The 57,671-nt window shown below is 52.4% G+C and carries 51 protein-coding genes, 1 tRNA gene, 3 rRNA genes and 1 riboswitch; of the genes, 29 read left to right on the plus strand and 26 right to left on the minus strand.

The genetic code is table 11. The features are described 5' to 3' along the window. The 5 genes from WN56_RS04425 to metA all read left to right on the plus strand — a co-directional run. A 23S ribosomal RNA gene (locus tag WN56_RS04425) occupies positions 1-200 on the plus strand; the annotation flags it as partial. A 164-nt stretch (positions 201-364) separates the two neighbouring features. Next, positions 365-480: ribosomal RNA gene (gene rrf / locus WN56_RS04430) — 5S ribosomal RNA — on the plus strand. Between the two features lie 240 nt (positions 481-720). Beyond that, a tRNA-Thr gene (locus tag WN56_RS04435) sits at positions 721-796 on the plus strand. 7 nt (positions 797-803) lie between these two features. Beyond that, a 5S ribosomal RNA gene (gene rrf, locus WN56_RS04440) occupies positions 804-919 on the plus strand. Positions 920-1,100: 181 nt separating this feature from the next. Then, positions 1,101-2,048 (plus strand): homoserine O-succinyltransferase, encoded by a 948-nt coding sequence (gene metA, locus WN56_RS04445; RefSeq protein WP_046073872.1) that lies wholly within the window; start codon positions 1,101-1,103, stop codon positions 2,046-2,048. Between the two features lie 37 nt (positions 2,049-2,085). Here the strand turns inward: metA and WN56_RS04450 are convergent, their stop codons facing one another. Next, positions 2,086-3,378 (minus strand): sodium:proton antiporter, encoded by a 1,293-nt coding sequence (locus tag WN56_RS04450; RefSeq protein WP_046073873.1) that lies wholly within the window; start codon positions 3,376-3,378, stop codon positions 2,086-2,088. Positions 3,379-3,561: 183 nt separating this feature from the next. Here WN56_RS04450 and metH point away from each other — a divergent pair, with 183 nt between their 5' ends. Next, a complete protein-coding gene (gene metH, locus WN56_RS04455; RefSeq protein ID WP_046073874.1) occupies positions 3,562-7,221 on the plus strand; it encodes a methionine synthase in 3,660 nt (1,219 codons plus the stop codon). A 38-nt stretch (positions 7,222-7,259) separates the two neighbouring features. Here metH and lysC read toward each other — a convergent pair whose 3' ends face one another. After that, positions 7,260-8,648 carry a lysine-sensitive aspartokinase 3 gene (gene lysC, locus WN56_RS04460; protein WP_046073875.1) on the minus strand — a complete coding sequence of 463 codons (1,389 nt, stop codon included), beginning with the start codon at positions 8,646-8,648 and terminating at the stop codon, positions 7,260-7,262. Between the two features lie 97 nt (positions 8,649-8,745). After that, a riboswitch (Lysine riboswitch) is annotated at positions 8,746-8,933 on the minus strand. Between the two features lie 263 nt (positions 8,934-9,196). Here lysC and WN56_RS04465 point away from each other — a divergent pair. Beyond that, positions 9,197-10,330, plus strand: a complete 1,134-nt coding sequence (locus WN56_RS04465; RefSeq protein ID WP_046073876.1) for an alanine--glyoxylate aminotransferase family protein — start codon at positions 9,197-9,199, stop codon at positions 10,328-10,330. Here the strand turns inward: WN56_RS04465 and WN56_RS04470 are convergent. From WN56_RS04470 to WN56_RS04490, 5 genes are all read right to left on the minus strand, one after another. Beyond that, a complete protein-coding gene (locus WN56_RS04470) occupies positions 10,327-11,997 on the minus strand; it encodes a Wzy polymerase domain-containing protein (protein WP_046073877.1) in 1,671 nt (556 codons plus the stop codon). The two genes, WN56_RS04465 and WN56_RS04470, sit on opposite strands and share 4 nt — an antisense overlap. Continuing rightward, complete coding sequence (gene uvrA, locus WN56_RS04475) at positions 11,997-14,822, minus strand: excinuclease ABC subunit UvrA (RefSeq protein WP_046073878.1); 2,826 nt, start codon at positions 14,820-14,822, stop codon at positions 11,997-11,999. The genes WN56_RS04470 and uvrA overlap by 1 nt, the downstream gene beginning before the upstream one ends. Positions 14,823-14,958: 136 nt before the next feature. Beyond that, a complete protein-coding gene (gene galU, locus WN56_RS04480; protein ID WP_046073879.1) occupies positions 14,959-15,822 on the minus strand; it encodes a UTP--glucose-1-phosphate uridylyltransferase GalU in 864 nt (287 codons plus the stop codon). A 181-nt stretch (positions 15,823-16,003) separates the two neighbouring features. After that, on the minus strand, positions 16,004-16,969 hold the full coding sequence (locus tag WN56_RS04485; RefSeq protein ID WP_046073880.1) for a hypothetical protein: 966 nt from the start codon (positions 16,967-16,969) through the stop codon (positions 16,004-16,006). Between the two features lie 62 nt (positions 16,970-17,031). After that, the gene (locus tag WN56_RS04490; RefSeq protein ID WP_046073881.1) at positions 17,032-17,739 is read right to left on the minus strand and encodes a LuxR C-terminal-related transcriptional regulator; all 708 of its coding nucleotides are present in this window, start codon (positions 17,737-17,739) and stop codon (positions 17,032-17,034) included. Between the two features lie 283 nt (positions 17,740-18,022). Here WN56_RS04490 and WN56_RS04495 point away from each other — a divergent pair, with 283 nt between their 5' ends. Continuing rightward, positions 18,023-18,568 carry a single-stranded DNA-binding protein gene (locus WN56_RS04495; protein WP_046073882.1) on the plus strand — a complete coding sequence of 182 codons (546 nt, stop codon included), beginning with the start codon at positions 18,023-18,025 and terminating at the stop codon, positions 18,566-18,568. A 105-nt stretch (positions 18,569-18,673) separates the two neighbouring features. Here WN56_RS04495 and WN56_RS04500 read toward each other — a convergent pair whose 3' ends face one another. After that, positions 18,674-19,834, minus strand: a complete 1,161-nt coding sequence (locus WN56_RS04500; protein WP_046073883.1) for an alpha-hydroxy acid oxidase — start codon at positions 19,832-19,834, stop codon at positions 18,674-18,676. A gap of 145 nt (positions 19,835-19,979) precedes the next feature. Continuing rightward, positions 19,980-20,867: a LysR family transcriptional regulator gene (locus WN56_RS04505; protein ID WP_046073884.1), complete on the minus strand. Its 888-nt coding sequence runs from the start codon at positions 20,865-20,867 to the stop codon at positions 19,980-19,982. A 120-nt stretch (positions 20,868-20,987) separates the two neighbouring features. Between WN56_RS04505 and csrD the strand changes: the two genes are divergently transcribed. The 10 genes from csrD (at position 20,988) to tldD (ending at position 34,430) form a co-directional block, all read left to right on the plus strand. Then, positions 20,988-22,967 carry an RNase E specificity factor CsrD gene (csrD, locus tag WN56_RS04510; protein ID WP_046073885.1) on the plus strand — a complete coding sequence of 660 codons (1,980 nt, stop codon included), beginning with the start codon at positions 20,988-20,990 and terminating at the stop codon, positions 22,965-22,967. Then, positions 22,964-23,458 (plus strand): hypothetical protein, encoded by a 495-nt coding sequence (locus WN56_RS04515; RefSeq protein WP_046073886.1) that lies wholly within the window; start codon positions 22,964-22,966, stop codon positions 23,456-23,458. The genes csrD and WN56_RS04515 overlap by 4 nt, the downstream gene beginning before the upstream one ends. A 173-nt stretch (positions 23,459-23,631) precedes the next feature. Then, positions 23,632-24,675 carry a rod shape-determining protein gene (locus WN56_RS04520; RefSeq protein ID WP_046073887.1) on the plus strand — a complete coding sequence of 348 codons (1,044 nt, stop codon included), beginning with the start codon at positions 23,632-23,634 and terminating at the stop codon, positions 24,673-24,675. 33 nt (positions 24,676-24,708) lie between these two features. Then, complete coding sequence (mreC, locus tag WN56_RS04525; RefSeq protein ID WP_077606033.1) at positions 24,709-25,638, plus strand: rod shape-determining protein MreC; 930 nt, start codon at positions 24,709-24,711, stop codon at positions 25,636-25,638. Next, on the plus strand, positions 25,638-26,126 hold the full coding sequence (mreD, locus tag WN56_RS04530) for a rod shape-determining protein MreD (protein WP_046073888.1): 489 nt from the start codon (positions 25,638-25,640) through the stop codon (positions 26,124-26,126). Before mreC ends, mreD begins: the two co-directional genes overlap by 1 nt. 23 nt (positions 26,127-26,149) lie before the next feature. Continuing rightward, on the plus strand, positions 26,150-26,716 hold the full coding sequence (locus WN56_RS04535) for a nucleoside triphosphate pyrophosphatase (protein WP_046073889.1): 567 nt from the start codon (positions 26,150-26,152) through the stop codon (positions 26,714-26,716). Positions 26,717-26,763: 47 nt separating this feature from the next. Continuing rightward, entirely contained in the window at positions 26,764-28,233 is a 1,470-nt protein-coding gene (rng, locus tag WN56_RS04540) for a ribonuclease G (RefSeq protein ID WP_046073890.1), read from the plus strand. Between the two features lie 24 nt (positions 28,234-28,257). Continuing rightward, positions 28,258-32,094: a YhdP family protein gene (locus WN56_RS04545; RefSeq protein WP_052708020.1), complete on the plus strand. Its 3,837-nt coding sequence runs from the start codon at positions 28,258-28,260 to the stop codon at positions 32,092-32,094. Between the two features lie 2 nt (positions 32,095-32,096). Then, positions 32,097-32,915 (plus strand): carbon-nitrogen hydrolase family protein, encoded by an 819-nt coding sequence (locus WN56_RS04550; protein ID WP_046073892.1) that lies wholly within the window; start codon positions 32,097-32,099, stop codon positions 32,913-32,915. A 66-nt stretch (positions 32,916-32,981) separates the two neighbouring features. After that, complete coding sequence (gene tldD / locus WN56_RS04555) at positions 32,982-34,430, plus strand: metalloprotease TldD (RefSeq protein WP_046073893.1); 1,449 nt, start codon at positions 32,982-32,984, stop codon at positions 34,428-34,430. Between the two features lie 35 nt (positions 34,431-34,465). Here tldD and yjgA read toward each other — a convergent pair whose 3' ends face one another. Continuing rightward, positions 34,466-34,993, minus strand: a complete 528-nt coding sequence (yjgA, locus tag WN56_RS04560; protein WP_046073894.1) for a ribosome biogenesis factor YjgA — start codon at positions 34,991-34,993, stop codon at positions 34,466-34,468. Between the two features lie 128 nt (positions 34,994-35,121). Here yjgA and pmbA point away from each other — a divergent pair, with 128 nt between their 5' ends. Next, positions 35,122-36,462 (plus strand): metalloprotease PmbA, encoded by a 1,341-nt coding sequence (gene pmbA / locus WN56_RS04565; RefSeq protein ID WP_046073895.1) that lies wholly within the window; start codon positions 35,122-35,124, stop codon positions 36,460-36,462. Between the two features lie 65 nt (positions 36,463-36,527). Here the strand turns inward: pmbA and WN56_RS04570 are convergent, their stop codons facing one another. Genes WN56_RS04570 through folB form a run of 3 tightly spaced genes read right to left on the minus strand, consistent with a single transcriptional unit; the run spans position 36,528 to position 38,178 of the window. Beyond that, the gene (locus tag WN56_RS04570) at positions 36,528-37,325 is read right to left on the minus strand and encodes an undecaprenyl-diphosphate phosphatase (protein WP_046073896.1); all 798 of its coding nucleotides are present in this window, start codon (positions 37,323-37,325) and stop codon (positions 36,528-36,530) included. Between the two features lie 5 nt (positions 37,326-37,330). Next, positions 37,331-37,828: a 2-amino-4-hydroxy-6-hydroxymethyldihydropteridine diphosphokinase gene (gene folK, locus WN56_RS04575; RefSeq protein WP_046073897.1), complete on the minus strand. Its 498-nt coding sequence runs from the start codon at positions 37,826-37,828 to the stop codon at positions 37,331-37,333. Further along, the gene (folB, locus tag WN56_RS04580) at positions 37,825-38,178 is read right to left on the minus strand and encodes a dihydroneopterin aldolase (RefSeq protein WP_046073898.1); all 354 of its coding nucleotides are present in this window, start codon (positions 38,176-38,178) and stop codon (positions 37,825-37,827) included. The genes folK and folB overlap by 4 nt, the downstream gene beginning before the upstream one ends. Positions 38,179-38,348: 170 nt before the next feature. Here folB and plsY point away from each other — a divergent pair, with 170 nt between their 5' ends. Continuing rightward, positions 38,349-38,948 (plus strand): glycerol-3-phosphate 1-O-acyltransferase PlsY, encoded by a 600-nt coding sequence (gene plsY / locus WN56_RS04585; RefSeq protein WP_046073899.1) that lies wholly within the window; start codon positions 38,349-38,351, stop codon positions 38,946-38,948. Between the two features lie 88 nt (positions 38,949-39,036). Here plsY and tsaD read toward each other — a convergent pair whose 3' ends face one another. Then, positions 39,037-40,062, minus strand: a complete 1,026-nt coding sequence (tsaD, locus tag WN56_RS04590; protein WP_046073900.1) for a tRNA (adenosine(37)-N6)-threonylcarbamoyltransferase complex transferase subunit TsaD — start codon at positions 40,060-40,062, stop codon at positions 39,037-39,039. Positions 40,063-40,315: 253 nt separating this feature from the next. Between tsaD and rpsU the strand changes: the two genes are divergently transcribed. The 4 genes from rpsU to rpoD all read left to right on the plus strand — a co-directional run bounded on the left by rpsU (position 40,316) and on the right by rpoD (position 44,774). After that, positions 40,316-40,531 carry a 30S ribosomal protein S21 gene (rpsU, locus tag WN56_RS04595; protein ID WP_046073901.1) on the plus strand — a complete coding sequence of 72 codons (216 nt, stop codon included), beginning with the start codon at positions 40,316-40,318 and terminating at the stop codon, positions 40,529-40,531. Between the two features lie 24 nt (positions 40,532-40,555). Then, entirely contained in the window at positions 40,556-40,999 is a 444-nt protein-coding gene (locus WN56_RS04600) for a GatB/YqeY domain-containing protein (protein WP_046073902.1), read from the plus strand. Between the two features lie 82 nt (positions 41,000-41,081). Next, positions 41,082-42,833 (plus strand): DNA primase, encoded by a 1,752-nt coding sequence (gene dnaG, locus WN56_RS04605; protein ID WP_046073903.1) that lies wholly within the window; start codon positions 41,082-41,084, stop codon positions 42,831-42,833. A 93-nt stretch (positions 42,834-42,926) separates the two neighbouring features. Continuing rightward, a complete protein-coding gene (rpoD, locus tag WN56_RS04610) occupies positions 42,927-44,774 on the plus strand; it encodes an RNA polymerase sigma factor RpoD (RefSeq protein WP_046073904.1) in 1,848 nt (615 codons plus the stop codon). 83 nt (positions 44,775-44,857) lie between these two features. On the opposite strand, the gene mgtE is transcribed toward rpoD, so the two are convergent. The 12 genes from mgtE to WN56_RS04670 all read right to left on the minus strand — a co-directional run bounded on the left by mgtE (position 44,858) and on the right by WN56_RS04670 (position 54,234). Further along, entirely contained in the window at positions 44,858-46,225 is a 1,368-nt protein-coding gene (mgtE, locus tag WN56_RS04615) for a magnesium transporter (RefSeq protein ID WP_046073905.1), read from the minus strand. Positions 46,226-46,359: 134 nt separating this feature from the next. Continuing rightward, on the minus strand, positions 46,360-46,635 hold the full coding sequence (locus tag WN56_RS04620) for an HPr family phosphocarrier protein (RefSeq protein ID WP_046073906.1): 276 nt from the start codon (positions 46,633-46,635) through the stop codon (positions 46,360-46,362). Continuing rightward, positions 46,632-47,483, minus strand: a complete 852-nt coding sequence (gene rapZ / locus WN56_RS04625; RefSeq protein WP_046073907.1) for an RNase adapter RapZ — start codon at positions 47,481-47,483, stop codon at positions 46,632-46,634. The genes WN56_RS04620 and rapZ overlap by 4 nt, the downstream gene beginning before the upstream one ends. A gap of 25 nt (positions 47,484-47,508) precedes the next feature. Continuing rightward, entirely contained in the window at positions 47,509-47,952 is a 444-nt protein-coding gene (ptsN, locus tag WN56_RS04630; protein WP_046073908.1) for a PTS IIA-like nitrogen regulatory protein PtsN, read from the minus strand. A gap of 3 nt (positions 47,953-47,955) precedes the next feature. After that, complete coding sequence (gene hpf / locus WN56_RS04635) at positions 47,956-48,243, minus strand: ribosome hibernation promoting factor (protein WP_046073909.1); 288 nt, start codon at positions 48,241-48,243, stop codon at positions 47,956-47,958. Between the two features lie 25 nt (positions 48,244-48,268). Further along, the gene (locus WN56_RS04640) at positions 48,269-49,744 is read right to left on the minus strand and encodes an RNA polymerase factor sigma-54 (RefSeq protein ID WP_046073910.1); all 1,476 of its coding nucleotides are present in this window, start codon (positions 49,742-49,744) and stop codon (positions 48,269-48,271) included. 172 nt (positions 49,745-49,916) lie between these two features. Further along, on the minus strand, positions 49,917-50,642 hold the full coding sequence (gene lptB / locus WN56_RS04645; RefSeq protein WP_046073911.1) for an LPS export ABC transporter ATP-binding protein: 726 nt from the start codon (positions 50,640-50,642) through the stop codon (positions 49,917-49,919). Positions 50,643-50,650: 8 nt separating this feature from the next. Further along, a complete protein-coding gene (gene lptA / locus WN56_RS04650; protein ID WP_046074202.1) occupies positions 50,651-51,184 on the minus strand; it encodes a lipopolysaccharide transport periplasmic protein LptA in 534 nt (177 codons plus the stop codon). Further along, positions 51,165-51,728, minus strand: coding sequence for an LPS export ABC transporter periplasmic protein LptC (gene lptC / locus WN56_RS04655; protein ID WP_046073912.1), 564 nt, complete (start codon positions 51,726-51,728; stop codon positions 51,165-51,167). Before lptC ends, lptA begins: the two co-directional genes overlap by 20 nt. Beyond that, on the minus strand, positions 51,725-52,285 hold the full coding sequence (kdsC, locus tag WN56_RS04660; RefSeq protein ID WP_046073913.1) for a 3-deoxy-manno-octulosonate-8-phosphatase KdsC: 561 nt from the start codon (positions 52,283-52,285) through the stop codon (positions 51,725-51,727). Before kdsC ends, lptC begins: the two co-directional genes overlap by 4 nt. Then, a complete protein-coding gene (locus WN56_RS04665; RefSeq protein WP_046073914.1) occupies positions 52,285-53,259 on the minus strand; it encodes a KpsF/GutQ family sugar-phosphate isomerase in 975 nt (324 codons plus the stop codon). Before WN56_RS04665 ends, kdsC begins: the two co-directional genes overlap by 1 nt. Positions 53,260-53,271: 12 nt before the next feature. Beyond that, on the minus strand, positions 53,272-54,234 hold the full coding sequence (locus WN56_RS04670) for a calcium/sodium antiporter (protein WP_046073915.1): 963 nt from the start codon (positions 54,232-54,234) through the stop codon (positions 53,272-53,274). 385 nt (positions 54,235-54,619) lie between these two features. Here WN56_RS04670 and mlaF point away from each other — a divergent pair, with 385 nt between their 5' ends. From mlaF to WN56_RS04695, 5 genes are read left to right on the plus strand one after another with little or no spacing between them, the layout of a single operon-like run. After that, positions 54,620-55,417: a phospholipid ABC transporter ATP-binding protein MlaF gene (mlaF, locus tag WN56_RS04675; RefSeq protein WP_046073916.1), complete on the plus strand. Its 798-nt coding sequence runs from the start codon at positions 54,620-54,622 to the stop codon at positions 55,415-55,417. Next, positions 55,417-56,196, plus strand: a complete 780-nt coding sequence (mlaE, locus tag WN56_RS04680; RefSeq protein ID WP_369795692.1) for a lipid asymmetry maintenance ABC transporter permease subunit MlaE — start codon at positions 55,417-55,419, stop codon at positions 56,194-56,196. Before mlaF ends, mlaE begins: the two co-directional genes overlap by 1 nt. A gap of 2 nt (positions 56,197-56,198) precedes the next feature. Beyond that, complete coding sequence (mlaD, locus tag WN56_RS04685; RefSeq protein WP_046073918.1) at positions 56,199-56,678, plus strand: outer membrane lipid asymmetry maintenance protein MlaD; 480 nt, start codon at positions 56,199-56,201, stop codon at positions 56,676-56,678. A gap of 5 nt (positions 56,679-56,683) precedes the next feature. Continuing rightward, positions 56,684-57,358, plus strand: coding sequence for a phospholipid-binding protein MlaC (mlaC, locus tag WN56_RS04690; RefSeq protein ID WP_046073919.1), 675 nt, complete (start codon positions 56,684-56,686; stop codon positions 57,356-57,358). Then, complete coding sequence (locus WN56_RS04695; RefSeq protein ID WP_046073920.1) at positions 57,355-57,669, plus strand: lipid asymmetry maintenance protein MlaB; 315 nt, start codon at positions 57,355-57,357, stop codon at positions 57,667-57,669. The genes mlaC and WN56_RS04695 overlap by 4 nt, the downstream gene beginning before the upstream one ends. Positions 57,670-57,671 lie beyond the last annotated feature (2 nt).

Genomic DNA, 57,671 nt, shown 5'->3' on the forward strand with positions numbered 1-57,671 from the left:
AGACGCATTGCCCGGTAGCTAAGTTCGGCACAGATAAGCGCTGAAAGCATCTAAGCGCGAAGCTGGCCCCGAGATGAGTCATCCCTAGAGCTTCGAGCTCTCTAAAGGGTTGTTCTAGACTAGAACGTTGATAGGCAGGGTGTGTAAGCGCTGTGAGGCGTTGAGCTAACCTGTACTAATTGCCCGTGAGGCTTAACCATACAACACCCAAGAGGTTTTGGGTTGGACTTAAAATAAGCCAGTTGATTGTGGCGAGAACGAACAGCTTTCTAGATTTAGGAACGAATTTATCAAATACATCCTTGTATTTGACCCTGACGGGCCGCACTAAAGTGCGTTAAATTTTGTTCCAGACAAAATTTTGCTTGGCGACCATAGCGCTTTGGACCCACCTGACTCCATGCCGAACTCAGTAGTGAAACGAAGCAGCGCCGATGGTAGTGTGGGGTCTCCCCATGTGAGAGTAGGACATCGCCAGGCTTGCTTTCTTGTTTTCAGATTTTTGGAAAAATCTGAAGGCAAAAACGGCTCATCTTGTTGATAGCTCGATGCTGTTGATATCTGCGATGCTCATGTATTGGCATACACTGCGCGTCTCGATTCAACATCCTCATCGCATCAAACAAGATAACCTAATTAAAGCAGCTTAGTGTAAGACTTTAATTAGAAGTGATTTAATTATCAAAGCAGATAAAAAGTAAGACTTTGATGAAGCGTTTCGCTGATATAGCTCAGTTGGTAGAGCGCACCCTTGGTAAGGGTGAGGTCGGCAGTTCAAATCTGCCTATCAGCACCAGGTTTTTCTTGGCGGCCATAGCGTAACGGCACCACCTGAACCCATGCCGAACTCAGAAGTGAAACGTTGCTGCGCCGATGGTAGTGTGGGGTCTCCCCATGTGAGAGTAGGTCACTGCCAAGAGTTATTTATAAGCCCTCCGCATTTGCGGGGGGCTTTTTTCGTTTTTGCCTCTCCTCATTGATCCTGTCTTTTCCTATGCTTAAACAACACTTGTGCAATGATTGATTATTGCTTGAGCTCGGTCAGTGGCTGCGTTATGTTATTAGATATCTGGACGTCTAAACATCCCTAGGAGGCAGTGATGCCGATTAAAATCCCGGATCAACTCCCCGCGACCAATATACTGCGGCGCGAAAATATTTTCGTGATGACAGAAACCCGTGCGGTGAGTCAAAACATTCGCCCGCTGAAGGTGCTGCTACTTAACCTGATGCCGAAAAAAATCGAGACCGAAACGCAATTTATGCGTCTGCTTTCTAACAGTCCCTTGCAAGTGGATGTGGAGTTACTGCGGATAGATAATCGACCAAGCAAAAATACGCCTACCGAGCATCTTGATACCTTCTATCGTCAATTTGAGACTGTACGAACGCGCAACTTTGATGGTCTGATCGTGACGGGGGCACCGTTAGGACTGGTGCAGTTTGAGGACGTGATATATTGGGAGCACCTTCAAGATGTGATGAATTGGGCGCATAAGCACGTTACCTCAACCTTATATATTTGTTGGGCCGCGCAAGCAGGGTTAAAGTTGCTGTATGATTTACCCAAGAAAACCCGCAAAGAGAAGTTGTCAGGGGTTTACCGTCACCACATTAATGCTGAGTTATGCAAACACCCGCTATTACGCGGCTTTGATGATAGCTTCTTAGCGCCCCACTCACGCTATGCGGATTTTTCTCCGAGTTATCTGGCCGAACATACCGACCTCGATATTTTAGCCACGTCCAATGAAGCGGGTACCTATCTGGCGGCGACGAAAGATAAGCGCAATGTGTTTGTCACCGGTCATCCTGAGTATGATTCTCATACCCTGCATCATGAATACCATCGGGATTTAGAAGAAGGCATGGAGCCCGCGGTCCCCCTTAACTATTACCCAGATGACGATCCTTCGCAGCCACCGTATGTGAGTTGGCGCAGCCATGGGCATTTACTGTTTGCCAACTGGCTAAACTATTGTGTTTACCAGCAAACGCCCTTTGACTTGGATGCCTTTTCCGCGTCTAACTTTACTCTTGATGAATAAAAAAGCGCCCGCGGGCGCTTTTGGGTTAGGGACTCGGTTAGCTTTGATGTTTATCCATTTCGTCTTGTGCTGCGTTTGCTTTATCAACCATGCCTGTCATGGTTGAGCCTTGCACCAAAATGGAGAACACCACCACCGCATAGGTCATGATGAGGATCAGCTCGCGAACATCGATATTTTTTTCCGGCACCACCATGATGCCAGCGGGCACGGCCATTGCCATGGCCAACGCAAGCCCTCCGCGTAAGCCTCCCCAGCTTAATATACGTACTGCCCAAGGGTTATAGGTTCGAAAGCGCTTAAAGCCGAGGTAACACACTTTCACGCTAATAAACCGGGCGAGAAGCACAATAGGCACCACCGCCGCCATAATGATCCAGTCTTCTTTATGGAAACTGATTTGCAGCAAGCTAACCCCGATGAGGAGAAAGAGTAGGCTGTTAAGAAATTCATCGACCAGTTCCCAGAAGTGGTCGAGGTGATCTTCACTTTCTTTAGAAAAGCCAATAAAGCGGGTCCAGTTGCCAATCATAATCCCGGCAACCACCATTGCCAGCGGGCCAGAGACATGCAGCATATCGGCCAGGACATAGCCAGCGCTGGGGATAGCCAGCGTTAATAGCAATTCCATCGAGTGATCGTTGGTGGCACAAATCAAGCGATGGAAAAGATAGCCAAGCACCAGGCCATATAAAATCCCGCCAACGGCTTCTTGTAAAAACAAGGCAATGGTACCGCCCACCGTCGGGTTGTTGTTGCCAAAGGCCAGAGTAAAAAGAGTCACAAAGATCACGATACCCACGCCATCATTAAATAGCGACTCTCCCTCTATTTGTGTCGTGATCCGCATCGGTGCTTGCAGTTTTTTCACAATGGCGAGAACAGCAATGGGATCGGTCGGCGAGATCAGCGCGCCAAATAGCAGGCAGTAGAGATAATCGAAAGGAATACCGATCAGCTGAAACACGCCCCAGATACCGGTGCCGATTAAAAACACAGAGACCAATAGCCCGCCGATCACCAGGGTCGTGATCTCCCACTTTTGGTCGGAGAAAGAGGGAAGCTTGACACCAATTCCCCCCGCGAAGAGCAAAAAGCCGAGGACGCCTTTGAGCAAAAAGGTATCGAAGTGGATATCTGTCAGTATTTGCTCGGCCATGGTTTTGAGTGGAATGGCTTGGTATTGACCAGCGATCACTATCAACAAAGACAGTAGGAGCGAGCTAGCGGTAATGGCGATGGTGGTTTGTACTCGACTGATTTTACTATTAATAAAAGCGATAAAGATGGCTGCAGCAGCCATAAAGCTGAGGATTGCGTAAGTTGACATGCCGCTTCCTAGTACAACGAGGGAATGAAAAAATGTGTCAAAATATTAATAGAAATCGTTGTCAAAACGAACAGCTGAATTGAAATAGATCAAAATAAATTGTTATTTATAGACGTCTAGATTTCCATTTTCGCTGTGGTAGGATGAAATGACTGCAACGAGGAAGATGATAAGCGTAATAGTATGGACCGACTGACACAGCAACTGCGCGACCGTATTCTAGTGATCGATGGTGGCATGGGCACCATGATTCAGGGGTTAGGGCTCAATGAGGCCGATTATCGTGGCCAACGTTTTAAAGATTGGCATTGTGATGTGAAAGGCAACAATGATCTCTTGGTGCTGACTCAGCCTGATAAGATCGCTTCGCTACACAGTGATTATCTGGCCGCGGGCGCGGACATTATTGAAACTAACACCTTTAACGCCACCCAAATTGCGATGGCCGATTACGACATGCAGGCGCTGAGTGCGGAAATCAACTTAGCGGCAGCCCGGCTTGCGCGTGAGGTCGCTGATGCGTGGACGGCGAAAACGCCAGATAAACCCCGTTTTGTCGCGGGTGTGTTGGGGCCGACCAACCGAACGTGCTCAATCTCACCAGATGTGAATGACCCTGGGTTTCGCAATGTCAGCTTTGATCAGTTAGTCGACGTGTACGCCGAGTCCACCGAAGCACTCATTGAGGGTGGGGTTGATATCATCATGTTGGAGACCATTTTTGATACCTTGAATGCCAAAGCCTGTGCGTTTGCGGTTGAAAAGGTCTTTGATGCCCGTGGGTTTCGCTTACCCATTATGATCTCCGGCACCATCACTGATGCGTCTGGACGCACCTTATCCGGACAAACGACCGCCGCCTTTTATCACTCGCTGCGCCATGTTGAGCCACTGTCGTTTGGCTTAAACTGCGCACTGGGGCCGGCTGAATTGCGCCAGTATGTCAAAGAGCTGAGCGACATTTGTGAGGGCTTTGTCTCCGTCCACCCCAATGCGGGGTTGCCCAACGCGTTTGGTGAGTATGACCTTTCTCCCGAAGAGATGGCGACACACATTGATGAGTGGGCGGCGTCAGGCTTTATCAACTTGGTCGGTGGTTGTTGTGGTACCACGCCTGAACATATTCAAGCGATTAGCGACGCGGTGAAAAAACATGCGCCACGCTCTCTGCCTGACCACCCTGTGGCCTGTCGCTTATCTGGGCTCGAGCCCCTGACCATTAATGCCGATAGCTTGTTCGTTAACGTGGGTGAGCGCACCAATGTGACTGGCTCAGCACGCTTTAAACGCTTAATCGTTGAAGAGCAATACGACGAAGCGCTGGAAGTGGCATTGCAGCAAGTGGAAAACGGCGCCCAAATCATCGATATCAATATGGATGAAGGCATGTTGGATGCCGAAAAGGCCATGGTGCGATTCCTCAATCTTTGCGCGGCCGAGCCGGATATTGCCCGTGTGCCTGTGATGATTGACTCCTCCAAATGGGAAGTGATTGAAGCTGGCCTAAAGTGCATTCAAGGGAAAGGCATCGTCAATTCTATTTCGCTCAAAGAAGGAGAAGAGGCTTTTCTGCACCAAGCACGTTTAGTCCGTCGCTATGGCGCGGCGGTGATCGTGATGGCGTTTGACGAACAAGGTCAAGCCGATACTCAAGCGCGGAAAGTGGAAATCTGTACGCGCGCTTATCATCTTCTGGTCGAGCAAGTCGGCTTTCCACCGGAAGATATTATCTTCGATCCCAATATCTTTGCGGTTGCTACCGGCATTGATGAGCACAATAACTACGCAGTCGATTTCATCAACGCCGTGGCTGACATTAAACAAACCCTGCCGCATGCCATGATCTCGGGCGGCGTCTCCAATGTGTCGTTTTCGTTTCGAGGCAACAACCCAGTCCGCGAGGCCATTCATGCGGTGTTTTTGTATCACTGCATCAAAAATGGCATGGACATGGGGATCGTCAACGCCGGTCAGTTAGCCATCTATGATGATTTAGCCGAGTCTTTGCGCCTGGCAGTAGAAGATGTGGTGCTCAACAAAGATGATGGCGCCACGGAGCGTTTATTGGAGATCGCCGACAGCTATCGCGATAGTGGGGAGAACGAGGTCGCGGAAACTGCGGAGTGGCGCAGTTGGCCGGTGGAAAAGCGGTTGGAACATGCACTGGTCAAAGGCATTACAGAGTTTATTGTTGAAGACACCGAGCTGGCTCGCGCCGCGGCAAGTAAACCTCTAGAAGTGATTGAAGGCCCACTGATGGCAGGCATGAACGTGGTCGGGGACTTATTTGGTGAAGGCAAGATGTTCCTACCACAAGTGGTGAAGTCGGCACGGGTGATGAAGCAGGCGGTGGCTTACCTTGAGCCCTACATCAATGCTGAAAAGCAGCAAGGACAGACCAATGGCAAGATCTTGCTCGCCACGGTCAAAGGGGATGTGCATGACATTGGCAAAAACATTGTTGGCGTGGTGCTGCAATGTAATAACTTCGAGATTATTGATCTCGGCGTGATGGTGCCGACCGATAAAATCCTGTCGGTGGCGCGTGAGGAAAACGTCGATATTATTGGTTTATCAGGCCTGATTACCCCATCGTTAGATGAAATGGTGAACGTGGCGAAAGAGATGGAGCGCCAAGGGTTTGATATTCCTTTGCTTATTGGCGGCGCGACCACGTCCAAAGCCCATACCGCGGTGAAGATTGAACAGCATTACCATGCGCCCGTGGTCTATGTGCCCAACGCGTCACGTGCCGTGGGGGTGTGCTCATCGTTGCTGTCACAGACTCAGCGGCCGGATTTTGTGGCCCGTTTAGCCAAAGACTATGCGGCGGTGCGTGAGCAACATCAACGCAAAACGCCTCGAACCGCTCCCGTCACCCTTGAGCAGGCGCGGGACAATAAGTGGCAAACGGACTGGGCAAACTATGCTCCTCCGCAGCCGTTGAAGCCGGGCGTGCATGTTTACGATGATGTCTCGATAGCGACCTTACGTCAGTATATCGACTGGACACCCTTCTTTATGACGTGGTCACTCAGTGGCAAATTCCCGGCGATTTTGGATCACGAACTAGTGGGTGAGGAAGCGCGCCGTTTGTATCAAGACGCCAATGCTTGGCTCGATCGTTTCAAGGCAGAAGGCTTGGTCGCCGCGAAGGGAGTGTGTGGCCTTTTTCCTGCCAACAGCGTTGAGGATGATATTGAAGTGTATACCGACTCGTCACGACAAACGGTGAGCACCATATTGAACCACTTGCGTCAGCAAACGAAAAAGCCACGTGGTGCCAACTATTGCTTGTCGGACTTTATTGCGCCAAAAAGCAGTGGCCAGCCGGATTGGATTGGCGCATTTGCGGTGACAGGTGGTATTGGCGAATATGCCTTGGCGGAAGAATACAAAGCGAAAGGGGATGATTATAACGCGATCATGATCCAGGCGGTCGCCGATAGACTCGCAGAAGCCTTTGCAGAGTACCTCCATCAGCAAATTCGGATTACCTTGTGGGGCTATGCGCCCGATGAGACGCTCGATAACGATGCGCTGATCCGCGAGCAATACCAAGGGATCCGGCCAGCGCCGGGTTATGCCGCCTGTCCTGAACACAGTGAGAAAGACAAAATTTGGCAATTGCTGTCGGTAGAAGCGCATACGGGGATGACGCTTACCGAAAGCTATGCCATGTGGCCGGGGGCGTCGGTCTCAGGTTGGTATTTTTCCCACCCTGAGTCACGTTACTTTGCGGTGGCGAAGATCCAAAACGATCAGCGAGACAGCTACGCAGCACGCAAAGGGTGGAGCAGCGAAGAAGCGGAGAAATGGCTCGGGCCGAACTTAAACGGCTAACGAAAGAAGCCAGCACATTGGCTGTGCTGGCTTTTTTATTATTCAAATAAGTCCGCGTGTAACCGCTGCACCACCTGGGTGGCATCGTCATCTTCAACCACAACACATACATTGTGGTTGCTGGCACCGTAGCAAATCATGCGTAGTTTATGTTGTGCTAAGGCACTGAAAACTGGTGCTGTTGCGCCAGCAGTATGATTCATATCATTGCCAATCAGCGCTACCACCGCCAGGTTCTCGCAGATCTCGACATGACATAACTGGGTCAGCTCGGCGATAGCCGCTTGTGGCAGCTGCGGCGCGTCGCCCTGAGTGTTGGTTTGATCAAGGGTTAAAGCGACACTGACCTCCGAGGTGGTGATCAAGTCCACCGAGATTTCAAATCGTGCCAAAACCTCAAAGACTTTGGCCAAAAAACCATATGCATGGAACATGTTTAAGCTGGTTAGTGTCACCATGGTTTGGTTTCGTCGTAAGGCGACGGCACGAAACAGCGGTGCCGAGCGCGCTTGCTCGCGGATCCAGGTGCCGCCTTGCTCAGGCGCTCTCGCGGCCCCGACAAACACTGGTATATGTTGGCGCACTGCAGGCAGTAAGGTGGACGGGTGCAGGATTTTGGCACCAAACGTGGCCATTTCTGAGGCTTCGCTAAAACTAATCTCACTGATTGGGCGCGCTTGTTCGGCAATCCGCGGGTCGGTGGTATAAATCCCGGGCACATCGGTCCAAATGGCCAAACTCTCTGCGTCTACGGCTTCGGCGAACAGTGCTGCACTGTAGTCGCTACCACCACGGCCTAAGGTGGTGGTTTGTCCGTGGGCATCCGCGCCGATAAACCCTTGGGTGACCACTCGATGTGTGGCTAAATGCGGAAGCAATTGGTCGTGGCACTGTGTTCGCGTCTGTTGTGGGTCAGGCTGGGCACAGCCAAACTGGCTGTCGGTGCGCAGCAATTCACGCGCATCTACTCTCAAAGCGGTTATACCTCGGCTGTTGAGCAAATGGGTGAAAATATGGGTTGAGATCAGCTCGCCGCAGGCAACTAACGCATCCGTTAGCGCTGTGTCAGGAATGATGGCCGCTTTTTCGGCATACTCGGCAATGGCGAGATGCCAGTGTTCGACGGCTGCTTGCGTGTTTTGGCAATCAGGAAGTTGCTGCAATATTGCTTGGTGAATGGCATTAATGGCGTCCAACTTGGCTTGGCGCACGTCAGGGTCGCTGATCCCTTTTGCGAGCGCGACTAAATGATTGGTCACTCCGGCGCACGCACTGATCACGATTAAACGGGTTTGCGGGTTTTGCTCGATAACCGCGGCGCTTTGCTGCATCGCCTCTAGCGTCCCGACACTGGTGCCGCCAAACTTAGCGACTGAAATTGATGGTAACGGGTTCACGTCCTTTTCCCCTTTTGAGCTCGTGCTCATTGATTCAATATATTCAAAAGTCAGTGGGGAACATCAGAAGTCACATCGTGACCGCGATAAATACCGCGACAAGGTAGGAAGAGCAAACGGCAGGCATTCTGCCAGAAGCGCTCCACCTGTCTGTCCATATGGATGACAAGTGACAGCCTGAAGGATTCAGCCTTCAAGGCCGGCAGCGTATCGACCCCGATCTTACGCCACCTCGGCATTGTCTCCCCTGGTTATCACGCTTAGGAGTGGGGCTCCGCCTGATAACTGCCTGAGAAATGCACCTCTTCTGCATGTTCAGTCATGGGTTGGTGACCGCATGAACAGTTTTAACATTACGGGTGTGGTCGCAGGGTGTCAACCGTGTTTTTGCTCTTGATGGGGGAGCACTTCCCAGCCCCCGCTTTGACTGAGGAAAAGGAGGCCATCGCGCCCTATCGGCACTGAAAAGAAACATAAATCGCCGCTAGCGATCACACAGTTCATGTGCCAGAGGCTAGGGGGATGGCGAAAAAATATGCTATAACGGTGAGCCTCGGTACCAACAACAAGGATTCGTGATGGCTCGTGCAATTTCCGATATTCAGTCTTTTCAACCCGTCGCTCGCACATTGATGGGGCCAGGGCCCTCTGACATTTACCCGTCGGTGCTGCAATCATTGAGCAAGCCGACATTGGGGCATCTTGACCCCTTATTCATTGGCATGATGGATGAGGTCAAGCAGCTACTGCAGTACGCTTTTCAAACCGACAATCCGTTTACCATTGCGGTCTCTGCACCCGGGAGTGCGGGGATGGAAGCCTGTTTTGTCAATTTGGTGGAGCCTGGCGACACAGTGATCGTCTGTCGCAATGGCGTGTTTGGCGACCGGATGCGAGAAAACGTGGAGCGTTGTGGCGCACATGCGGTCATGGTTGATGATGCCTGGGGCGATCCGGTTAATCCTGAAAAGGTTGAAGCGGCCTTGAAGGCGCACCCGGAGGCTAGCATTGTCGCATTTGTCCACGCGGAGACGTCCACAGGCGCTTGCTCTGATGCACAGGCCCTTGCCACCTTGGCACGTGAACACGGCTGCCTCACCATTGTCGATGCGGTGACCTCACTCGGTGGCGTGCCGTTGAAGGTGGACGAGTGGCAATTAGATGCAGTCTATTCAGGCAGTCAAAAATGTTTGTCGTGTGTACCGGGCTTGTCGCCAGTGACATTCTCGCCCCGTGCAGTAGAAAAAATGCAGGCGCGGACTCACAAGGTGCAAAGCTGGTTTCTCGATCAAAGTTTGGTGCTGGGGTATTGGAGCGGCGACGGCAAACGTAGCTACCACCATACGGCACCCGTGAATAGTTTATATGCCCTACATGAAGCCCTGCTCAAACTGTATCACGAAGGGATTGAGAACGCGTGGCAACGCCACGATACCATGCATCAGCGTTTGAAAGCGGGATTGGACAATTTAGGGATTGGCTTTGTGGTCGATGAACCTTATCGTTTGCCCCAGCTTAACGCCGTTTATATTCCTGAGGGCGTGGATGATGCCGCCGTGCGCCAGCATTTACTTCACTCCTATAACTTGGAAATTGGCGCTGGCCTCGGTGATTTGGCGGGTAAAGCTTGGCGAATCGGCTTAATGGGCTACGGCGCAAGGGATGAGAACATTGCCCTGTGCCTTAAAGCCCTTGAAGAGGCATTGCGCTAGGGCGTCGAATGATCCGGTAGGGTATGGCGGATTGTCCATACCTTCGCCGCGTTTGGATACAAGTAACGTGCTTCTTGCTGGATATCGCGAGCCCGCTGACGGTCACCGATTTGTAGGGCCACTTGATAGGCATGCTGATAGCCAGCAAAGCGTGGTCGTTGTGCGACTTGGCGCAATAATTGGTTAAGGTGTTGCTGGCGCTCAGTGTCAGACAGAGTTGCTAAATTAGCCTGAAAGTGACGGCTTTGTTGTGCGTGGGCCAGCTTTTGCTGCCACCATGGATGTTGCTGGTATAAGGCAAAACGTTGCGAGCTGAGTAAAGAGTCGCGCAAATAACGATTGGCCAAATATACGGACGACAGGCACACGAGTGTCGTGATGACGAGGGCAGTGATCACGGTGCGACTGGCCACACGTTGGCTGTAACCATGAGTGAGTACCGGGTAGCGGCGATATTTGCTGGTGAGGTTATCAAGCCAGTATAGCCAAAGGAGTAACAATACCCCATTGAACCACTGGGTGCCGCTTACCGGATAGATCATCAGTCCAGTGAGCGGAGGTAGCACTAAAGCAATCAAGATCCGCCGTGTCCCTGAGGGAGCACGAAGGATCCTGACGCCGAGCGCCATGATCACCAACACATAGCCCAATCCAATCAATAAGCCTCCTTCCAACAGCCAAAACAGCAGTGCACTAGGCAGGTTCACTGGACCAAGATGGCCGGGTTGTGAAGCAGAAAGCAACAGCAAGGCCTGCTTACCATTCCCCATGCCCACGCCGAAAAAGGGCGTTGTCTGCCATTGTTGCCACGCTAATACCAACGCACGTCGCTCGCCGTCGCTTAGCCATTGCCAACTATCTTGACCACTGAGGGCAAATATCGCCAGGATCGCGCCGAGACAGACTGCCACAAGCCAAGTTTTGTGCTGGCGCCTGGAGGCAAAGCGACTCAAATAGGCTTGCTGTAACACGATGGCACACAAGGCAAAGAGCAGCAGCAGGGGCTGGCCTTGCATCGCTAACACTGGAATAAAAACCAAGGGGGTGACGGCCAATAAGCTTTGGCTGATGGGATGGCGGTAGCGGCCACTCGGCTCTCTGGCGAGAATATACGCCGCTAAGGTGAGACCTGTAAGTAGCAGTGTGTGCGTGACCGCAGGGGGCAAGTGAGGCACCCAGTTGTTAAACATAAAAGGCGCCATGCCCGGTGGTGATTGATTGCCCAACACCGACAGTACCGCTAGCCAAGAGGCGAGTAAAAATACCCCGAGTAGCTTTTGCCGCTGCGAATGGTTAAAAACAAACTGTTGAAGGCTGGAGAAGAAACCGAGGCTAAGTATCAAGGCGGCCATGGCATAGCCGCTATTGAGTGCCTCAGCGTGTGGGTAGTAATAAGGAATAATCGCCAGGCCCGTTGCCAAACCAAGCATCCAGGTCAGTCGGCTTGCCCGCCAAGTATGCTGACGCACGACTTCTAAGCAGGCAAACCCCAAGGTGAACGCGAGCGTTAACAAGGAAAGCGCCGCTGCAGGGTGACGTATGCCAACCAGCGGGAGAGACACCGAGTACAGTGGTAAGCAGATCAACCACAAGGCCGCTAACGTTAGTAGAAATGGGGTTGTTAGTGGCTTTCGTATCACGCGACTCTGCGGCAGCGCTGAGGTCATTATCGCTCCAACATAGGTTTGAGGAAGTGAGCGGTGTGGCTACCCACCACATCCACGATCGCTTCCGGTGTACCTTGCGCGATGATTTCACCGCCGCCATTACCGCCCTCTGGCCCTAAGTCGATGATCCAGTCCGCGGTCTTTATCACATCCAGATTATGCTCAATCACCACGATAGTGTTGCCCTGTTCGCGCAAGCGGTGCAGGACATTAAGCAGTTGCTGAATATCATGGAAATGAAGTCCTGTGGTTGGTTCATCGAGGATGTAAAGCGTTTTACCCGTGTCACGCTTAGACAGCTCTCGTGCTAACTTGACCCGCTGTGCTTCACCCCCCGATAAGGTGGTGGCTGCTTGGCCAAGGCGAATATAGCTCAGACCGACATCCATCAATGTTTGCAGTTTACGCTTGATAGCGGGCACGGCGTCGAAAAACTCACGCGCGTCCTCGACGGTCATCTCAAGGACTTCATCGATGGTTTTGCCTTTATAGCGTACTTCCAATGTTTCCCGGTTATAACGTTTACCTTTACACACATCACAAGGTACATACACATCGGGCAAGAAATGCATTTCCACTTTGATCACGCCATCACCTTGGCACGCTTCGCAGCGACCGCCGCGCACGTTAAAGCTAAAACGGCCCACTTTATATCCGCGTGCCCGTGCCTCTTGGGTACCGGCAAACAGCTCACGGATCGGGGTAAAGATCCCCGTATAAGTGGCTGGGTTTGAGCGTGGGGTACGACCAATGGGGCTTTGATCAATATCGATCACCTTGTCGAAATGTCCCAACCCATCAATCGACTCGTAAGGCGCGGGATCGGCGGTGGTCGCGCCGTTTAATTGCTGGTGGGCCACTTTAAAAAAGGTGTCATTGATAAGCGTTGACTTGCCTGAGCCTGACACGCCCGTCACGCAGGTAAGGAGTCCGACAGGTAGGTGGAGATCAACGTTTTTCAGGTTGTTGCCCGTCGCCCCTTTCAGCGTCAACATTTTGTTTGGGTCGCGCTCAATACGTTTTGCGGGGACCTCGATCGCTTGCTTTCCACTTAGATACTGACCTGTCAGTGATGACTCACTGGCGAGTATGTCCTCTAAACTGCCTTCGGCAACAATTTGACCACCATGTGCCCCGGCCCCCGGGCCAATATCAATAATGTAGTCGGCCGCGCGAATGGCATCTTCATCATGCTCGACCACCATGACAGTGTTCCCCAGATCGCGCAGATGCTCCAAGGTATCGAGCAAGCGGGCATTGTCACGCTGGTGCAGACCAATAGAGGGCTCATCCAGTACGTACATGACCCCCACCAAGCCCGCGCCAATTTGGCTGGCCAGTCGAATACGCTGTGCTTCACCGCCAGAGAGGGTATCGGCACTGCGCGATAAATTCAGGTAGTTAAGCCCCACATTGACCAAAAAACGCAGCCGGTCATGGATCTCTTTCATCACCTTTTCGGCAATCTTAGCGCGTTGCCCGGTCAAGGTCAGTTGTTCAAAGAAGTCCAGCGCCTGTTGAATGCTCAGCTCACAAATTTCGGGTAGATTGTGGCCGTCGATAAACACGTGACGAGCTTCTTGGCGTAAGCGTGAGCCACCACAGCTGGCACAAGGTTTGGTGGCGATATATTTGGCAAGCTCATCGCGCACAGCATTCGATTCGGTGTCGCGATAGCGACGCTCCATGTTATTGAGGATCCCCTCAAAGGGATGCTTACGTACGCGAATATCGCCCCGATCGTTGACGTATTTGAACTCGATCTCTTTCGGGCCGGAACCGTACAAGAGAATGTCCTGAACGGTGCCCGACAGATCCTGCCACGGCGTTTCCAAATCAAAGCCATAATGCTCAGACAGCGAGCGTAGCATTTGGAAGTAATAAAAGTTACGCCGATCCCAGCCGCGGATCGCCCCACCCGCGAGGCTGACGGCTGGATTTTGGAGAACGCGCTTAGGATCAAAATACTGTTGCACCCCCAAGCCGTCGCAGGTACCACAGGCACCAGCTGGGTTATTAAAGGAGAACAGGCGCGGCTCAAGCTCTTGCATGCTGTAACCGCAGTGTGGGCAGGCAAAGTTGGCGGAAAAAATGATCTCTTCCCCTTCACCGTCCATCCAACTGATCACCGCGCTGCCGCCTGTTAGCTCGAGCGCGGTCTCAAACGATTCCGCCAAGCGTTGTTGTTGATCGTCACGGACTTTAAAGCGATCGACCACCACCTCAATGGTGTGCTTTTTATGAAGCTCCAAAGTCGGCGGATCGGATAGATCGCACACTTCGCCATTGATTCGGGCGCGGATAAACCCTTGCGCAGCGAGGTTCTCCAGAGTCTTAACATGCTCCCCTTTACGGTTTTTAATGATCGGCGCGAGCAGCATCAGCTTGCTTCCTTCCGGCAGCGCAAGCACTTTATCGACCATCTGACTGACGGTCTGAGCCGCTAAGGTCACATCATGAGTGGGACAGCGTGGCTCGCCCACTCGCGCATACAGTAAGCGTAAGTAGTCATACACTTCAGTGATGGTGCCGACCGTTGAGCGCGGGTTATGCGAGGTGGACTTTTGCTCTATCGAGATCGCAGGTGACAGACCCTCGATATGGTCAACATCGGGTTTTTCCATTAAGGAGAGAAACTGGCGCGCATACGCTGACAAGGATTCAACGTAACGGCGCTGGCCTTCGGCGTATAGGGTGTCGAAGGCCAGCGATGATTTTCCCGAGCCAGATAGGCCGGTGATCACAATCAGTTTATCACGAGGGATGGTGAGGTTGATGTTTTTGAGGTTATGCGTGCGCGCGCCTCTGACGTCGATATTGTCCATTATTATCCTACTACTCAGTCAGCTCACTGGTTGGTCGCCTAGTATGGCACAGACATGACCATGACCAAATAAAAAGGCTGTATATTTACACAGCCTTTACTCGAAGGGAAAAACGCGCGATCCGACGCGGTTAACGTTATCGACGGTTTTTGACCGTCGCTTCGTCTTTGTTGCTTCCGCCAAGGTAGTGGTGCTTGTAGCAGTGATTGGTGGCTTCAATAAAGCCTTCTACGCTGCCACAGTCAAAGCGCTCGCCTTTAAATTTATACGCCAGTACACACCCTGACTGTGCTTGTTTGAGCAGCGCATCGGTGATCTGGACTTCGCCGTTTTTACCTGGCGGGGTCGTTTCTAACAGATCAAAGATATCTGGCGTTAAAATATACCGGCCAATAATAGCAAGATTGCTTGGCGCATCGCCGGGATCGGGTTTTTCCACCATGTTGTCTACGCGGAAAAGGTCATCTTTGATCTCTTGACCGGCAATCACACCATATTTATGGGTCTCATCTTCCGGGACTTCTTCCACCGCGACAATCGAGCAACGGAACTGGTTATATAGAGCGACCATTTGCTTGAGAACGCCATTGTCAGGATGGATGCAAAGATCATCGGCGAGCACGACAGCAAACGATTCGTCGCCGACTAGATCGCGACCAGTTAAAATCGCATGCCCGAGTCCACGCATTTCGTGTTGGCGAATGTAAGTGAATGACGCTTTCTCTATGGTATTGCGAATGTCATCGAGTAACACTTCTTTGTTGGTGCCACTGATTTGATGCTCAAGCTCATAGTTTTTATCAAAATGATCCATGATGGCATGCTTGCCACGACCGGTGACAATACACATGCCGTTGATACCCGCTTCCAAGGCTTCATCCACGCCGTATTCAATCAAAGGCTTGTTGACCACTGGCATCATTTCTTTCGGCATCGACTTGGTTGCCGGTAAAAAGCGGGTGCCATAGCCAGCCGCTGGGAACAGACATTTTTTTATCATCTCAGATCCTTTCGTTTTTGTTGGGTGGCGAGCGGTTTATGACGCGGTCGACACCCCTAAGCGGGTTGTTAGCAAGCGGCTGCTAACAATGTTATCTGGGTCAATAGTTTGCTGGGTTCAGTGCGGCTAAGCAAGTACTGCGCGCCAACGCGGCCAGATAGCGTGACCGTCCCCGCGTTGCTTAGTCCGCATGGGCGGAAAAATACGCCATAAATGCATCGGTAAAGGTTGATAAGGACGCCGGTGGGAGGGCATTAATTCCCGCCGCCGCGGCGCGGCCACCGCCTGTTGTGAATTGCTCGGCCAACTGCGCCGCCCCAGTAGGACGATTTAACGGGGCACGAATACTGACCATCCATTCTCCTCCTGGCATCGGCGTGAGCACGGCATGGGCTCTATCAGGATGGCGGTTGGCTAATTGGTTGCCAAACATGCCACTTATTCGGCGTGCCCAAGCGGCATCGGGAAGCTGATACACCTGTGCGTTTTCATCGCCCAGCGCCGGGGTTAGGGTTTGCGCATGCGCCCGGTCACTTTGATACGCGTCAGCCAGCGCCATCACGATGTCCGGATAAGCGCGCATAAAAGCATCGGGGGTCGAAAAGCCACACAGGTGACGATATAACACCGCGGGGGGCATAATGAGGTCATCCAAGCTCGCGCCATAGCTGTTGTAGTTGAGATAGTGGCCGAGCTGTGCCAGCCGCGCGCGCGTTTGCTCGTCAATACCCGACTGTTGAGCGAGGGCATTTGCAGTGCGATCCAGGTTATCGCCATACGCGCCAACTAACGCCCATTCTCGATACTGCCCACCGAGAAGTTTATCGATAATAAGCGCGGTACAGGTGTTAGCACTGGTATGAATATGTGCGTCTAACAAAGGCGAATCTGGGATGGGACCACTTTGATGGTGATCGGCATAGAACACGCGCGTGCCAGCCGCGAGTAATCTCGCGAGTGCGTCTTGGTTCTTCGCCATAGAAACGTCGAGTACTGTGACCTGCTCGGTGCCTGTGGGCACTTGCTTTAACAGAGCAATATCGCGTTTAACCCCAGTAATTAACGTGGTGGCTTGTGGGTGCGCTAAGCGCCATTGCACCAGCGCGGTAAGCCCATCGGCATCACCGTTAAAGACATCAAATCCCATCCTGTGATTCCTTTTTAACTGAGTAACGTGACATCCTACCTTGATGGGTGAGCTTGACCCAACTAGCGGTGATCGTCGTCGATGCCAGGATAGGCCTCAAGCCCCGTGGAGCCAATTAGGGATAAGTTGTTTTTCGCCCAAAACACGGCTTGTACTCGGTTTTTAACATTGATTTTCTTAAACACGTTATAAAGGTGCGACTTAACGGTATGCTCACTGACGTCCAATGCACGGGCAATGTCTTGGTTAGAGGCGCCCGTGACAAGGTGGCGCAGGATTTGTTGCTCGCGGTTGGTCAGGACAATGGCCTGCTCATCGATCGCTTGTTGGTGGTGCTGCTGATAATAGTGAATTAACGCGGCCATTTTGTGACGGGGTAGCCAGTACTCGCCAGAGAACATTTTTTCGATGCCATAACATAGGTGGCGGATCTCATCTTCTTTTTTAAAGACCCCTTTGATAAATGGCCAGCTGGCGAGTTCTTTGGCACTTAAGTCATGTGCATTGAGCAGCGCAAAGACATGTTGGTCGGCAAAGGGGATCAGCGATTGTTTTAGCTGCTCGGTGGCAATGTCATCAAAGGCGTTTAAGTCTACCAACACTAAACCGGGTCGTGCGGTGAGCTTGTCAGTGATCGCATCGGGCGTCACGAGCTCAACCTCGCTATGAATTGCTTTTTCTAAGCATGTCATCAGTGCAGACACAGACATGCTGGGCTGAGAAATAAGAAGCAGTGTGTAACTATCTGAGGTGGTTTCGGCCTGGTTCATAAGCATCCTACTGATGATGACTCAACATGCGTATCCGTGTGACGTCAGTGGGGTGATCACCGACGTCAAGGCTGGGCAAGCTTTCCATCAGTCTAAACCATTTTTATCTTTAAGGTATACGCTGCGAGTGATAACCCATTGTGCTGACGCTTTAACTGCAGAATATGGAAACAGATCGCGTGGAAAAGCTTCGAACCTCTGGGGTGCTCGTGCTAGACTTCCTCCTTATTTATCCAGTTTGCGAAATCGTTTCGCGCGCAACCAAGAACAGTGGGAGTCACCTATGGCCAGCCGTGGCATAAACAAAGTCATCTTGATTGGTAATTTGGGCAACGATCCGGAAATCCGTTACCTCCCCAACGGCGGTGCGGTGGCGAACCTCAGCCTCGCGACCTCAGAGTCATGGCGTGATAAAAACACCGGTGAGATGCGTGAGAAAACAGAGTGGCACCGTGTTGTGCTGTTCGGTAAAACCGCCGAAGTCGCGGGTGAGTATCTGCGCAAAGGCTCTCAGGTGTATATCGAAGGCCAACTGCAGACACGCAAGTGGCAAGACCAAAACGGGCAAGACCGTTATACCACGGAAGTCGCGGTACAACCGTTTAGTGGCAGCATGCAAATGCTGGGTGGCCGTGGTGGTCAGAGCCAAGGTCAGCCCATGCAGCAGTCACCGCAGCAGCAAGGTGGATGGGGACAGCCTCAGCAGCCTCAACAACCACAGCAAAACTTTAACCAACAGCCACCGCAGCAGTCGGCACCACAGCCACAGTCGCAACCTCAGCAGCAATACAACGATCTGCCTGATTTTGACGACGATATTCCGTTCTAAAACGGACTGCGTTAAGTGGCGAGTCAACGCCAACGTGGTTGAAACGAAAAAGCCCCTGTTGGGGCTTTTTGCTTTTTGACGTGGTCGGTTACTGAACGGGCTGGGTTAGGCGACACCAGGGCCCGCTTTTAAAAAGTGCGGCAATTGCGCCGGCGTTGGGCATTTTAACTGGCCCATTACTTGGGTCATTTGTTGGGTGAGCATATCTATCGCGTGTTCCCCCCCATGATGGCCCAACGCGCCACAGGCATAGACAAAAGTGCGGCCCAGCAGGGTGAAGTCGGCGCCCATGGCCATCGCTTGGGCTACATTCCCGCCGCTTTGTACGCCACTGTCCATCAGCAGTTTAATCTTGTCACCATATAAGCGCTTGATGGTTTGAATGGTATCCAGTGGCGACTCGCCAACATCTAACTGACGTCCCCCATGGTTGGATAAGACCACTGCGTCGGCACCGAGCGCAACCGCTTGTTTGACATCGTCTGGGTTGACCAAGCCTTTTAATACCAAGGGGCCGTCCCAGTTATCGCGGATCACCTTGAGGCTGTCGAAGTCGACGGCGCCCATCACCGTATTGTTCATAAAGTTCGCCAGTTCGCTGGTGGGCATGTTTTTTGGCATGTAAGGCTTGAGGGTTTGCATCTCAGGCACGCCAGCCAGTAACGTCTGCCAGCTCCATGCCGGACACTGCATCATTTGCACGATATTGCGCAGATTCATTTTCGGCGGCATCGCCAAGCCATTTTTTATATCGCGCGGGCGATAACCGAAGGTCGGCACATCCACAGTGACGACCAGCACTTTATACCCTGCACTTTTAATGCGACCCATGAGATCTTTACGGATCTTGGCATCCGTTGGGTTATAGAGTTGATACCACGCCGTTCCCTCAGAGATCTCGGCGATGGTCTCAAGACTCGCTGAGGATACGGTGCTGAGCACATAAGGAAGCTTTGCTTGATAGGCCGCTTTTGCCAAAATTTCCGGCGCCTTGGGCCACATTAACCCTTGAAGTCCGACGGGGGCGACGCCAAAAGGCGCGGCATAGCGTTGGCCAAATAGCTCGACGGATAAGTCGATCTCTGGGGTAGGCGCAAGCAAGTCAGACTGCAGTTTTACGTGTTCAAACGCCCCGGCATTGTGCGCCACGCCAATTTCATCGTGACAACCGCCGCAAAGATAATCAAAGGCGAAGGCTGGGATACGCCGTTTTGCTGCACGTTTAAGCGAGGGGGTATCAGGGTACTTAGGATTATAATAGGCCATGAATATTGCACGTTGTTGAGGTGAGTGTCTTGTCTCACCCTAGCGCAGTGATTGTTATCGATATATAGATAAAAGATAAAATACTTTTTCCAAAATCGGCTAAGCCCCGATGATAGTTGGCGTTACCTCTTGCTTTACCTGCACACTAAACGTACAAATCTTTAACTTTCTGTTTAATAAAATCGATAAATAATTTGGTTTTGGTGTGGTTGTATTCCAGCTTAGGGTAGTAGGCGTAGGCCGATAATCGTGGTTGCTTAAGGGCTGGTAGCACCGGGACCAATAAGCCTTGGTCGATTTCTTTTTGCACCGTCCCGGCGCCCCCTAAAATGATCCCCATGCCAATCACCGCGGCACTGACCAAGGCTTCAGGGTTGGGTGAGACAAAATTACCGGACAATTGTAAGCGGGTGCCATCTTCAAACACCCGCTCTTGAGGCTGATGCGAATTACCGTACAGCAAAATATTATGCTGGGTAAGTTGCGCTGGCGTGGTGATGGGCGGATGGCGCTCGAGGTAGGCAGGGGCAGCAAAAAAGCCAGGTTGAAAATCAAATAACTTGGCGGCGATGTAGCTGGCGGAGTTAAAGTACTCGAGTTCACGACTGATCACCACGTCCAGATTCAGATCCGGCAGCTGGCCAGGGGTGAGGGTGGTGAGTTCGACTTTGATTTTCGGATAAATCTCAAGAAACTCAGCAATAAAGTTGACCAGAAAGCGGTTCCCTGTCACCAATGGCGCACCGATACGCAATACACCACTGACCTCACCAAAGGTGGAGGTGGTCTCACTGACTAATTGTTGCCAGTCGTCGACCCACGTCTTGGCGCGGTGGTAGAAGAGATCACCCGCATCTGTCATCGACAAACTGCGTGTGGTGCGTTTGAGCAATTGAACCCCCAGTTGGCGTTCTAGCCAGCTTAGGCGTTTTGACAGGGCAGAGCTTGAGGTGTGTAGCTTGGTGGCCGCTTGGGCCAACGAGCCATGATCCACCACGCAGATAAAGCTTTGTGTACAGGTAATCCAGTCCATGAGTCCTCGTTGCGTAAAAAGACAGCCACCGATTCGTGGTCTAGGCATTCACATTATGATAACCAAGCCTGATAATAGCGGCTACTAGCCCCCGAAGGCGACCCAAGTCAGCAGAGAATCATGGATAGAACAGCCAGTGCGATCAAAGTCAGCGGTATGAAGCTGACCAACCGACTCGTTGCATTTGTCACGCTTATTGTGGTGTGTGCCATTTTTGTGTTGTTTATCGGCGGTGCGATCAGCTTCCGCCAATTGGGGATTGATTTCATCTCGCATTATGTTGACGGCATGGTTGAGGTGATTGATCAAGAGATGGCCAGTGACCAGCGTGATAACCAATACTTTTCTCGCTGGCTTCCCAAGATGCTTAAAGCCAGTGACGTGACGTCCCTCACTATCTACTCGGACGCCGGGATCTTGTATCAATATGAGCAAATTCAATACCAGGCGGTGACCAATCAACAGGTAATCTCTCGTGATATACCGCTCGATAGCAACCCAGGGTTTGCGGTCAAACTGACCTTTGTGCCGCCGTATGCGGAGTTTGCCTATTCCATTGGTCCATTGTCCTCCTTATCGGCGGCGATTTTGGTGATTGTCTTGGGGCTCACATGGGGGATCCGTTGGCTCCGGCGTCAGCTGTATGGCAGTGAGGTGCTCGAGCAGCGTGGCCGACTGATCTTAGCGGGGCGACTCGATGATGCGCAGCAAGGTGATAGCCGCGAGTGGCCAATCCCTGCCAGTGCGGCGTTAACGCAACTGATCGAAGAGCTTAAAGAAGCGCGCCAAGAGCGTAGTCGTTTTGACACCTTTATTCGCACCAACACCTTCTTAGACCAACTCACCGGCGCCGCGAATCGCGTGATGTTTGATAATCGCTTGCACACACTAGCCAGTGATGATGCCAGCCAAGGCAGTGTGATCCTAGTGAGGGTGGCGGAATGGGAAGATCTGGTGGCGCAGCACGGGCAAGAAGCCGCCGATCAATTGATTCAAGCGATTGGCAATGTTCTGTCGAATGCGATTCAGCGTTTTCCGGATGCCGTGTTGGCACGTTATTTTGCCTCGGACTTTGCCATTTTGCTGGTCAACCAAGCGGGAGAAGAAGTGCATCCCTTTTTAGCGCAAATCACCAATGCGTTAGATAAACTCGCGCCACCCGAGGCGTTGGATCAAGATAATTGGTTCCACCTTGGGATGACCTCATTTGGCGCCAGTGAGCGACGTGGGCGACTAATGGATGAAGCCGAACGTGCACTTAAAGCGGCGGCGCTAACCGGCCAGAATGGTTGGTCACAGTTCGACAAACAACTAAGCCAACTGGATAAACGTGGTAGTGTACGTTGGCGCACCTTACTCGAGTCGGTGATGGCGGGAGAAGGGCCAATGCTTTATCGCCAACCGGTGTTTGCGCGAGATGGCAAAACCCGCCTTCATTATGAACTTTTAGGCCGAATTAAGGACGAAAAAGGCAAGGTGCTTAAGGCCTCGCGCTTTTGGCCAGGGGTAGAATGGGTTGGCATGGACGTGGCGTTTGACAAGGCGACCGTGGGTCGCGCGCTGTGGTGGCTAAAAACGCGTGACTACATCGATAACTACGCCGTCAATGTAAGTGCGTACTCACTTTGTCAACGTGAGTTTGTGGTGTGGTTGCGCGATATGTTGCTACAAACGCCAAGAAGTACATTGAATCGCTTACTGGTGGAAGTGTCTGAAGGCGCTTTGGTTTCACACTTTGATGCGGCGCGGCCTTGCTTACGAATGATTGCCGCGTTAGGGTGCCGTCTAGTTGTTGACCAAGCAGGTAGAACGATAGTAAGCACTCACTATGTTAAAGATATTCAACCCGCTTATATTAAGCTTCATCGTAGTTTGGTGCGCAATATCCACCAACGGCCAGAGAACCAGCTGTATTTACGCAGCGTGTTAGGTGCTTGTGAGGCTACCACCACCGAGGTACTGGCGGTAGGCGTGGAAACCAATGAGGAATGGTCAGTGGTGAAAGAACTGGGTGTCGCAGGCGGACAAGGGCGGCTGCTTGGGGCGGAAATGTCTCCGCACCCAGCACAGAAAAAACGCCGCCGATGGGGGAAGCGATGAGTCAAGCCATCAAGCTCTCCCACCAACAAGGACGCGGGTGGTTAGAAGCCTTATTACTGGTCAGTATTTTGTCGGTGCTGGTGGTGATTGCGATCCCTAAGTTCTACGATTATGAGGCGGATGCTAATGTATCCGCGCTAAAAGGCTTAAAAAGCGGCATCGACAGCGCCATGACGCAAACACACGCGTTGGCCGAGAAGAAAAAAGTCAGTGATCAGGCGGAACAATCACTGACCGTCAACGGCACGTCCATTCGTGTGTCTTATGGCTACCCTGAGGCAAGTGCCTTGCCTGAGTTAGTGACGGCGCTGAAGGATGCAACGCGTTGGCAGTTGCGACGCTATCCAGAGAAAAATCGGGTCGACTTTATCTGGCGGCTCCCTGATCAGCCAGCGACGGATTGTTACTTAACGTATTACGAGGCAACGGCGTCAACGAAGGCATCGACGCAGTTGGTGATTCATCAGTCATGCCAATCACCGACCCGATAAAGATAAAAGGAATAATGCGTTTTTGATGGAAAAACCATCAAAATGACAGCGCATTGAAAAAAAACACAGATCTCATTCAGGTTTACAGCACCGTATCTTGCCGCTTACCTTGCGCGTTGATACATTTAGCTCAATTTGTCTGATTTCATAGCTTGCAGGATTAATCGACCATCATGTTTAAGAAACTTCGCGGGATGTTTTCCAACGATCTATCCATTGACTTGGGAACCGCCAATACACTGATTTACGTAAAAGAACAGGGCATTGTTCTGGATGAGCCGTCTGTTGTCGCTATTCGCCAAGACCGTGCAGGCTCTCCCAAGAGTGTGGCTGCTGTGGGTCATGATGCGAAGCAGATGCTGGGTCGAACACCGGGGAACATTGCCGCGATTCGTCCAATGAAAGACGGTGTGATTGCTGATTTCTACGTCACCGAAAAAATGCTGCAGCACTTTATTAAATCGGTGCACGATCACAGCTACATGCGTCCAAGCCCGCGCGTCTTGGTGGCCGTACCTTGTGGCTCAACCCAAGTTGAACGCCGAGCCATCCGTGAGTCGGCATTAGGTGCCGGTGCACGTGAAGTCTATTTAATTGATGAGCCCATGGCAGCGGCGATTGGCGCAGGCTTGCCGGTATCAGAAGCAACGGGTTCGATGGTGATCGATATCGGCGGTGGTACCACAGAAGTGGCGGTCATTTCGCTTAATGGCGTGGTGTATTCATCGTCGGTACGTATTGGTGGTGACCGTTTCGATGAATCGATTATCAACTATGTTCGCCGAAATTATGGCAGCTTGATTGGTGAAGCCACCGCAGAGCGCATCAAGCATGAAATCGGCTCCGCTTACCCAGGCGATGAAGTGCGTGAAATTGAGGTACGTGGTCGTAACCTTGCTGAAGGGGTGCCGCGTAGCTTCACACTTAATTCCAATGAGATCTTAGAGGCCCTGCAAGAGCCGCTAACCGGGATTGTCTCTGCGGTGATGGTGGCGCTCGAGCAATGCCCACCAGAGCTGGCGTCTGATATTTCTGAGCGTGGCATGGTGATCACCGGTGGTGGTGCGCTGCTGCGCGATCTTGACCGTTTGCTTACCGAAGAAACCGGCATTCCAGTCGTCGTTGCTGAAGATCCGCTGACTTGTGTCGCACGTGGCGGAGGTAAAGCGCTAGAAATGATCGATATGCACGGCGGTGATCTTTTTAGCGAAGATTAACGTGACTGCGCCTACAAACAGGTCGTTTTCATTATGAAACCTATGTTTGGCAGAGGACCCTCTCTGCAACTGCGCCTGTTTTTCGCTCTTTTACTATCAGTCAGCCTTATGCTGGCTGATAGTCGTCTTGATGCGTTCGCAGGAGTGCGTTATTTCCTAAACACGCTGGTGGCACCGCTACAGTATGCGTCCAACGTCCCGCGCGACACCTTAGATGAACTGGTGATGCAGTTTCGCTCTCATCAACGTTTAGTGGCAGAGAACCGCGCATTGCGAAAACAGGTGTTACAACTGGAAAGTGACCAGCTTCTTTTAGCGCAGACAGAGCGCGAAAATCAGCGCCTACGCGAGCTACTGGGCTCGTCGTTTATTCGTGACGAACGGAAAATGGTGGCTGAAGTCATGGCCGTTGACTCGGACCCTTATAAACATCAAGTCATGCTAGATAAAGGGCGGACCAATGGGGTTTATGAAGGGCAACCGGTAATCAACGAGCACGGGGTGGTTGGCCAAATTGCGTATGTGGGCGCCCACAATAGCCGCGTTCTGCTGCTGACCGATCCCACCCATGCGATCCCGGTTCAGGTCATGCGTAATGATATACGGGTGATTGCCTCTGGGCGCGGGTCGACCCACTACATTGGTTTAGACAATATTCCTAGCAGCACGGATATCAAGGTGGGTGACAAGTTAGTTACCTCGGGACTGGGCGGTGTCTTTCCTGAAGGCTACCCGGTTGGTACGGTGACGGAGTTTTCGTTTGATAATAAGCGCCCATTTGCGCAAGTGCGAGCCACCACAGCAGTGAAGTTTGATCGCCTGCGTTATCTGCTTTTGGTGTGGCCAACACCTGAAAAGGGCGAGAATGCACGCCCGGATCAACCTGTCGCGCAGCCGCCATCAGACACCGCACCATCACCTGATACAGCGCCATCTCCAGATGGTGAGGGAGAATCGCCGTAATGGCAAATGTGACATTTCGCGGCCAGTTTGTAATTTGGCTCTCTTTTATCATAGCGCTGATTTTGCAAGCCGCGCCCTGGCCGGGGGAGCTTGCACCCTTTCGTCCTTCTTGGGTATTGCTGGTGACGTTTTATTGGGTGCTGGCATTGCCCCACCGGGTTAATGTCGGTACCGCGTTAGTACTCGGCCTCTTATGGGATTTGATGTTGGGCTCGACCCTTGGGGTGCGTGGCTTGATGATGGCGATTTTGGTTTACATCGTCGCGCTGAACTTTCAATTGTTACGCAACATGTCTTATTGGCAGCAGGCACTCTTATTGGCATTGCTGACCTTGGCGGGAAAATTGATCGAGTTCTGGGCGGAGTACTTGGTGTCTAACGTACAGTTTAATCCAGAGCAGCTTTGGGCGGGTGTGCTTAACTTTATACTCTGGCCTTGGATCTTCCTATTATTGCGCCGTTTACGCCGTCGCTTTGCCATTCGCTAACGCACTAATCGTAAAGAGGTATCATGAGCTTTGATTTATATCTGGCCTCGGGGTCGCCTCGGCGTCATGAACTGCTCACCGAGATGGGCGTGAATTTCTCCCGTGTCGTGGTCGATGTGGAGGAGCAACAACAGGCCGGTGAGTCGCCTTATGCTTACGTGTCTCGCTTATCGCAAGACAAGGCACGGGCAGGGGTCGTGCAAACCGGTGGCCATACCCCAGTGCTCGGTGCTGATACCATTGTGGTTGACGGTGAACAGGTCCTCGAAAAGCCTCATGATAAAGCGGAGGCGATCCGAATGCTTAAGCAACTGTCAGGGCGCGAACACCAAGTGATGACAGCGGTCACTGTCGCCAATGCCATGAAGCAGATCACCACTGTGGTGACCACCAAGGTGTGGTTTTGTACGCTAAGTGACGAACAGATTGAGGCTTATTGGCAATCAGGCGAGCCAGTCGATAAGGCTGGCGCCTATGCGATTCAAGGGCTGGGCGGTAAATTTGTCACCCGGATTGATGGAAGCTATCACGCCGTGGTTGGTTTGCCACTGTATGAAACCGAGCAGCTGCTCAAACAATTTTCGGTCTGAGCGCACATCTGTCGCTAGACCCCACTTTTGAGAGATTCGGGGAAACCATGAGTGCGGAACTGCTAATAAACGTCACCCCCAGCGAGACCAGGGTGGCGATGATTGAGGGGGGGAACCTCCAAGAGATCCATATCGAGCGAGAAGCCAAACGCGGTATTGTAGGCAATATCTACAAAGGCAAAGTCAGTCGTGTGTTGCCTGGCATGCAGGCAGCCTTTGTCGATATTGGCCTAGAGAAGGCCGCGTTTTTACATGCCTCAGATATTGTTCCCCATACCGAGTGTGTGTCGGAAAATGAGAAGCAACAATTCCAAGTGCGCGATATCTCCGAGCTGGTTCGCCAAGGGCAAGATATTGTGGTGCAAGTGGTCAAAGATCCGCTGGGCACCAAGGGCGCCCGCCTTACCACCGATATTACCTTGCCCTCGCGTTATCTGGTCTTCATGCCAGGTGCGGCCCATGTTGGGGTATCACAACGCATTGAAAGTGAAGACGAGCGTAAACGTCTCAAAAGCATTGTCAGTGATTATTGCGACGAGCTCGGTGGCTTTATTATCCGTACCGCCGCTGAAGGGGCAACAGACAATGAAATGGCGCAAGATGCTGCCTTTTTAAAGCGTTTGTGGAATAAGGTGTTAGAGCGCCGCACGCGTTATCCAGCCAAATCCATGCTATATGGTGAGCTGGCACTGGCACAGCGCATCGTGCGTGACTTTGTGGGTACCGAGCTGGATTTAATTCGGGTTGACTCCAAGCAAGCCTATGAAAAACTCCAAGAGTTCACCTCTGAGTTTGTGCCGGAGCTGGCCGACAAGCTGGTGTATTACGACGGTCAGGTGCCGATTTTCGATATGTATGATACCGAAAATGAAATCCAACGCTCGTTGGAGCGCAAAGTCCAGCTCAAGTCTGGCGGCTACCTGATTATCGATCAGACCGAGGCGATGACCACCATTGACATCAATACAGGCGCGTTTGTTGGGCGGCGGAATCTGGATGAGACTATCTTTAATACCAATATTGAGGCCACACGCGCGATTGCTCGCCAATTACGGCTGAGAAACCTCGGTGGGATCATCATTATCGATTTTATCGATATGAGCACGGATGAGCATCGGCGTCGCGTGTTGCACTCTCTCGAGCAAGCGCTCAGCCAAGACAGAGTGAAAACCAACATCAATGGTTTCACTCAGCTAGGGCTGGTGGAAATGACACGCAAACGCACGCGAGAAAGTATTGAACATGTACTGTGTGGTGGCTGTCCAACCTGTGATGGGCGAGGGTCGGTTAAAACCGTGGAAACCGTCTGCTATGAAGTGCTACGTGAAATTACTCGCGTTAACCGCATTTATGAAGCGGATAAATTTGTGGTGTACGCGGCCCCTGCGGTGATTGAGGCATTGGCAGAGGAAGACTCGCACCTTGTGGCGGAGTTAGAAGTGTTTATCGGTAAGCAAGTGAAAGTGAAATCCGAGCCGTTATACACGCAAGAACAGTTTGACGTAGTAATGATGTAATCCATGACCTGGGTGAGAAGGGGTATGCGCTGGCTTACGGTCAGCGTGATCAGTGTGATAGTGATAACCGCCCTACTAGTCGGCGGTTTGCGCTTTCTATTGCCCAATATGGAGATCTTGCAAGCGCCGCTCCGGCAGTGGGTATCGGCGCAAACCGGCTTTAGCGCACAACTGGATGGTATTGCGGGCCAGTGGCGCAATCTGACGCCGTCACTGCGACTCGAAAACGTCGCGCTCGCCACCAGCGACAACGGCCCCCCGCTGTTAACCGCTCGCGCAATCAGTTTGCAACTGGATGTCTCTGCCACCCTCATTCGGCGTCAGCCGGTATTCTCCCATGTCACACTCGACGGCTTGGTGTTTGATACCGGTCAGCTACCAGATAAAAATACCCAAGCGGGCGTACGCGAGCGGCTAGAAGACTTATTCTTGGCGCGGTTAGGGCAATTTTCGATCCCCAATGCCAAGGTGATCCTGGTCACCCCTTCGCTAAAAACGCAGACCCTGGTGATCAGTGACTTGTTTTGGCGCAATAACCAAGGTGAGCACCAAGTACAAGGGCGACTAGGCATGCAAGGCACGCAACTGGAAAAGGTGCGTGTTAATGCTGCCTTCCGCGAAACCGACGGCTTGAGTACGTTAACGGGAGATTTTTATTTGGCCAGTGAGGCGATGGATATTGCCCCTTGGCTGACCCAACAGCTCACGCCATCCGCCACCATCAACACCGCGCGTTTAGATGCAAAAGCCTGGGTCAGGGTGGAGCAGGGGCGTGTCGACAATGGACTGTTGTCGATTGATCATTTCGCGTTAGCGTGGCAAGAGGATGAGCGTCAAGCGAAGCAATGGGCGATAAAAGATAGCCATGTTCAGTTGCAGGCCTTGGATGAACAGACATGGCGCCTCGACACGGATGGACTATGGGTACAAACCGGCACGACCACGCAAGCGGCGATGTCACAGCTTTCTTGGCAGGGGGCGTTGGACAACTGGCGTCTCAATGCGGCCGACGTCGATATTGCCTCTTTACGGCCTTTGCTTGGGCTTGCCAGTCAATCGGCGCAACAGCACAGTGTGGCGGCCGCGTTGTCCCCATCAGGTCAGATCCGCTCCTTAGCGTTGAGTAAAGCACCCGACGCCCCGTTACGTTATCAAGCCAAGCTCGAAGCGGTCTCAGCCAAGCGCTGGGGCTACCTGCCGGCGTTCAAAGGCTTGAGCGCGACGATTTCTGGGCAAGGCCGACAAGGCCAAGCTGAGCTAGCGCTGGGAGCACAACCTCTGCCGTACGGGGACTTTTTTCAAGCACCGCTCCCGCTTGAGCACGGCAGTTTAACCCTGAATTGGCAGCAAACGGATCGTGGCCTGAGTGTATGGAGTGATAAGGCCAAGGTGCGCGGGGCAGACGTGCAAGGCTCAGGCGCATTTCGTCTGGATATTCCCTCAAAAGGCGCGCCTTTTTTGGCGTTATACGTGCAGGCTGACGTATCTGATGCTGGACAGACATGGCGCTATCTCCCCACTCGAGCATTGCCAGACTCCTTAACCGATTACCTTTCTCGCGCCATTCAAGCCGGACGAGCCAAAGACAGTGAAATTCTTTGGTTTGGAGCCCTCGACGCTTTCCCTTACTCAGATCACAGCGGTATTTTCCAAGCCATGGTGCCACTTCGCGGCGGGGCATTTAGCTTTAACACTGCTTGGCCGACGTTGACGGAGCTCGACGCCCGTTTACTGTTTGAAAATGCGCGCTTAGCGATTGAAGGTGATCATGTTCGTTTGGGCGACGCCGTCAGTCGCCAAGTGCAGGCTGAGATTGCCGATATGACCCAGCCGGACAGTTACCTCGATATTAACGCGTCATTGGCGGCAACCGGATCGGCTGTCCGTCAATACATGCTGGCGACGCCTTTGGTCGATACGGTGGGAGCGGCCTTGACCCATGTGCAAGTCGATGGGCTTGTCAACGCTGACCTAGGACTCGATATCCCGCTCAATGGTGAGCAACCTCATGCAGAGGGGAGGGTTCGCTTTACCGGCAACCAGGTATCGATTCAGGCACCCGATATGCAACTGGATAACCTGTCCGGCGAGCTGGCTTTTAGTGACGATACCCTGACTACCCGATCGATGCAGGCGCAGTGGTTAGGGCAGCCGATCAGTCTTGGCTTTAGCGGAGAAACGGTGGAGGCCGGGTATCAGCTTGATTTAGATCTCGACGCTGATTGGGATGTAGTGCCATTGCTGGACACGCTTTCGTTGCCACTTGCCCCCTATTTGGCGGGCGGTGCACGTTGGCAGGCGGGGCTCGATTTAACCTTAAATGATACCGGTTTTGATTATCGGCTCGGTGTGGATGTTGATACCACGCCGCTGCAGTCGACGTTGCCAGCCCCGCTTAACAAGCCACGCTGGCAAAAAGGGCAGGCGCGTATCGAGGCGACGGGAAACAGTGAAGGCTTGACGGGGCGCGTGGTCCTGCCCAAAGTGAGCTATCACGCACGGATTGATACCCAAGGTCAGCGCCCGCAGTTTACCGCGAGTCAATGGCAGATTGGAGAGCCAGGGACCCGGCTATTGGCAACGCGTGGTCATCGTTTTGATCTAAAGCTTGAACAACTCGATCTCGCGGCTTGGAAAAACGTCTGGGAGCAAGCCCGTCAATCTTGGCCGAGCGGAAGCGGACAATACCCTGCTTTACCCATGCCTCAGCGTATTAATGCCAAGGTTGATGCTGTCAGTGCCGACCCTTTAGCGTTTCATGATGTGTCTTTAGCCGCGCGACACAAAGCCGATGGCTGGGATGTGTTAATGGGCAGTCGTGAGCTTAGCGGGCAAGCCATGTGGCCGACACAAGGGCGCTTGAATGTTGAGATTGACCATTGGCATATCAATCGCCAGTTGACCGACGACGAGCAACCGACGGATCCCCCCCTTTTTGAACCTGTGGATACACGGGCGACCCCGGAAGATAAAGCCTTGCTTGCCGCCATTCCGCCGACACACTTGGTGATTGAGGATCTGTGGCTACAAGGGTATCGACTCGGGCGCATTGAGGCGGTACTTGATAAGAAAGCCTCTCAGGTCGACCTGTCTTCTCTGACGCTGGAGAGTGGGAAAAACCACGCGTCCATCAGCGGCCATTGGCTAATTGACGAGCAAGGCTACAATCAAACCGCATTGACCCTCGCGTTAGGCGGGGAGAGTACCTCAGATCTCATGGGACGGTTTGGCATCAGTGGTGGGATCCAAGACGCCAGCTTTTCGACTCAAGCCTCGTTAGATTACGCCGGCCTGCCTTGGCAGGTCGATATTGCCAGCCTTAATGGTGACATTCGCTCGGATGTAAAAGACGGCTATTTGAGCGGAGTGGGGGGCGCCGGTAAACTGTTGGGGCTGTTCAGCCTTGATTCTATCTTACGTAAAATCCAGCTCGATTTCTCGGGCGTATTTGAAGATGGTTTGGCCTTTGATGACATTACCGGACGGGCTGTGATCACAAATGGCGTGGTTGTGACGGATAATATCCGCATGGATGGGATTGCCGGTGATATGGTTATTAAAGGGATTGCCAATTTGGTGACCAATCGCGTCAACGCCGATGTGCGGTTTACGCCGGATATTACCTCTGGGATCCCAGTACTGAGCGCGTTTGCGGTCACGCCGCAGACGGCGCTGTATGTGTTAGCGGTCACCACCGCGATTTCACCCGTGGTGGACGTTTTCACCCAAGTCCGTTATCAAGTAAGCGGCCCGATAGGGACGCCCGATATCAGGGAAGTGTCGCGTGATAAAGAGGCACTTGCATTGCCAGCCGACGCGACGGAACGATTGCGCCAACAAGCAGAAAACGCCAAGGAGTGAGCATGATGAAAGCAGGTGTTGTCCAGATGACATCCAGCGCCGATCCCAGCCACAACATGAAGGCATTGCAAGCCAGTTTACATCGCTTGAGTGAACAAGGCGTCAAACTGGTGCTTACCCCAGAAAATGCCCTAGTGTTTGGCAGTAAACAAGATTATCAGCGCCATGCCGAGCGATTGGGTCATGGTCCACTGCAGCAACAGCTTGCCGAATTGGCCCATCATTATGACCTTTGGCTGGTGGTCGGCGCCTTTCCAATTCAAAACGACAACGGCATGTTAAGCAGTACCAGCTTGGTGTTTGATAACGCTGGGCATTTACGCGGCAGCTATGACAAATTGCACTTGTTTGATGTGGAAGTGGCCGATGCCCACGGGCGGTATTGTGAGTCTGACTACTTTGAAGCGGGTGACCGTCTCGCAACACTCGATACCCCCTTTGGCTGCCTTGGGTTAAGTATCTGCTACGATGTGCGCTTTGCCCCCATGTATCAAGCGCTGCGTGCCCAAGGTGCCGACATTATCACTGTGCCGGCGGCCTTTACCCGCGTGACCGGTCAAGCACACTGGGAAACCTTGTTGCGGGCGCGAGCGATAGAAACCCAATGTTGGGTGATTGCGGCAGGGCAGTGTGGTGAGCACAGCAAAGGGCGCCAAACTTGGGGGCACTCGATGATCATCGACCCTTGGGGGCAGGTTGTGGCGTCACTGGGGAGTGAGCCAGGCGTTACCTGGGCTGAACTTGATTTAAGTGTGGGGGAATCCATTCGGCATAAGATGCCCGTACTGTCTCATACCCGGTTGCAAAGCCAACTGAAATAGCGCACCCTCGGCGCGTTATCTTTTTTCTCGGCTGCCAGTTCGGCAGCCACAACCAAGAGTAAACGAATGAGTCTGGAACAGGTCGAAGAAACCTTGCTGCGCCCGGCGGGCGTAAGTGAGTCGCAACTGCATGCGACACTGGCGCACCTGAGCGGTCGCCAGATTGACTACGGTGATATTTTCTTCCAATCCACCTGGCATGAATCCCTCGCCTTGGAAGACAGCATCATCAAAGACGGTTCATTTAATATCGACCGTGGGGTCGGTGTCAGAGCGATCAGCGGTGAAAAAACCGGGTTTGCCTACTCGGATCAGCTCACCCCGGACGCCTTGATGCAAAGTGCCACCGCAGCACGCGGTATTGCCCCGGCAGGGGGACAAGGCAAAGTGCGTGCTTTTTCAGCCGTACAAGCCAAACCTTATTATGGCCCGACGGATCCGCTTGCGAGTTTAACGCGCGAGCAAAAAATCGCCCTACTCAAAGAAATAGACAGCTATATCCGTGCCAAAGAGCCTCGAGTGAAAGAGGTAAATGCCAGCTTGAATGGCCTGTATGAGCAAGTGCTGGTGGCGGCTACTGATGGTACTTATGGCGCCGATATTCGCCCGTTGGTTCGCTTATCTGTCTCTGTGTTGGTTGAACAAGATGGACGCCGTGAACGCGGCAGTGCGGGAGGCGGTGGCCGTTATGGCTATGACGTATTCTTGCAAGAGCATGCAGGTAAGTCACGCGCGCTGCAATTTGCCGATGAAGCGATTCGTTTAGCCCTGGTCAACCTGCGCGCCGGCGCGGCACCGGCAGGCACCATGCCCGTGGTATTGGGTGCGGGGTGGCCGGGCGTACTTTTACATGAAGCTGTTGGTCATGGCCTTGAAGGGGACTTTAACCGTAAAGAGTCATCGGTATTTACCGGTAGCCTTGGCGAGCAGGTGACCTCTTCGCTGTGCACCATTGTCGATGATGGCACCATGAATGATCGCCGCGGCTCACTGAGCATCGATGATGAAGGAGTCCCGGGCCAGTACAATGTGTTAATCGAAAACGGTGTGCTCAAAGGCTATATGCAAGATAAGCACAATGCCAGCCTCATGGGCGTTGCGCCCACTGGCAATGGCCGACGAGAGTCTTATGCGCACCTGCCTATGCCGCGGATGACCAATACCTACATGCTGGGTGGCGAGAGCTCGCCAGCGTCGATGATTGCCAGTGTGGAGCGTGGCTTATATGCGCCAAACTTTGGTGGCGGTCAGGTCGATATTACCTCGGGTAAGTTTGTGTTCTCCACCTCAGAGGCTTACCTGATTGAAAACGGTGAAATTACCACCCCAGTGAAAGGGGCGACCTTAATTGGCAGCGGTATCGAAGCGATGCAGCAAGTCTCAATGGTGGGGAATGATTTGGCCATTGACCCAGGTGTGGGGGTATGTGGCAAAGCCGGACAAAGCGTCCCTGTGGGGGTTGGACAGCCGACCTTGAAACTGGATGCGATGACGGTTGGAGGCACTGAGTCCTAAGTCTGCACGCCAGTGCGGGGCACTGGCGTGGCAGTTTACAGGCTTTGGTCGTAAAAGCTTTTGAGATACTGGAAAATTTCGCGATACGCCTTGGGCGGTTTGTTTTGTTGCTGCTCTTTTTTCGCCTGACGAGCCAGTTGACGTAATCGTTGACGATCGGCATCAGGATACTGCAAAAGCACATCGCTAATCGCACTGTCGCCTTGGTCAATGATGCGGTCACGGAGCTGCTCAAGCTTGTGAAGCTCGACCGTTTGCTGAGCATGCTTGTTTTGCAACTTATCAAGCGCAGCCTGAATCGGTTCAGGGTCGCGAGAGCGCATAAGCTTGCCAACATATTGCAGTTGGCGACGGCGCGCTTCGTTTTTCAAGCGTTGTGCGTCGGTAATCGCGCTGAGCAAGTCATCGTCGAGCGGGAATTTTTCTAACACGGCTGGTTTGAGTTTGACCAGTGCTTCGCCAAGTTCTTGCAAGGCAAGCATATCGCGTTTCATCTCGGACTTGCTGACCCAGATGATCTCTTCCTCTTCCTCCCAGGGAGCGGGTTTATTTTTACGGCCCATGTTCAACCTCAGTGAGAATGTGCAATGACACGTATGTTAACAAGAAATGCGCCCAAACGCGGGCTTTTTTATCATAGGCGCGTGGCGCTGAGTGTGTCGAACTTGAATGCGAATCAAAAAGGTCAACTATGAGTGTGAAACAACAAGTCGCCGAGCAAGAGCAGCAACTTCGTCAAGCTGTCAGCCGTGCGCTCGACATGGCATCGGCCAAAAGTGACCAGGCGGAAGTGGCGATTACCAAAAGTACCGGCATCAGCGTCAGCTCGCGGATGGGCGAAGTCGAAAACGTGGAGTTTAATCAAGACGGTGCCCTTGGGATCACCGTATATTGTGAGCAGCGCAAAGGCAGCGCATCCACGACTGATTTGTCAGAAAAAGCGATTGCGAAAACCGTTGAAGCGGCGCTTGAAATTGCAAGCTATACTTCGCCTGACCCCTTTGGCGGCCCTGCGCCTAAAGCGTTAATGGCGTTTGACTATCCTGATCTCGATTTGTTCTATCCCGATGAGCCCGAGCCTGATACCGCCGCCGCCTTGGCGATTGAAGCCGAGCAAGCGGCGCTCAATCACGACAGCCGCATCAAATTCAGTGATGGTGCCAGCTATGACAGTCATTATGGTGTGCGAGTGTATGGCAACAGCCATGGCATGCTGGGCAGCTATCCCTCGAGCCGCCAAGCGTTAAGCTGCTCAGTGATTGCGGAAAGTGATGCAGGGATGGAGCGTGACATGAGCTACACCGTCGCGCGTGACAAAGCGGACTTATGGACACCGACCTTTGTTGGAGTCGAAGCGGCCAAACACGCCGTGGCGCGCTTAAATCCACGCAGTGTCTCCACATGCCAAGTGCCAGTGATGTTCGATCGCAGTGTGGCGACCGGGCTGTTTGGCCATTTGGTGATGGCCATCAGCGGTTCCGCACTTTACCGCAAGTCCTCTTTCTTGCTCGATAAGAAAGGCGAGCAGATCTTCCCAGATTGGCTCACCATCAATGAGCTGCCTCATGTACGAAAAGGCTCCGCCAGTGCGCCTTTTGATAGCGAAGGGGTGATCACGCAAGACAGGCGTATCATTGAAAAGGGTGTACTAAACACGTATCTCGCCACCAGTTATGCCGCGCGTAAGCTGGGCATGGAACCAACCGGCCATGCAGGCGGTATTCACAACTGGTACGTTAGCCACACCGGCCAAGATGCCGATGCCATGCTAAAAACCTTAGGCACGGGATTATTGGTGACTGAGTTGATGGGACAAGGGGTGAACCCAGTGACTGGGGATTACTCACGGGGCGCGGCAGGCTTTTGGGTGGAAAACGGTGAGATCCAATACCCGGTGAGTGGGATCACCATTGCCGGTAATCTCAACGAGATGTTCGCTAACATTGTCGCGATTGGCACTGATATCGAGACGCGCAGCCAAATTCAAACTGGCTCAGTGATCATTGATGCAATGAAAGTCGCGGGGGAATAACGCTTAGGTCGCTAATCCCCCTCAGTGTGAGATCACCAAGCACGTATATCGTGCTTGGTGTTTTTTTATCCGGCGATAAACGCCAGTAATAGCACACCCAATACCAAGCGATAGATCACGAAGGGTAACATGCCCACCCGTGTCACCAGCTTTAAAAAGGCGTGAATACACGCATAAGCACTGACAAACGATACCAATAACCCAACCCCAATCGCGTCCATCGCCACCGGCTCTGGGCTGGTCGCAAGCTGTAGGCCTAGATAGGAGCCGGCGAGTGTGATGATAGGAATCGACATCAAAAACGAAAATCGTGCCGCGGCTTCGCGTGTATAACCGAGCATTAAGGCTGCGGTAATGGTTGCCCCCGAGCGCGAGGTGCCAGGAATGAGGGCAAGGGCTTGCGCAACGCCTATCAGTACCGCGCGGTAGGGCGTGGTTTGATATTCATCGCATGTTTGGGTCGCTTTGCGATCCGCCCACCACAATAAACCACCAAAAATCAGTGTGGTTGCCGCGATCACCCAGGCTGCTCGCAGGTAAAGCTCGATCACGTCTTTTAAGAACAAACCGGCCACACACGCCGGGATCGTGGCTAACACGATCATCCATGCCAATTGACTATCCGAGCTGTGCTCCCCTTTGAGTGAGGCCAAAAAAGCCTTAAGCAGACGCCACACTTCACGGCGAAAATACCCCACCACTGCGGCCAGTGTGCCGACGTGTACGGCAACATCAAAGGCGAGCCCCTGATCGGCCCAGCCAAAAAGCTGTGAAGGCAGAATAAGGTGTGCGGAGCTGGAAATAGGAAGAAACTCGGTTAACCCTTGAATCAAGGCCAGAAAAAAGGCTTCAAAGAGGCTCATGGTGCTTAAATATCCTTTAAATACGTTGGCGTCTCAATCGGCCATAGTGGTTGGTCTTGGTCAAAGGTCTGCCAAAGCTGGGCGAAGGTACGGCCATCGCCAGGAATAGCTTGGTCAGGGCAAAGCTCAGCGAGCGGACGGAGCGTGAAGGCAAACTTATAGATATCGTCTCGAGGCAACATGGGCCCTTTTGCCTGGCAATGCTCGCCAAACGTGAGTAAGTCGATGTCTATGGTGCGATCGCGGCATTTAGGATCGTTGCGCTCGCGGCCTTGTTGCGATTCAACGTCACGAACGGCTTGCCAAAAGTCCTGCAACGAAAGCGAGGTGTGAAGCTCGGCAATGAGGTTATAAAAATTGGGGCCGTCGAATCCCACCGGTTCGGCTTCAAAAATGCGTGAAAAGCGACAGTGAGGGTCGAGTTGACGTAAGGCATGAACGGCCTGTTCGATATGACGATCGCGCTCAATGTTAGAGCCAATACTAAGTAATGCTTGTGTCACCGTGTGCCTCGCTCTATGACTACACCCACGTTGTTGGCCTGCGCGACTGCGCCTGGCTTGGCTACCCGCACTTTAATCCAGCGGACGCCAAACTGGGTTTGGATTAAGTGAGCGACCTCTTCCGCGACACGTTCGATCAACGCACAGCGGCTGGCTTGTACATGGGCGATGACCGCCTCACTGATACTGGCATAATCAAGCGCCAGCGCCACGTCATCCTGTTGGGCGGCGGGTTGATTATCGTGCGCCATTTCAATATCCAACACCAACTTTTGCTGGATGGTTTGTTCCCAATCGTAGACACCGATAGTGGTGTACACGTCGAGTTGCTCTATGAATACGGAATCCATGTTTTTTCACACTCCGTGACAGGTCGGATACCACTGTGGTAAGAAAGTTCGTATTATTGGATGTGTTCATTGACAGATGGATACGCAATGCGTTCCGATCCATGATAGGTTTATCGATGAACGTCGGCGCACTATAGCAACGAATGCGGCACAAACTCTAGGGATTTCACATGACTGCACTGGCCATTGCCATCATCATCGCTGCCTACTTACTTGGCTCTGTGTCCAGTGCCGTGTTGGTTTGTCGAGCGTTTGGCCTGCCAGACCCAAGAGATCAAGGGTCGAAAAACCCAGGTGCGACTAACGTTTATCGCCTTGGTGGGCGTTTTGCCGCGGCATGGGTGCTGCTGTGTGACATGCTAAAAGGGATGATCCCCGTTTGGCTAAGCTACCTGATTGGCATTAACCCATTCCTGCTGGGCCTGATTGCGATTGCTGCCTGTCTTGGACATATTTATCCGGTCTTTTTCCATTTCCGTGGCGGTAAAGGGGTGGCGACCGCACTGGGCGCGATGGCGCCGATTGGTTTGAGTCTAACCGGCTTGCTGGTGGCGACCTGGGGACTGGTGCTTGTGTTGACGGGCTACTCCTCACTGAGTGCGATTGTAACAGCGATCGTCGCTCCCCTATTTACCTGGTGGATTAAGCCGCAATTTACCATGCCCGTCGCCATGCTTTCGTGTTTGATTTTGTTTCGTCACTACGACAATATCCGGCGCTTGTTGGATGGTGACGAAAAACCCGTGCTTCTTGGTTGGTGGCGACGTTAGCGACAGGTGAGAGGCAGGTTATACGCTGGCGCGTTAGTAGCAAAAAGGCAGCGTAAGGCTGCCTTTTGTCTACCTAGTTTGACCAATGTTAGGCGTCGTTGTCGACCGCGGCAAGCGTGTCGAGTGGCCAACGTGGCTGCGCTTTCACACCCAGCCCCATATGCTCGCCGTTTTTAAGCCGCTGCATGCCCGCATAGGCGATCATCGCGCCATTATCGGTACAAAACTCAGGGCGAGGATAGAACACATCGCCACCCCGTTTTTGCGTCAGCGCTTCGAGCTTTTCCCGCAAATGACGGTTGGCACTCACGCCGCCCGCGACCACTAAACGATTTAGCCCGCACTGGTCTAGCGCACGCTTACACTTGATAGCCAGGGTATCGACCACGGCATCCTGAAACGCATAGGCAATATCAGCACGGGTTTGCGCATCCGTCTCATTGGCGGCAATGGTATTGGCGGCAAAGGTTTTTAACCCTGAGAAGCTAAAGTCTAAACCGGGACGGTCGGTCATCGGGCGTGGAAAGGTAAAGCGGCCGTGGGTGCCGTTTTCTGCCAGTTTCGACAGCAAGGGCCCTCCCGGATAGTCAAGGCCCATCAGCTTGGCGGTTTTGTCAAACGCCTCACCGGCGGCGTCGTCAATTGACTCGCCAAGAATGCGATACTGACCAATCCCTTTCACTTCGACCAATTGTGTGTGTCCGCCAGAGACCAACAAGGCAATAAACGGGAACGGCGGAGGGTTGTCTTCTAGCATCGGGGCGAGAAGGTGACCTTCCATATGGTGAACGCCCACCGCGGGGACTTGCCAGGCATAGGCGAGGCTTCGGCCAATGGTGGAGCCAACCAGTAAGGCACCGACCAATCCTGGACCGGCGGTATAGGCAATACCGTCAATCTGGGCGGGGGTGAGGTTGGCTTCTGCCATGGCCGCTTTAATCAGTGGCAAGGTTTTTTTAACATGATCGCGCGAGGCCAGCTCGGGTACCACGCCGCCATAATCGGCATGCAGTTTTACCTGACTGTAAAGTTGGTGTGACAAGAGACCTGCGTGATCGTCGTAGATCGCAATGCCGGTTTCGTCACAAGATGTCTCTATGCCTAAAATGCGCATCATAACCTCAGGTTAACAGCCGATAGATTGTGTATTTAAGATCATTGCCCACATGATATAATGTGACAATCGAAGTGGAGAAGAGAGGGTCAGAACAGACTGACCGTGCGCGCAATCTTACATGGCTTAGAAGTAATTCGCCAGATGCGCTTTACATTCACCCCTTCTTCGGATTAGAATTTCGCACCATTTTTAATCAAGGCTGGCCAATTGTTCGCCAGCAGTAACTGACAACCCCCGAGGTGAAAGGCACATGCCAGTAGTTAAAGTACGTGAAAACGAACCATTTGACGTAGCACTGCGTCGCTTTAAGCGCTCTTGTGAAAAAGCCGGTATTCTTTCTGAAGTTCGCCGTCGTGAGAACTATGAAAAGCCAACTACCGTTCGCAAACGCGCTAAAGCTGCCGCTCAGAAGCGTCACCTGAAGAAGTTGGCACGCGAAAACCAACGCCGCGTACGTCTGTACTAATAAAGACAGATTCAGGAAGGTGCTATGGAATTGCTTAAACGTCTAAAAGACGCCCAGAAAACGGCGATGAAACAAAAAGACAAGGCACGTCTAGGGACGCTTCGCCTTGTTATGGCAGCCATTAAGCAGCAAGAGGTGGATACCCGTCAGTCGCTGAGCGACGACGAGATCCTGGCTGTGCTGACCAAAAATGTTAAGCAGCGCCGTGATTCCGTAGCCCAGTACCAAGCAGCCGGTCGTGATGATCTTGCCGAGACAGAGCTCGCTGAGATTGCGGTGATAGAAGAATTTCTACCCCAACCTCTAAGCGATGACGAGGTCGATGCATTGGTGAAAGCAGCGGTTGAACAATCCGGTGCATCGTCAATGCAAGACATGGGCAAAGTGATGGGGGTATTAAAACCCCAAGTTCAAGGCCGTGCTGATATGGGAAAAGTAAGCCAGCGTGTTAAAGCACACCTAGGCTAGCCTTTTCCCACTCTATAACAAGCCGTGCTTTCCTATTTGGACGGCGCGGCTTGTTTGCTTCTCTCCCTATAAATTTCAGGTTATGGCAGGCAGAATCCCGCGCGCATTCATTGATGACTTGCTTTCACGTCTCGACATCGTTGAGATCATTGATGCACGGGTCAAGCTCAAGAAAAAAGGCAAAAACTACAGTGCCTGTTGCCCTTTCCATAACGAAAAGACGCCTTCATTCAGTGTAAGCCAAGACAAGCAGTTTTATCACTGCTTCGGATGTGGTGTGCACGGCAATGCCATCGACTTTGTGATGGAGTTTGAACGACTCGAATTTCCTGATGCCATCGAAGAGCTCGCCAGCACGTTAGGCTTAGAGGTACCTCGTGAGCAAATAGGAGGCGGTAACACGCGTCCGAGTATGCCCAGTGATGACAAGCGTCAGATCTACGAGATGATGGAAGCCATTGCCCGAACCTACAGTGGGGAATTACGCACTGATGCAGGGCAAGTGGCCATTGATTACCTCAAACAGCGTGGTCTATCCGGCGAAGTGGTTAAACAGTTTGGTATCGGTTTTGTCCCTGATAAATGGGACACCATTAAGCGCCGCTTTGGTCGCAATCAAGCCGATATTCGCCAGTTGCTTACCGCAGGCATGTTGATTGAGAACGATAACGGCCATAGCTACGACAGGTTCCGTGGCCGCGTGATGTTCCCGATCCGTGACCGCCGCGGGCGAGTGATCGGTTTTGGTGGGCGTGTATTAGGCGATGGCACCCCTAAATACCTCAACTCGCCAGAAACGCCGATTTTCCATAAAGGCCGTGAGCTATATGGCTTGTATGAGGTGATGCAACGCTATCGCCATCCAGAGCGTATACTCGTGGTAGAAGGGTACATGGACGTGGTCGCATTGGCGCAATTTGGCGTGGATTATGCGGTCGCCTCCTTGGGCACCTCGACCACGGGAGAACATATTCAAACCCTTTTCCGGCAAACCGGTACTATACTGTGTTGCTACGACGGCGATAGAGCCGGGCGCGATGCCGCTTGGCGGGCGATGGAGCAAGCGTTGCCGTATATTCATGATGGTCGCCAATTAAAATTTATGTTTTTGCCGGATGGTGACGACCCTGACTCCATGATTCGCCAAGAAGGCAAAGAGGGGTTTGAGCAACGTTTAGGTGAGGCACAAAGCTTATCGACCTTTATGTTTAATACGTTGCTCAAGCAGGTGGACACCAGTAGCCAAGAGGGCAAAGCCAAGCTGGCGAATTTGGCGGTGCCGCTGATTGAAAAGGTGCCGGGTGATACCTTACGTCTTTATTTGCGTAATACCCTAGGACAGAAACTGGGTATCATGGATGACCATCAGCTCGATACTCTGATTCGTCGCCAGGGCCAGCCGGTAAAAGTCCATGGTCAGCAGGATATTAAACGCACGCCGATGCGTGAGGTGATTGCGCTATTAGTGCAGTACCCTAAACTCGGCCAAGAAGTGCCGCCGTTACCATCGGCCGACACCATTGATTTACCTGGGTTAGCGTTGTTAAACCCCATCCTTGAGATTTGTCGACAGCGCCCCCATATCACTACCGGTCAGTTGCTTGAGCGCTGGCGGGGAACCAAACAAGAGCCCTTGCTAGCCCGCTTGGCTGGCTGGGATCTACATGTTGACGATGAAAATGCGTCAGAACTTTTTTGCGATTCACTGGATAAAATACTCGCCCAGTGTGTCGAACAACAAATAGCCAAGTTGCAAGCGAAGTCAAATACCGTCGGCTTATCAGTCGAAGAGAAGCGGGAACTGATGCTACTGATACAGAGCCAGTCCGTTTAGAAAGTAGCCAGCAAAGGTGACATTTGTTAAAATTGGCGGTTTGCGTTTCCGCATACTAAATTCTTCACTCAGACCCGAAGTTGGATATCGTCTATGGATCAAAATCCGCAGTCACAGCTAAAGTTGCTTGTCGCAAAAGGCAAGGAGCAAGGCTATCTGACCTATGCCGAAGTTAATGACCACCTCCCGGAAGACATTGTCGATTCCGACCAAATAGAAGACATCATTCAGATGATTAACGACATGGGCATTCAAGTGGTGGAAGCCGCCCCTGATGCCGATGAGCTAATGATGTCAGAAACCGTGGCCGACGAAGACGCAGCCGAAGCAGCGGCGGCAGCACTTTCTAGCGTGGAGAGTGAAATCGGTCGCACCACGGATCCTGTTCGCATGTATATGCGAGAAATGGGCACGGTTGAGCTGTTGACCCGTGAGGGTGAGATCGATATCGCCAAGCGTATCGAAGACGGCATCAACCAGGTGCAGTGTTCGGTGGCAGAATATCCGGCCTCGATTGCCTCACTGCTCGATCAGTTCGATAAAGTGGAAGCAGAAGAGCTTCGCTTAACCGACATTATTTCTGGTTTTATCGATCCAGACCAGGATGACGTCGCACCTACGGCGACCCATATCGGCTCCGAGCTCAGCGAAAAAGAGCTTGATGACGAAGATGATGAAGACGAAGACAAAGACGATACCGACGAAGACGATGAGAGTGATGAAGATGTTGGTATCGATCCTGAACTGGCGCGTGAGAAGTTCAGCGAGCTTCGTCGCACCTATGCGGCGATGGAAACGGCGATCCAACAGTACGGCCGTTATGATGAGCGTACGAAAGAGTCGATCGATGCGCTGTCTGAAACGTTTAAGCAGTTCCGTCTGATCCCCAAACAGTTTGATCGTCTGGTTAATGACATGCGTCAAACCATGGACAAGGTGCGCACCCAAGAGCGTTTGGTGATGCGTCTTTGTGTCGATCAGGCCAAAATGCCGAAGAAAACCTTCGTTCAATTGTTTGCGGGCAATGAGTCATCGGATGCATGGATTGACGAAGCACTGAACTCTGGCAAGCCTTACGCAGAGCGTGTGGCGCGTTACGAAGAAGATCTTCGCCGCTGTGTGCAGAAGCTGAAGATCATCGAGGAAGAGACGGGCTTGTCGGTCGAGCGGATCAAAGACATCAGCCGTCGTATGTCTATCGGTGAAGCGAAAGCACGCCGTGCGAAAAAAGAAATGGTTGAGGCCAACCTACGTCTGGTTATTTCGATTGCTAAGAAATACACCAACCGTGGCCTGCAGTTCTTGGACCTTATCCAGGAAGGTAACATTGGCTTGATGAAAGCGGTCGATAAGTTTGAATATCGCCGTGGCTATAAGTTCTCAACTTATGCGACCTGGTGGATCCGTCAGGCAATCACGCGTTCGATTGCGGACCAAGCGCGAACCATCCGTATTCCGGTACACATGATTGAGACTATCAACAAGCTCAACCGTATTTCGCGTCAGATGCTTCAGGAAATGGGGCGTGAGCCGCTGCCTGAAGAGCTGGCTGAGCGGATGTTGATGCCGGAAGATAAAATTCGCAAGGTACTGAAGATCGCCAAAGAACCGATCTCGATGGAAACCCCAATTGGTGATGATGAAGATTCACACCTGGGTGACTTTATCGAGGACACGACGTTGGAGCTACCGATGGATTCGGCAACGTCGAACAACCTCAAAATGGCAACCAATGACGTGCTAGCTGGCCTGACACCGCGTGAAGCGAAAGTACTGCGTATGCGCTTTGGTATTGAAATGAATACCGACCATACGCTGGAAGAAGTGGGTAAGCAGTTTGATGTGACCCGTGAACGTATTCGCCAGATTGAGGCGAAAGCGCTGCGTAAGTTACGTCATCCAAGCCGCTCTGAGACATTGCGTAGCTTCTTGGACGAGTAATGACGCGGTTTCAAGCGACCTGACAAGAAAGGCGAGCCAGATGGCTCGCCTTTTTTTATCCTACCGAGGCTAGTTAATAGAGGCTAGGTAATAAATAAGGTGGCCAGCCCCAAAAACGCGAGCAGGCCAACCACATCGGTGACGGTGGTCAGGGCCATCCCACCGGCCAATGCCGGATCGATATTGTACTTTTTCAGCAACGTGGGGATCGCTACCCCAGCAATACCTGCGACAAACAAGTTGACCATCATCGCGCCTGAAATGATCAACCCCAGCTCAAGACTGCCTTTCCATAACACCACCACACCACCAATGATCAGCGACCAGACAAGGCCGTTAATCATGCCGACGGTGGCTTCTTTGGCCAGCAGCCAGCGGGTATTGGAGTCGCCAATATGGCCAACTGCCAGGCCGCGAATCACCAAGGCGACGGTCTGGTTGCCGGCCACGCCGCCCATGGAAGGAACAATGGTCATCAATACCGCAATAGCGGCCATTTTATCGAGCGTGCCTTCAAACATGTTGGAGACCGATGCCGCGGTTAAGGCCGCCAATACATTGATCCCCAGCCAGATGCTACGACGACGCGCACTTTTAAACGCGGGGGCAAAGGTGTCTTCTTCGTCATCAAGGCCTGCCATGCTCATCATCGAGTGCTCAGCGTCTTCACGAATAATGTCCACCACATCATCAATGGTGATTCGACCGACCAAGTGGTTGTGCTCATCCACCACGGGGGCTGAGACCCAATTACGGCGTTCAAACAGGCTGGCGACATCACCGTCGTCCATGGTGACACTGATCGCCTCATCCGGTGCATCCATGATGTCAGCGATATCGGTATCCGGTTGGTTAACCAACAGGGCACTGATCGGCAAATTACCAATTAAGCGGCCGTTTGGGTCGATTACATACAGGGTATCTGTGGTGTCGGGTAACTCACCGCGCATCCGCAAATAGCGTAATACCACATCCACGGTCACATCATCACGAATGGTGATGACGTCAGTATTCATGATCCCGCCCGCGGACTCCTCGGGGTAGGAGAGGGCTTGCTGTACGCGCGTCCGGTCTTGGGCATCCATTTCCGCCAGCACGTCTTGGGAAACGTCTTGCGGTAGGCTACGGAGCAAGTAAGCGACATCATCGGTTTCCATCCCTTCCGTCGCTGCCGCGAGCTGATCAGGGGCCATGCGAACCATGATGCCGTCTTTCACATCTTCTGAGAGCTCATCAAGGATCTCACCTTGATCTTCCGGGTCGGTGAGCTGCCAAAGTACCAGACGTCCTTTCGGCGGAGAGGCCTCTAAAAGGTGAGCAGTGTCTTCTGGCTCCATGTCCTCGAGCATACGGCGTACGCGCACAAACATGCCTTGCTCAAGCAATTGAGTGACTTCTTGGAGCCGTTGGTGGGTTAGGTTACTTTGTTCTTGTTCTAATGTGTCTGCCATCGGCCACTCCCCCAAATGCAATGACTAAAATTCTAACCTAATCAGGGGAGTCTGTCGCATGACAAATCGGTGATAGAGGGGATTTAGCGCCATTCACCGCGCTGGTCAGCGCAGTGGTTGAGGAGGCGGGACCATTAGCTGTCTTCGTCGAAGCCCGCCTCAAATAATGCTTTCACCGCATCAAGCGCTGTTGTTGCCTGCGGGCCGCTGGCCGATACCGTAATGGTTTCGCCTTGCGCTGATTCCAGCATCAGCATGGCCATTACACTGTCAGCAGTGGCGGATTTATCTGTGCTTTGCAGCACCACATCGGCATCATACTCTTGCACCAGTTCAACCAGCTTGATGGCGGCGCGTGCATGCAAGCCTAAACGGTTACGAATACATACTTGAGTCGATACCGAGGTCACTGTTTTTGCTCCAAGGTACGGTGACGCGTTTGCACTTGCTCGCCCAGCTCCTGAAAATAATCCGACAAGTATTGCGCGACATACACCGAGCGGTGTTTGCCCCCGGTACAGCCAATCGCCACGGTCACATAGCTACGGTTATTGTTTTTAAGTGCAGGTAGCCACGACTCGAGGAAACCTTTTATTTGCGCCACTAACATGGCCACGTCAGGTTGGGCGGCGAGAAACATACGCACAGGCTTCTCGAGCCCAGTATGAGGGCGAAGCGCGGGCTCCCAGTGTGGATTGGGGAGAAAGCGGACATCAAAGACATAATCGGCATCGGCGGGCAAACCATGCTTAAAGCCAAAGGATTCAAACACCATCACCAAATCGCTGCTGGTGCGACCCAGTACCAGTGAACGTACGGACTCACTCAAGTCGTGAATCGACAAGCCCGTGGTGTTAATTACCCGATCCGCGTGCTCTTTAATTGGCGCCATTTGCTGCTTTTCAGCTTGGATGGCCTGCTCTAATGAGAGGTTGTGTCGAGAAAGGGGATGCAGACGACGGGTTTCACTGAAGCGTTTAATCAGATCTTTATCGTCGGCGTCTAAATAGTACACAGTGACATCGCAGATTTCGCGCAGTGCAGCCAAGGTGTCGGCAACCGGCTCTTTGGCGTTGGGGAGATTGCGAATATCGAGACTGACGGCAATTTTTGCGTCCGCATCGTCTTGCGAGACAACAAAGTCACGCAGTAAGTTGACGGGCAGGTTATCCACGCAGTAATAACCAAGATCCTCCAGTACCCGCAATGCTACTGACTTTCCTGAGCCGGAACGGCCACTGACAATTTTTAGCATCATAGTTCGCTCCCGTCAGCGTTGCCCATTATTGGGTAATGATATTGTACAGCTCTTGGTCTGAATTGGCATTGCGCAGCTGACGACACAGCTTTTTGTCATTCAACTTCTCGGCAATCGCAGACAGGGTTTGCAGGTGTACCTTGCACTGTTCATCGGGCACTAGCAGCGCAAACAGCAGATCGACAGGCCGTTTGTCCACCGCATCAAACTCTATGGGCTCGGCGCATTGTAGCAGCACACCCACGGCATGTTGGCTGTCGAGCGTGCGACCATGGGGAATGGCAATGCCCGCCCCAATGCCGGTCGTCCCCAGCTTTTCGCGGCTTAGCATGCATTCAAACAAGGTTTGTGCGTTGGTGCCCAGCTTGTCCGCAGCAACCTGGCTGATGATTTCCAGGGCGCGTTTCTTGCTAGAGCAGTGGACGGCACTGCGGGTGCAGTCCACTGACAGTACTTCTTTCAGTTCCATAGCTTAGTGCTGTTTGAGCTTTTCTTTGTGTTTACTCAGTTGCTTGACCAGCTTATCGGTCAGCCCATCGATGGCCGCATACATATCATGCGATTGTGCTTTTGCATGGATCTCCCCGTTGTTCACGTGGAGCGTTGCTTCTGCAATCTGGTCGAGCTTTTGGACATTCAGTACAACATGGACATTATTAATGTGCTCGAAAAAGCGCTCGAGTTTAGCAAACTTGGTCTCCACATACTCGCGTAGTGGTGGCGTGACGTCGACAGACTGTCCGGTCAGATTGATTTGCATACACACTTTCCTTCTGTTGAGGCGCCTATAGCAGACGCTTACGCTGGTTTGACGGCGCAATACCCAGTGACTCTCGGTACTTAGCAATGGTCCGTCGTGCAACTTTAATGCCTTGCTCGGCCAGCAATGTGGCAATCTTACTGTCGCTAAGCGGCTTATTAGCCGGCTCGTCAGCGACCAATTTTTTGATCAGTGCGCGAATTGCTGTGGATGAGCACTCGCCGCCATTGTCGGTACTGACGTGACTAGAGAAAAAGTACTTCAGCTCGAAAATACCGCGCGGCGTATGCATGAACTTTTGTGTCGTGACACGGGAAATGGTTGACTCATGCATATCGACATCCAAGGCGATGTCGTTAAGCACCATCGGCTTCATGGCCTCTTCCCCGTACTCAAAGAAGTCGTGTTGATGTTCGACAATACAGCGTGCCACCTTCAGCAAGGTGTCATTACGGCTTTCCAGGCTTTTGATCAGCCACTTGGCTTCTTGTAGGTGTGAGCGAATAAACTGGCTATCAGAGGGGCTACAACCATTACGGCCATAGGCAGCGTATTGCTCGTTCACTTTCAGTTTGGGCACGCTATCTGGGTTGATTTGGACCACCCACTGCCCTTGATGCTTAAACACGGAGACATCAGGCACCACATATTCGGCCTCGTTGGTCACAATCAAGTTACCTGGGCGTGGCTCGAGGCTATGAATCAATTGCATCACTGACTTAAGCTCAGGCTCTTTTAGCCGGGTTTCACGCATCAACTGGCGATAATCACGGTTGGCGAGTAAGTCCATGTGTTCAGTGAGCACTTTACGAGCCTCGTTAAGCCAAGGGGTATCGGCGTCGTAGGTTGCCAGTTGCAGCATCAAACACTCTTGCAGTGAGCGAGACGCCACACCCAACGGATCAAAATGTTGCACGCGTTTGAGCACCGCTTCGACTTCGTCAAGCTCAATCTCTTCGCTTCCTAAGCTGTCGAGGATCTCTTCGGTGCTGACCGACAAGTAACCTTGATCGTCCACCGCATCAATGATCGCCATGGCGATCACCTGATCGTTTTCCGAAAAGGGCGTCAGTTCGAGCTGCCATTTTAAATAGTCGTAGAGCGTTTGGGTGGTTTCCCCTTGGTAAACGGGTTGGTCGTCGTATCCGCTGGCCCCTGCGCCTGTGTTGCCGGTACCGGCAGAGTAGAGATGATCCCAAGTCGTATCGACCGGGAGATCGTCCGGCATTTCGTTCTTTTCAAACGCGTCCGAGGTTTCCATGGTGTCCGCGCTTGCGGTCGCTGTTTCTTGCTCAGCGGTATCTTGATCATGGGATTGCTCGTGCTGACTGGCCTCCTGCTCTTGGCCTTCGTCATGTTCCAACAGCGGGTTGGTTTCCAACGCTTCTTGGATCTCCTGTTGCAAGTCCAGCGTCGACAATTGCAGCAGACGGATAGCCTGCTGCAATTGCGGTGTCATTGCGAGCTGTTGTCCAAGCTTAAGCTGAAGCGTGGGTTTCATAGAGGCGGTACACCTTTCCTTATTTCAACGACCGAAGAGGTTAAAAACGCTTGCTCTGGCTAACAGGGCAAGCGCTCTTTATTAACTATAGCCTTGATTGGCAGTTTGTAGCGTGAGCCAGTCCACTATATTTTATCCGAACACGCTCACCGAGTTGGCGTAATCAGGTGCATTAGAGTTTGAACTGATCACCCAAATAGACCCGTTTGACATGCTCATCATTAAGCACTTCATCAGGGGTACCGTGTGCAATCAAGTGTCCTTGGCTGACAATGTAAGCATGTTCACAGACACTGAGTGTTTCGCGCACATTGTGGTCGGTAATCAGCACGCCCAAGCCACGATCACGTAAGTGCTCGATGATTTTCTTAATATCGATCACCGATATCGGGTCGACCCCTGCAAACGGCTCATCCAGCAAAATAAATTTTGGGTTGGCGGCCAATGCACGCGCGATCTCTACCCGACGGCGCTCACCACCGGATAAGGCCATCCCTAGGCTGTCACGGATATGCTGAATATTAAACTCATCCAACAGATCTTCTGCCTTGTCTTGGCGCTCTTCTTTGCTTAACGACTTACGGGTTTGTAGCACCGCCATTAGGTTATCGTAGACGCTCAGCTTGCGAAATATCGAGGCCTCTTGTGGCAAGTAGCCAATCCCCAGGCGTGAGCGGTTATGCATCGGCTGAATGCTAATGTCTTTGTCATCGATATAGATGGCCCCTTCGTCACGAGCGACCAAGCCGACAATCATGTAAAATGACGTGGTTTTACCCGCACCGTTAGGGCCTAAAAGACCAACAATTTCACCGGATTTCACTTCCAAGCTGACATCGGCGACCACCTTTCGCCCTTTATAACTTTTGGCCAAATTGGCTGCTGTGAGTGTTGCCATGTCGCCTCTTATTGCTCGTCTGACGTGGATGCATCCTGAGAGGATGACGATTTGGTGCTCGGCTGCAAAATCGTGGTGACGCGTTTGGTACTATCACTTTCTGCTACAAGTTGTTGCTTGTCGATTTCATAGGTGATCACGTTGCCTTCCACCTGATTGCCACTTTGCTCAAGCATCGCATTGGTCGACATTTTAAGAAATTCATTGCCCACTTCGTAGCGCAGTTTATTGGCTTCGCCATGAATCTCTTTGCCATCGTCCATGGTTTGCTCAAACGTCGCCGGCTTGCCATACGCCTCGATGGTTTCATCACCTTCTTGGCCTTCTGGGCGAATCACGATCAGTTTATCGGCCAAGATTTTAATGCTGCCTTGGGTCAGGACCACGTTTTGGGTAAAGGTTACCGTGTTGGTCGCCATATCCAGGTGTTGGCTTTCTGACTCTATATAAATAGGTTGCTCAGTATCACTGCTCAGAGCCAGTGAGTAATGCGACAGCAGCAACATGGCACCTGCCAGCGCTTTAACGAGGGGTCGTTTCATATCGGCCTCTAACATCGTCTAACAATTCCATCTGGTGGTTACCGAAATTTCCTTTCACCCGTTTACCTTTGGTTTGAAAACGGGTGCCGGTGATCGTCGTCGGACTCTCTGACCAAAAATCTCGTGTGGTGAGATTCAGGGTCACCGAATCAGTGGCTACCGAATCAATTTGCGCATTCGGTAGTAGGTTAAAAATGCGCACGTTGCCCGTCATGGTCAACAGGTGGTCATCGGACAATATCGCGTAGTCTGCACTCACGCGCCATTCTTCCTCTTTGCCTGCTTTGTACGTCCACAGAACGGGCTCGTTAAAGTGGGTTTCATCAATCTTGGCATAATGCTCAAGATGTTTGGCGTGCACCGTGTAGCTGCGCACGCCGTCCGCATCATATTGCACGGTTTGAATCGCTTCGCCAGTAAACAGCGGTTTTTCGGCATCAGGCGTGACCTGCTGTACCCGCTGCCAGCCATGCTGAACCAATAAATAGTAACCGGTTACCGCACAAAGCACGACCAATAGAAGCAGGCCAAGCCGCCGGATCATAAACTCAAGCCCTTGTGTTGGTCGAGTTCGCCACGCGCCTCTAACATCAGATCACACACTTCACGCACGGCACCAAAGCCACCGCCTGTTTGCGTGACAAAGTGCGCGCGACGCTTAAGGAGTGGGTGACCATCGGCCACACAGCAGGCAAGCCCGACTTTCTCCATCACCGGCCAATCAATTAAGTCATCGCCAATGTAGGCCGTGTGTGCGGGTAAAACATCAACATGGCGGCACAAGTCTTGATACGCGGTGAGTTTGTCACTTTGTCCTTGATAAACATGTTGGACACCGAGGGCGCGCATTCGGTTCGCGACAATCTGCGATTGGCGGCCTGTGATCACTGCGACCTCGATGCCGGCATTCATGATCGACTTGATGCCATACCCATCACGGGTATGAAATGCTTTGAGCTCTTCACCCTGATTGCCCATGTATACGCGGCCATCGGAGAAGACGCCGTCAATATCGCAAATCAGCAGTTTTATCGCCGCCGCACGTTGAAAAACGTCGGCAGCCACAGGGCCATAGAGGGTGTCAATCACAGTGGAGGCCATTAGATAACTCCGGCTTTTAAAAGGTCATGCATGTTAAGGGCGCCGAGCAGCTGGCCGTTTTTAGCAACCAGCAGTCCGTTAATTTTACGCTCTTCCATGAGTTTGAGTCCTTCTGCCGCGAGCAGTTCCGGTTCAATGGTCACCGGGTTTGTCGACATCACTGAGCCAATGGTGGTGGTATGCAGGTCAATGCGCATATCCAGCAAGCGGCGCAAATCGCCATCGGTAAACACGCCCGTCAGTTGCCCGTGACTATCGACAATCGCTGTCATGCCTAGGCCTTTTTCTGACACCTCTAAAAGCGCATCACGGACGGTGGCGGAGTCCTCAACCACTGGTAAGCGCTCGTCTTGGTGCATTAAATCACTGATACGTAATAATAGCTTACGCCCCAGTGCGCCGCCGGGGTGGGAGAGGGCAAAGTCGTTCGCGGTAAAGCCTCTGGCTTGCATCAACGCCATCGCGAGGGCATCGCCCATCACTAGGGTGGCGGTGGTGCTGGAGGTGGGGGCCAAGGCCAATGGGCAGGCTTCTTGCGGGACATGAATATTGAGATTCACTTTCGCGAGCTGACCCATGCTGGAATTAGGGTTGCCGGTCATACAGACCAAGGGGATCCCGAGGCGTTTAATCACGGGCAGCAGGGTTAAGATTTCACCGGCTTCCCCCGAGTTGGAAATGGCCAGTACCACATCACCTTGGTTTATCATTCCCAGATCGCCGTGGCTGGCTTCCCCTGGATGGACAAAAAACGCGGGCGTCCCCGTGCTGGCCAATGTCGCGGCGATTTTTTTACCAATATGGCCGGATTTACCCATGCCCATCACCACCACTTTCCCCGTGGCATGTAAGATGAGTTGGCAAGCGGCCGCGAAGTGGTCATCGATCGCCGTTTTTAGCTGCGCAATCGCGTCTTGCTCAATGTTGAGCACATCAAGCCCTGCGCGGCGAAAATCAAAACTGTAATCACTCATACTTGTGTCCGTTTAGGCTGCTGCGTTAACAAACAGGTAGCCTTGATAGCCGATATAACAAAGGAGAAAAACAGCGCCTTCAATGCGGTTGATGCTACGTGATTTACCGAGCGCAAAAATCAGTAACATGATGGAAAGCACCAACATAATATAATAATCGCGGCTCATGGCATACTCACTGATCGCTGAGGGGTTGAGTAATCCTGGGATCCCCATCACCGCGAGAATATTGAACACGTTTGAGCCGATAATATTGCCGACGGCCAAATCATCTTCCCCTTTCATTACCCCTGCTATCGACGCGGCGAGCTCAGGCAAGCTGGTGCCAATGGCGATGATGGTCAAGCCGATCACCAAATCGCTCATGCCAAAGTACTGCGCGATGGTCACTGCCGAGTCAACCACTTGATCGGAAGAGACCAGCAGCAATGGCAAACCAATGATGATCCACAGCACCGCTTTCAGGTTACTGACATCATTAGGAATATCCGATTGTTGGTCGGCCAGTATTGGATCGGTGCCACCCGAGTCTTTGCCGATTTTTAGCATCATTAGGATGAAAATCACAAACAGGGTGAACAGCCCCACGCCTTCAAAAAAGCCCAGGTGGTTGTTCCAAAGCAGCACCCCAGCCAATACGGTGACCCCTAGCATCAGAGGCAGCTCGCGACGAATAATAGTCGAGCCAATAGAAAGGGGCTTGATCAGTGCGGTGAAACCGAGGATCAGCGCAATATTAGCGATGTTGGAGCCCAACACATTACCCACGGCGGTGTCGGTTTTATCCGCTAAGGCGGCGTTGGCCGAGACCATCATCTCTGGGGCAGAGGAGCCCATGGCCAAAATAGTCATCCCGATCACCAGCGGAGAGACCCCGTAGTTTTTCGCGATTGCTGCCGCGCCGAACACTAATCGGTCGGCACTCCACACTAGCACGATGAGTCCAACAATGAGTATGGCAACCGCTATGACCATGACACCTATCCTTTGCGTTTTTTGATTGGGTACAAATGAGGTGCAATTCTGACGGCTAACGGGGTAAATGTGAAGCGAAAAGCCCGTGCTTTAGCGATGAAATCGGTGATTTCATTCATCAACATGAGGGTTGTCGCCATGAAATGGTCGCCGTGAAACGGTCGCCATGAAACAGTCATCGTGAAACAGTCGCTATGAATGGCAGCGTTACATTAGTCGGACGTAAGCTGACCTATGTCTGACAAGAAAAGCGAAGATAAGCTGCTATTATCAGGGATAAGTCACGTCCTGTGGGCGCTGAGGTGCGGCGTGGCTTGTGTTAGGGTGGGTGACGCCTTATTATCAGCCACTTAATTTTGTTCCTTTCTAACCATGAGATGCGGCCATGGCAGCACAGAGCCTGATAGATATCAGTGGGATGACCTTCTCACGGGGCAATCGATGCATTTTTGACAATATTGATTTGCAAGTGCCACGTGGCCAAGTAACCGCGATCATGGGGCCATCAGGGATAGGCAAAACCACCTTGCTGCGTTTGATTGCCGGTCAGCTTAAACCCGATGCGGGCGAGATTGTGTTTGATGGCCACGCTATTCCTTCCCTAGGACGACGCAAGTTGTTTGAAGTCCGTCAGCGTATGAGCATGCTGTTCCAATCAGGGGCGTTATTCACCGATATGTCGGTGTTTGATAATGTCGCTTTCCCGCTGCGCGAACATACCGACTTGGACGAGTCGCTTATTCACACCATCGTGATGCTCAAGCTAGAAGCGGTGGGCTTACGTGGCGCGCAAGGATTAATGCCCAGTGATTTATCGGGCGGGATGGCACGTCGAGCAGCTCTTGCACGCTCGATTGCGCTTGACCCTGAATTGATTTTGTTTGATGAGCCCTTTGTCGGCCAAGATCCGATCACCATGGGGGTGCTGGTGACCTTGATTCGTCAGCTTAACCAAGCACTGGGATTGACCTGTGTGGTGGTTTCGCACGATGTGCCAGAGGTCATGAGTATTGCCGATCAGGTATATTTGCTCGCCGATAGCCGCATTATTGCCAGTGGTTCGCCCCAATCGCTGCGTGACAATCCTGACCCGTGGGTAAAACAGTTTTTAGAAGGGCATGCTGATGGGCCGGTACCTTTTCGCTATCCCGCTGGCGAGTTAACCCAGGAGATTTTCCGGTGATCAGAACACACATCGAAGACGTGGGCCGCCGGGCCATGCGCGTGGCCGAATCCATGGGCCGCGCAACCTTTGTGATGACAGGCGCACTGATTGGCCGTCCGCAACCGAGCAAAACCTTCCCGCTATTGGTCAAGCAGCTCTATTCGGTAGGCGTTCGCTCACTGGCGATCATCATGGTCTCTGGCCTGTTTATTGGTATGGTGCTGAGCTTGCAAGGGTATCTGGTGTTGTCAGACTTTGGCGCGGAAACCAGCCTTGGACAAATGGTGGCCTTGTCGCTGCTACGTGAGCTTGGCCCTGTGGTGACCGCCTTGCTGTTTGCTGGCCGAGCTGGGTCAGCACTGACCGCAGAAATTGGCTTAATGAAAGCCACCGAGCAGTTATCAAGCCTAGAGATGATGGCGGTTGACCCGCTACGCCGAGTGATAGCACCGCGCTTTTGGGCGGGTGTGATTGCCATGCCACTGCTGGCAGTGATTTTTATGCTGGTGGGCATTTGGGGCGGCGAGCTGGTCGGGGTCGACTGGAAAGGCATTGACCACGGCAGTTTCTGGTCGGTGATGCAAGCGTCGGTCGATCTGGGCTATGACGTGGGCAACGCACTGATAAAAAGTGTGGTGTTTGCGGTGGCTGTGACCTGGATTGCGCTTTTTAACGGCTATGATGCCACGCCGACATCGGAAGGGATCAGCCGCGCCACCACGCGTACTGTGGTACATTCATCGTTGGCCGTGCTCGGCCTAGACTTTGTCCTTACTGCACTCATGTTTGGGAATTAATCATGCAACAGAGTCGTAAAACAGAATTTTGGGTAGGTTGTTTTGTCATTGCTGGCATTGCAGCGTTATTGGTCTTGGCGTTTCAAGTGGCCGATGTCCAGCGTTGGGGACGGGCGGATACTTACACGCTAACCGCTGAGTTCGACAATATTGGTGGCTTAAAAGTGCGCTCACCGGTCAAAGTGGGTGGCGTGACCGTTGGCCAAGTGACCGACATTGCGTTGGACGCCGAGACTTATGTCCCCCAAGTCACCCTGCAAATCAATGCTGACGCCGGACGTTTTCCGGAATCAAGCTCGGCATCGATTTATACCGCAGGTTTATTGGGTGAACAGTACATTGGTATCACCCCAGGCTTCGTGGATGAAGCGCTGGGTATTGGCTATTTAGACGCCGGCGACAAGATTCAGGACACCAAATCGGCACTGGTACTCGAAGATTTGATTGGTCAGTTCCTCTATAGCGTTGGTGACAAGGAGTAAACAGCATGAAAAAGACATGGATCGCACTGAGCAGCGCCGTTTGCCTGCTGGTTTCAAGCCTTGGCACTGTGGCACAGGCGAGCGAGCCGGTTGATCAATCCAACCCTTATCAGCTCATCGAGCAAGTGGCGGACAACACCTTTACCCGCCTGCGTAAAGACCGCACCTTATTCCGCGCTGATCCTGACTTGCTGCGTGATGTGGTCAAAGATGAGTTACTGCCTTACATTCATACTCGGTATGCCGCATCACTGGTGTTGGGCGCGCAGTACTATCGCAAAGCCACGCCCGCGCAGCGTGACGCCTTTACCGAGGCATTCACTGAATACATGATTGCCTCTTACGCGCAGATCTTGCTTGAGTACGATGACCAAGATGTCGAGGTACAAAAAGATCAGCCGATTGCCCCTGACGATAAGATTGTCAAAGTGCGGGTCGATATTACCGATCCGTCACGGCCACCGATTCGCCTCGACTTTAGCTTACGTAAAAATACTCGGACAGGAAATTGGCAAGCCTATGACGTCACCGCCGAGGGCGTGAGTATGATCCAGTCTAAGCAGTCGGAATGGAAAGCACCGCTACGTCGCGATGGTATTGATTCGGTCATCGAGCAATTAAAAACCTTGGCTGAACGCCCCATCCGTCGCGAAGACAAACAAAAGCAGGACGCCTCATGAGCGTGAGCTTCACCGCCGGCGACGGGCAACAGTATCACTTGTCAGGGCGGCTAGATCGTGACACAGTGCCTGACTTTTGGCGCCAGCGTGACCAGTGGCTCCCCACTGACACTGCCTTGAGCCTGGATTTAAGCGCGCTATCACGTGTAGATTCCGCCGGCATGGCGATGTTGCTACACCTGGATAAGCAACTGCGTGAGAAAGGGCAACAGGTGCGTTATCAAGGGGTGCCAGAGCAACTTAAGTTGCTCTTATCGCTGAGCAATGTAGAGACATTTTTGGACGATGCTGAGCATCAAAAAGGGGTTTAAAC

This window comes from Salinivibrio sp. KP-1 (assembly GCF_000968645.1).
Lineage (GTDB): Bacteria > Pseudomonadota > Gammaproteobacteria > Enterobacterales > Vibrionaceae > Salinivibrio > Salinivibrio siamensis.

Bases quoted from the DNA above. Each gene is read 5' to 3' on its own strand.
- mreD (WP_046073888.1), top strand. From the start codon at position 25,638: ATGGCAAATGTGACATTTCGCGGCCAGTTTGTAATTTGGCTCTCTTTT.
- folB (WP_046073898.1), bottom strand. From the start codon at position 38,178: ATGGATTCCGTATTCATAGAGCAACTCGACGTGTACACCACTATCGGT.
- hpf (WP_046073909.1), bottom strand. From the start codon at position 48,243: ATGCAAATCAATCTGACCGGACAGTCTGTCGACGTCACGCCACCACTA.
- lptA (WP_046074202.1), bottom strand. From the start codon at position 51,184: ATGAAACGACCCCTCGTTAAAGCGCTGGCAGGTGCCATGTTGCTGCTG.
- WN56_RS04640 (WP_046073910.1), bottom strand. From the start codon at position 49,744: ATGAAACCCACGCTTCAGCTTAAGCTTGGACAACAGCTCGCAATGACA.
- WN56_RS04470 (WP_046073877.1), bottom strand. From the start codon at position 11,997: ATGACCTCAGCGCTGCCGCAGAGTCGCGTGATACGAAAGCCACTAACA.
- WN56_RS04600 (WP_046073902.1), top strand. From the start codon at position 40,556: ATGGAATTGCTTAAACGTCTAAAAGACGCCCAGAAAACGGCGATGAAA.
- kdsC (WP_046073913.1), bottom strand. From the start codon at position 52,285: ATGGCCTCCACTGTGATTGACACCCTCTATGGCCCTGTGGCTGCCGAC.
- WN56_RS04465 (WP_046073876.1), top strand. From the start codon at position 9,197: ATGGCTCGTGCAATTTCCGATATTCAGTCTTTTCAACCCGTCGCTCGC.
- dnaG (WP_046073903.1), top strand. From the start codon at position 41,082: ATGGCAGGCAGAATCCCGCGCGCATTCATTGATGACTTGCTTTCACGT.
- pmbA (WP_046073895.1), top strand. From the start codon at position 35,122: ATGAGTGTGAAACAACAAGTCGCCGAGCAAGAGCAGCAACTTCGTCAA.
- WN56_RS04570 (WP_046073896.1), bottom strand. From the start codon at position 37,325: ATGAGCCTCTTTGAAGCCTTTTTTCTGGCCTTGATTCAAGGGTTAACC.
- WN56_RS04545 (WP_052708020.1), top strand. From the start codon at position 28,258: ATGCGCTGGCTTACGGTCAGCGTGATCAGTGTGATAGTGATAACCGCC.
- WN56_RS04515 (WP_046073886.1), top strand. From the start codon at position 22,964: ATGAGTCAAGCCATCAAGCTCTCCCACCAACAAGGACGCGGGTGGTTA.
- uvrA (WP_046073878.1), bottom strand. From the start codon at position 14,822: ATGGACAATATCGACGTCAGAGGCGCGCGCACGCATAACCTCAAAAAC.
- WN56_RS04535 (WP_046073889.1), top strand. From the start codon at position 26,150: ATGAGCTTTGATTTATATCTGGCCTCGGGGTCGCCTCGGCGTCATGAA.
- rpsU (WP_046073901.1), top strand. From the start codon at position 40,316: ATGCCAGTAGTTAAAGTACGTGAAAACGAACCATTTGACGTAGCACTG.
- mlaC (WP_046073919.1), top strand. From the start codon at position 56,684: ATGAAAAAGACATGGATCGCACTGAGCAGCGCCGTTTGCCTGCTGGTT.
- WN56_RS04500 (WP_046073883.1), bottom strand. From the start codon at position 19,834: ATGGCCTATTATAATCCTAAGTACCCTGATACCCCCTCGCTTAAACGT.
- tldD (WP_046073893.1), top strand. From the start codon at position 32,982: ATGAGTCTGGAACAGGTCGAAGAAACCTTGCTGCGCCCGGCGGGCGTA.
- WN56_RS04670 (WP_046073915.1), bottom strand. From the start codon at position 54,234: ATGGTCATAGCGGTTGCCATACTCATTGTTGGACTCATCGTGCTAGTG.
- metA (WP_046073872.1), top strand. From the start codon at position 1,101: ATGCCGATTAAAATCCCGGATCAACTCCCCGCGACCAATATACTGCGG.
- WN56_RS04520 (WP_046073887.1), top strand. From the start codon at position 23,632: ATGTTTAAGAAACTTCGCGGGATGTTTTCCAACGATCTATCCATTGAC.
- WN56_RS04505 (WP_046073884.1), bottom strand. From the start codon at position 20,867: ATGGACTGGATTACCTGTACACAAAGCTTTATCTGCGTGGTGGATCAT.
- galU (WP_046073879.1), bottom strand. From the start codon at position 15,822: ATGATAAAAAAATGTCTGTTCCCAGCGGCTGGCTATGGCACCCGCTTT.
- WN56_RS04490 (WP_046073881.1), bottom strand. From the start codon at position 17,739: ATGAACCAGGCCGAAACCACCTCAGATAGTTACACACTGCTTCTTATT.
- ptsN (WP_046073908.1), bottom strand. From the start codon at position 47,952: ATGGAACTGAAAGAAGTACTGTCAGTGGACTGCACCCGCAGTGCCGTC.
- rpoD (WP_046073904.1), top strand. From the start codon at position 42,927: ATGGATCAAAATCCGCAGTCACAGCTAAAGTTGCTTGTCGCAAAAGGC.
- mgtE (WP_046073905.1), bottom strand. From the start codon at position 46,225: ATGGCAGACACATTAGAACAAGAACAAAGTAACCTAACCCACCAACGG.
- rng (WP_046073890.1), top strand. From the start codon at position 26,764: ATGAGTGCGGAACTGCTAATAAACGTCACCCCCAGCGAGACCAGGGTG.
- mreC (WP_077606033.1), top strand. From the start codon at position 24,709: ATGAAACCTATGTTTGGCAGAGGACCCTCTCTGCAACTGCGCCTGTTT.
- mlaD (WP_046073918.1), top strand. From the start codon at position 56,199: ATGCAACAGAGTCGTAAAACAGAATTTTGGGTAGGTTGTTTTGTCATT.
- mlaF (WP_046073916.1), top strand. From the start codon at position 54,620: ATGGCAGCACAGAGCCTGATAGATATCAGTGGGATGACCTTCTCACGG.
- lysC (WP_046073875.1), bottom strand. From the start codon at position 8,648: ATGAGCACGAGCTCAAAAGGGGAAAAGGACGTGAACCCGTTACCATCA.
- rapZ (WP_046073907.1), bottom strand. From the start codon at position 47,483: ATGATGCTAAAAATTGTCAGTGGCCGTTCCGGCTCAGGAAAGTCAGTA.
- metH (WP_046073874.1), top strand. From the start codon at position 3,562: ATGGACCGACTGACACAGCAACTGCGCGACCGTATTCTAGTGATCGAT.
- lptC (WP_046073912.1), bottom strand. From the start codon at position 51,728: ATGATCCGGCGGCTTGGCCTGCTTCTATTGGTCGTGCTTTGTGCGGTA.
- WN56_RS04495 (WP_046073882.1), top strand. From the start codon at position 18,023: ATGGCCAGCCGTGGCATAAACAAAGTCATCTTGATTGGTAATTTGGGC.
- WN56_RS04450 (WP_046073873.1), bottom strand. From the start codon at position 3,378: ATGTCAACTTACGCAATCCTCAGCTTTATGGCTGCTGCAGCCATCTTT.
- yjgA (WP_046073894.1), bottom strand. From the start codon at position 34,993: ATGGGCCGTAAAAATAAACCCGCTCCCTGGGAGGAAGAGGAAGAGATC.
- WN56_RS04695 (WP_046073920.1), top strand. From the start codon at position 57,355: ATGAGCGTGAGCTTCACCGCCGGCGACGGGCAACAGTATCACTTGTCA.
- WN56_RS04665 (WP_046073914.1), bottom strand. From the start codon at position 53,259: ATGAGTGATTACAGTTTTGATTTTCGCCGCGCAGGGCTTGATGTGCTC.
- WN56_RS04550 (WP_046073892.1), top strand. From the start codon at position 32,097: ATGATGAAAGCAGGTGTTGTCCAGATGACATCCAGCGCCGATCCCAGC.
- csrD (WP_046073885.1), top strand. From the start codon at position 20,988: ATGGATAGAACAGCCAGTGCGATCAAAGTCAGCGGTATGAAGCTGACC.
- plsY (WP_046073899.1), top strand. From the start codon at position 38,349: ATGACTGCACTGGCCATTGCCATCATCATCGCTGCCTACTTACTTGGC.
- WN56_RS04485 (WP_046073880.1), bottom strand. From the start codon at position 16,969: ATGGGATTTGATGTCTTTAACGGTGATGCCGATGGGCTTACCGCGCTG.
- tsaD (WP_046073900.1), bottom strand. From the start codon at position 40,062: ATGCGCATTTTAGGCATAGAGACATCTTGTGACGAAACCGGCATTGCG.
- lptB (WP_046073911.1), bottom strand. From the start codon at position 50,642: ATGGCAACACTCACAGCAGCCAATTTGGCCAAAAGTTATAAAGGGCGA.